Origin of the sequence: Bacillus infantis (assembly GCF_008180445.1) — a bacterium.
Classification (GTDB): Bacteria; Bacillota; Bacilli; order Bacillales; family Cytobacillaceae; genus Bacillus_AB; species Bacillus_AB infantis_B.
In genome coordinates this window covers 1-57,671 of the sequence record NZ_VTER01000014.1, presented here as the reverse complement: position 1 = coordinate 57,671, position 57,671 = coordinate 1, and the positions used below count along the sequence as shown (strand labels likewise).

55 protein-coding genes, 2 pseudogenes and 1 riboswitch (1 of these 58 running past the window's edge) are annotated in these 57,671 nt (G+C 46.3%); of the genes and pseudogenes, 41 read left to right on the top strand and 16 right to left on the bottom strand.

Features of this window, described 5'->3' with window-relative positions:
* Nucleotides 1-235: the end of a GntT/GntP/DsdX family permease gene (locus tag FZD51_RS22095; protein ID WP_148976723.1), read on the top strand. The gene continues 1,109 nt to the left of window position 1, outside the view; only the last 235 of its 1,344 coding nucleotides appear in the window; the start codon falls outside the window, past its left edge; it ends in the stop codon at nucleotides 233-235.
* Between the two features lie 158 nt (nucleotides 236-393).
* Nucleotides 394-1,938, top strand: a complete 1,545-nt coding sequence (gntK, locus tag FZD51_RS22090) for a gluconokinase (protein ID WP_148976722.1) — start codon at nucleotides 394-396, stop codon at nucleotides 1,936-1,938.
* Between the two features lie 43 nt (nucleotides 1,939-1,981).
* On the opposite strand, the gene FZD51_RS22085 is transcribed toward gntK, so the two are convergent.
* Nucleotides 1,982-2,980 carry an inorganic phosphate transporter gene (locus FZD51_RS22085; protein ID WP_148976721.1) on the bottom strand — a complete coding sequence of 333 codons (999 nt, stop codon included), beginning with the start codon at nucleotides 2,978-2,980 and terminating at the stop codon, nucleotides 1,982-1,984.
* Nucleotides 2,981-2,993: 13 nt separating this feature from the next.
* Nucleotides 2,994-3,611: a DUF47 domain-containing protein gene (locus FZD51_RS22080; protein ID WP_148976720.1), complete on the bottom strand. Its 618-nt coding sequence runs from the start codon at nucleotides 3,609-3,611 to the stop codon at nucleotides 2,994-2,996.
* Between the two features lie 415 nt (nucleotides 3,612-4,026).
* Between FZD51_RS22080 and helD the strand changes: the two genes are divergently transcribed.
* The 3 genes from helD to FZD51_RS22065 all read left to right on the top strand — a co-directional run bounded on the left by helD (nucleotide 4,027) and on the right by FZD51_RS22065 (nucleotide 7,486).
* Nucleotides 4,027-6,285 (top strand): RNA polymerase recycling motor HelD, encoded by a 2,259-nt coding sequence (gene helD, locus FZD51_RS22075; RefSeq protein ID WP_148976719.1) that lies wholly within the window; start codon nucleotides 4,027-4,029, stop codon nucleotides 6,283-6,285.
* A gap of 367 nt (nucleotides 6,286-6,652) precedes the next feature.
* Nucleotides 6,653-7,174 (top strand): YtxH domain-containing protein, encoded by a 522-nt coding sequence (locus FZD51_RS22070; RefSeq protein WP_148976718.1) that lies wholly within the window; start codon nucleotides 6,653-6,655, stop codon nucleotides 7,172-7,174.
* A 54-nt stretch (nucleotides 7,175-7,228) separates the two neighbouring features.
* Nucleotides 7,229-7,486, top strand: coding sequence for a GlsB/YeaQ/YmgE family stress response membrane protein (locus FZD51_RS22065; RefSeq protein WP_148976717.1), 258 nt, complete (start codon nucleotides 7,229-7,231; stop codon nucleotides 7,484-7,486).
* Between the two features lie 362 nt (nucleotides 7,487-7,848).
* Here the strand turns inward: FZD51_RS22065 and FZD51_RS22060 are convergent, their stop codons facing one another.
* Nucleotides 7,849-8,706, bottom strand: a complete 858-nt coding sequence (locus FZD51_RS22060) for an RluA family pseudouridine synthase (protein WP_148976716.1) — start codon at nucleotides 8,704-8,706, stop codon at nucleotides 7,849-7,851.
* A gap of 390 nt (nucleotides 8,707-9,096) precedes the next feature.
* Between FZD51_RS22060 and FZD51_RS22055 the strand changes: the two genes are divergently transcribed.
* Nucleotides 9,097-9,495 carry a YhcU family protein gene (locus FZD51_RS22055; protein ID WP_148976715.1) on the top strand — a complete coding sequence of 133 codons (399 nt, stop codon included), beginning with the start codon at nucleotides 9,097-9,099 and terminating at the stop codon, nucleotides 9,493-9,495.
* 760 nt (nucleotides 9,496-10,255) lie between these two features.
* Here FZD51_RS22055 and FZD51_RS22050 read toward each other — a convergent pair.
* Nucleotides 10,256-10,726 carry a thioredoxin family protein gene (locus FZD51_RS22050; protein ID WP_009795059.1) on the bottom strand — a complete coding sequence of 157 codons (471 nt, stop codon included), beginning with the start codon at nucleotides 10,724-10,726 and terminating at the stop codon, nucleotides 10,256-10,258.
* Between the two features lies 1 nt (nucleotide 10,727).
* Nucleotides 10,728-11,165, bottom strand: a complete 438-nt coding sequence (locus FZD51_RS22045) for a disulfide oxidoreductase (protein WP_148976714.1) — start codon at nucleotides 11,163-11,165, stop codon at nucleotides 10,728-10,730.
* A 235-nt stretch (nucleotides 11,166-11,400) separates the two neighbouring features.
* On the opposite strand from FZD51_RS22045, the gene FZD51_RS22040 reads away from it, so the two are divergent.
* From FZD51_RS22040 to FZD51_RS22010, 7 genes are all read left to right on the top strand, one after another.
* Nucleotides 11,401-11,949 carry a Rossmann-fold NAD(P)-binding domain-containing protein gene (locus tag FZD51_RS22040; RefSeq protein WP_148976713.1) on the top strand — a complete coding sequence of 183 codons (549 nt, stop codon included), beginning with the start codon at nucleotides 11,401-11,403 and terminating at the stop codon, nucleotides 11,947-11,949.
* Nucleotides 11,950-11,997: 48 nt separating this feature from the next.
* Entirely contained in the window at nucleotides 11,998-13,536 is a 1,539-nt protein-coding gene (locus FZD51_RS22035; protein ID WP_148976712.1) for a carbon-nitrogen hydrolase family protein, read from the top strand.
* Nucleotides 13,537-13,762: 226 nt separating this feature from the next.
* On the top strand, nucleotides 13,763-15,517 hold the full coding sequence (locus tag FZD51_RS22030; RefSeq protein ID WP_148976711.1) for a phospho-sugar mutase: 1,755 nt from the start codon (nucleotides 13,763-13,765) through the stop codon (nucleotides 15,515-15,517).
* A gap of 165 nt (nucleotides 15,518-15,682) precedes the next feature.
* Nucleotides 15,683-16,801 carry a GAF domain-containing sensor histidine kinase gene (locus tag FZD51_RS22025; protein ID WP_148976710.1) on the top strand — a complete coding sequence of 373 codons (1,119 nt, stop codon included), beginning with the start codon at nucleotides 15,683-15,685 and terminating at the stop codon, nucleotides 16,799-16,801.
* An 11-nt stretch (nucleotides 16,802-16,812) separates the two neighbouring features.
* Entirely contained in the window at nucleotides 16,813-17,448 is a 636-nt protein-coding gene (locus FZD51_RS22020; protein WP_148950897.1) for a response regulator, read from the top strand.
* A gap of 146 nt (nucleotides 17,449-17,594) precedes the next feature.
* A complete protein-coding gene (locus FZD51_RS22015) occupies nucleotides 17,595-18,125 on the top strand; it encodes an NADPH-dependent FMN reductase (protein WP_148976709.1) in 531 nt (176 codons plus the stop codon).
* A gap of 9 nt (nucleotides 18,126-18,134) precedes the next feature.
* Nucleotides 18,135-19,373 (top strand): MFS transporter, encoded by a 1,239-nt coding sequence (locus FZD51_RS22010; RefSeq protein ID WP_148976708.1) that lies wholly within the window; start codon nucleotides 18,135-18,137, stop codon nucleotides 19,371-19,373.
* A 207-nt stretch (nucleotides 19,374-19,580) separates the two neighbouring features.
* Here FZD51_RS22010 and FZD51_RS22005 read toward each other — a convergent pair whose 3' ends face one another.
* Nucleotides 19,581-19,829 (bottom strand): YhdB family protein, encoded by a 249-nt coding sequence (locus FZD51_RS22005; RefSeq protein WP_148976707.1) that lies wholly within the window; start codon nucleotides 19,827-19,829, stop codon nucleotides 19,581-19,583.
* Nucleotides 19,830-20,039: 210 nt separating this feature from the next.
* On the opposite strand from FZD51_RS22005, the gene FZD51_RS22000 reads away from it, so the two are divergent.
* From FZD51_RS22000 to arsC, 6 genes and pseudogenes are all read left to right on the top strand, one after another.
* Complete coding sequence (locus FZD51_RS22000) at nucleotides 20,040-20,360, top strand: DUF3889 domain-containing protein (RefSeq protein ID WP_148976706.1); 321 nt, start codon at nucleotides 20,040-20,042, stop codon at nucleotides 20,358-20,360.
* Nucleotides 20,361-20,458: 98 nt separating this feature from the next.
* Entirely contained in the window at nucleotides 20,459-21,874 is a 1,416-nt protein-coding gene (locus FZD51_RS21995) for a SpoVR family protein (RefSeq protein WP_148976784.1), read from the top strand.
* A gap of 149 nt (nucleotides 21,875-22,023) precedes the next feature.
* Nucleotides 22,024-22,296, top strand: a complete 273-nt coding sequence (locus FZD51_RS21990) for a hypothetical protein (protein WP_262381053.1) — start codon at nucleotides 22,024-22,026, stop codon at nucleotides 22,294-22,296.
* Between the two features lie 305 nt (nucleotides 22,297-22,601).
* Nucleotides 22,602-22,946 carry an ArsR/SmtB family transcription factor gene (locus FZD51_RS21985; RefSeq protein ID WP_148976704.1) on the top strand — a complete coding sequence of 115 codons (345 nt, stop codon included), beginning with the start codon at nucleotides 22,602-22,604 and terminating at the stop codon, nucleotides 22,944-22,946.
* A gap of 15 nt (nucleotides 22,947-22,961) precedes the next feature.
* Nucleotides 22,962-24,256 (top strand): annotated as a pseudogene (locus tag FZD51_RS21980) (arsenic transporter).
* Nucleotides 24,257-24,283: 27 nt separating this feature from the next.
* Entirely contained in the window at nucleotides 24,284-24,703 is a 420-nt protein-coding gene (gene arsC / locus FZD51_RS21975) for an arsenate reductase (thioredoxin) (protein WP_148976703.1), read from the top strand.
* 116 nt (nucleotides 24,704-24,819) lie between these two features.
* Here arsC and FZD51_RS21965 read toward each other — a convergent pair whose 3' ends face one another.
* The gene (locus tag FZD51_RS21965; RefSeq protein ID WP_276528732.1) at nucleotides 24,820-25,311 is read right to left on the bottom strand and encodes a PCYCGC motif-containing (lipo)protein; all 492 of its coding nucleotides are present in this window, start codon (nucleotides 25,309-25,311) and stop codon (nucleotides 24,820-24,822) included.
* A gap of 228 nt (nucleotides 25,312-25,539) precedes the next feature.
* Here FZD51_RS21965 and FZD51_RS21960 point away from each other — a divergent pair, with 228 nt between their 5' ends.
* The 5 genes from FZD51_RS21960 to FZD51_RS21940 all read left to right on the top strand — a co-directional run bounded on the left by FZD51_RS21960 (nucleotide 25,540) and on the right by FZD51_RS21940 (nucleotide 30,252).
* Nucleotides 25,540-25,905 (top strand): ArsR/SmtB family transcription factor, encoded by a 366-nt coding sequence (locus FZD51_RS21960; protein ID WP_009795078.1) that lies wholly within the window; start codon nucleotides 25,540-25,542, stop codon nucleotides 25,903-25,905.
* Nucleotides 25,902-28,037: a heavy metal translocating P-type ATPase gene (locus FZD51_RS21955; protein WP_148976702.1), complete on the top strand. Its 2,136-nt coding sequence runs from the start codon at nucleotides 25,902-25,904 to the stop codon at nucleotides 28,035-28,037. Before FZD51_RS21960 ends, FZD51_RS21955 begins: the two co-directional genes overlap by 4 nt.
* A gap of 140 nt (nucleotides 28,038-28,177) precedes the next feature.
* Entirely contained in the window at nucleotides 28,178-29,137 is a 960-nt protein-coding gene (gene trxB, locus FZD51_RS21950; protein ID WP_148976701.1) for a thioredoxin-disulfide reductase, read from the top strand.
* Nucleotides 29,138-29,266: 129 nt separating this feature from the next.
* Complete coding sequence (locus tag FZD51_RS21945) at nucleotides 29,267-29,461, top strand: hypothetical protein (RefSeq protein ID WP_009795082.1); 195 nt, start codon at nucleotides 29,267-29,269, stop codon at nucleotides 29,459-29,461.
* Nucleotides 29,462-29,847: 386 nt separating this feature from the next.
* Nucleotides 29,848-30,252, top strand: coding sequence for a hypothetical protein (locus FZD51_RS21940; RefSeq protein ID WP_148976700.1), 405 nt, complete (start codon nucleotides 29,848-29,850; stop codon nucleotides 30,250-30,252).
* Nucleotides 30,253-30,359: 107 nt separating this feature from the next.
* Here the strand turns inward: FZD51_RS21940 and FZD51_RS21935 are convergent, their stop codons facing one another.
* The gene (locus tag FZD51_RS21935) at nucleotides 30,360-31,226 is read right to left on the bottom strand and encodes a TetR/AcrR family transcriptional regulator (protein WP_148976699.1); all 867 of its coding nucleotides are present in this window, start codon (nucleotides 31,224-31,226) and stop codon (nucleotides 30,360-30,362) included.
* A 206-nt stretch (nucleotides 31,227-31,432) separates the two neighbouring features.
* Between FZD51_RS21935 and FZD51_RS21930 the strand changes: the two genes are divergently transcribed.
* Nucleotides 31,433-34,615, top strand: coding sequence for an efflux RND transporter permease subunit (locus tag FZD51_RS21930; protein ID WP_148976698.1), 3,183 nt, complete (start codon nucleotides 31,433-31,435; stop codon nucleotides 34,613-34,615).
* A gap of 67 nt (nucleotides 34,616-34,682) precedes the next feature.
* Here the strand turns inward: FZD51_RS21930 and FZD51_RS21925 are convergent, their stop codons facing one another.
* On the bottom strand, nucleotides 34,683-35,873 hold the full coding sequence (locus FZD51_RS21925) for a chromate transporter (RefSeq protein ID WP_148976697.1): 1,191 nt from the start codon (nucleotides 35,871-35,873) through the stop codon (nucleotides 34,683-34,685).
* Nucleotides 35,874-35,896: 23 nt separating this feature from the next.
* Complete coding sequence (locus FZD51_RS21920) at nucleotides 35,897-36,205, bottom strand: PadR family transcriptional regulator (RefSeq protein WP_148976696.1); 309 nt, start codon at nucleotides 36,203-36,205, stop codon at nucleotides 35,897-35,899.
* Nucleotides 36,206-36,407: 202 nt separating this feature from the next.
* Here FZD51_RS21920 and FZD51_RS21915 point away from each other — a divergent pair, with 202 nt between their 5' ends.
* From FZD51_RS21915 to FZD51_RS21895, 5 genes are all read left to right on the top strand, one after another.
* Nucleotides 36,408-36,725, top strand: coding sequence for a YckD family protein (locus tag FZD51_RS21915; RefSeq protein WP_148976695.1), 318 nt, complete (start codon nucleotides 36,408-36,410; stop codon nucleotides 36,723-36,725).
* 372 nt (nucleotides 36,726-37,097) lie between these two features.
* A complete protein-coding gene (locus FZD51_RS21910) occupies nucleotides 37,098-37,712 on the top strand; it encodes a protein kinase family protein (RefSeq protein WP_148976694.1) in 615 nt (204 codons plus the stop codon).
* A 71-nt stretch (nucleotides 37,713-37,783) separates the two neighbouring features.
* A complete protein-coding gene (locus FZD51_RS21905) occupies nucleotides 37,784-38,122 on the top strand; it encodes a hydrolase (protein ID WP_148976693.1) in 339 nt (112 codons plus the stop codon).
* Between the two features lie 91 nt (nucleotides 38,123-38,213).
* Nucleotides 38,214-38,543, top strand: coding sequence for a four-helix bundle copper-binding protein (locus FZD51_RS21900; protein WP_148976692.1), 330 nt, complete (start codon nucleotides 38,214-38,216; stop codon nucleotides 38,541-38,543).
* Between the two features lie 261 nt (nucleotides 38,544-38,804).
* Nucleotides 38,805-39,170: a rhodanese-like domain-containing protein gene (locus FZD51_RS21895; protein WP_148976691.1), complete on the top strand. Its 366-nt coding sequence runs from the start codon at nucleotides 38,805-38,807 to the stop codon at nucleotides 39,168-39,170.
* A 44-nt stretch (nucleotides 39,171-39,214) separates the two neighbouring features.
* Here the strand turns inward: FZD51_RS21895 and FZD51_RS21890 are convergent, their stop codons facing one another.
* Both FZD51_RS21890 and FZD51_RS21885 read right to left on the bottom strand, forming a co-directional pair.
* On the bottom strand, nucleotides 39,215-40,207 hold the full coding sequence (locus tag FZD51_RS21890) for a sensor histidine kinase (RefSeq protein WP_262381052.1): 993 nt from the start codon (nucleotides 40,205-40,207) through the stop codon (nucleotides 39,215-39,217).
* Between the two features lie 42 nt (nucleotides 40,208-40,249).
* A complete protein-coding gene (locus FZD51_RS21885) occupies nucleotides 40,250-40,951 on the bottom strand; it encodes a LytR/AlgR family response regulator transcription factor (protein ID WP_148976690.1) in 702 nt (233 codons plus the stop codon).
* A 165-nt stretch (nucleotides 40,952-41,116) separates the two neighbouring features.
* On the opposite strand from FZD51_RS21885, the gene FZD51_RS21880 reads away from it, so the two are divergent.
* From FZD51_RS21880 to FZD51_RS21860, 5 genes are all read left to right on the top strand, one after another.
* Nucleotides 41,117-41,866, top strand: coding sequence for an ATP-binding cassette domain-containing protein (locus tag FZD51_RS21880; RefSeq protein WP_148976689.1), 750 nt, complete (start codon nucleotides 41,117-41,119; stop codon nucleotides 41,864-41,866).
* Complete coding sequence (locus FZD51_RS21875) at nucleotides 41,856-43,022, top strand: ABC transporter permease (protein WP_148976688.1); 1,167 nt, start codon at nucleotides 41,856-41,858, stop codon at nucleotides 43,020-43,022. Before FZD51_RS21880 ends, FZD51_RS21875 begins: the two co-directional genes overlap by 11 nt.
* Nucleotides 43,023-43,179: 157 nt before the next feature.
* Nucleotides 43,180-44,391 (top strand): MFS transporter, encoded by a 1,212-nt coding sequence (locus tag FZD51_RS21870; protein WP_148976687.1) that lies wholly within the window; start codon nucleotides 43,180-43,182, stop codon nucleotides 44,389-44,391.
* A 291-nt stretch (nucleotides 44,392-44,682) separates the two neighbouring features.
* Nucleotides 44,683-47,010, top strand: coding sequence for an immune inhibitor A domain-containing protein (locus FZD51_RS21865; RefSeq protein WP_420886293.1), 2,328 nt, complete (start codon nucleotides 44,683-44,685; stop codon nucleotides 47,008-47,010).
* A 263-nt stretch (nucleotides 47,011-47,273) separates the two neighbouring features.
* A complete protein-coding gene (locus FZD51_RS21860; RefSeq protein ID WP_148976685.1) occupies nucleotides 47,274-48,134 on the top strand; it encodes a YihY/virulence factor BrkB family protein in 861 nt (286 codons plus the stop codon).
* A gap of 42 nt (nucleotides 48,135-48,176) precedes the next feature.
* Here the strand turns inward: FZD51_RS21860 and FZD51_RS21855 are convergent, their stop codons facing one another.
* On the bottom strand, nucleotides 48,177-48,491 hold the full coding sequence (locus FZD51_RS21855) for a DUF948 domain-containing protein (protein ID WP_187445863.1): 315 nt from the start codon (nucleotides 48,489-48,491) through the stop codon (nucleotides 48,177-48,179).
* A gap of 199 nt (nucleotides 48,492-48,690) precedes the next feature.
* A riboswitch (purine riboswitch) is annotated at nucleotides 48,691-48,792 on the top strand.
* Between the two features lie 134 nt (nucleotides 48,793-48,926).
* Between FZD51_RS21855 and FZD51_RS21850 the strand changes: the two genes are divergently transcribed.
* Nucleotides 48,927-50,222, top strand: a complete 1,296-nt coding sequence (locus FZD51_RS21850; protein WP_148976683.1) for an NCS2 family permease — start codon at nucleotides 48,927-48,929, stop codon at nucleotides 50,220-50,222.
* A gap of 165 nt (nucleotides 50,223-50,387) precedes the next feature.
* Nucleotides 50,388-51,008 (top strand): nitroreductase family protein, encoded by a 621-nt coding sequence (locus FZD51_RS21845; protein WP_148976682.1) that lies wholly within the window; start codon nucleotides 50,388-50,390, stop codon nucleotides 51,006-51,008.
* Between the two features lie 44 nt (nucleotides 51,009-51,052).
* On the opposite strand, the gene FZD51_RS21840 is transcribed toward FZD51_RS21845, so the two are convergent.
* From FZD51_RS21840 to FZD51_RS21830, 3 genes are all read right to left on the bottom strand, one after another.
* Nucleotides 51,053-51,613 (bottom strand): helix-turn-helix domain-containing protein, encoded by a 561-nt coding sequence (locus tag FZD51_RS21840; RefSeq protein WP_148976681.1) that lies wholly within the window; start codon nucleotides 51,611-51,613, stop codon nucleotides 51,053-51,055.
* Between the two features lie 76 nt (nucleotides 51,614-51,689).
* Nucleotides 51,690-52,433, bottom strand: coding sequence for an STAS domain-containing protein (locus FZD51_RS21835; protein ID WP_148976680.1), 744 nt, complete (start codon nucleotides 52,431-52,433; stop codon nucleotides 51,690-51,692).
* Complete coding sequence (locus FZD51_RS21830) at nucleotides 52,423-53,082, bottom strand: cobalamin B12-binding domain-containing protein (RefSeq protein WP_148976679.1); 660 nt, start codon at nucleotides 53,080-53,082, stop codon at nucleotides 52,423-52,425. Before FZD51_RS21830 ends, FZD51_RS21835 begins: the two co-directional genes overlap by 11 nt.
* Before the next feature lie 537 nt (nucleotides 53,083-53,619).
* Between FZD51_RS21830 and FZD51_RS21825 the strand changes: the two genes are divergently transcribed.
* The 4 genes and pseudogenes from FZD51_RS21825 to FZD51_RS21810 form a co-directional block, all read left to right on the top strand.
* Entirely contained in the window at nucleotides 53,620-54,321 is a 702-nt protein-coding gene (locus tag FZD51_RS21825) for a response regulator transcription factor (RefSeq protein WP_148976678.1), read from the top strand.
* On the top strand, nucleotides 54,311-55,711 hold the full coding sequence (locus FZD51_RS21820) for a sensor histidine kinase (protein WP_148976677.1): 1,401 nt from the start codon (nucleotides 54,311-54,313) through the stop codon (nucleotides 55,709-55,711). Before FZD51_RS21825 ends, FZD51_RS21820 begins: the two co-directional genes overlap by 11 nt.
* Nucleotides 55,712-56,503: 792 nt before the next feature.
* Nucleotides 56,504-56,650: pseudogene (locus FZD51_RS21815) on the top strand (IS5/IS1182 family transposase); the annotation flags it as partial.
* A 133-nt stretch (nucleotides 56,651-56,783) separates the two neighbouring features.
* Nucleotides 56,784-57,671, top strand: an 888-nt coding sequence (locus FZD51_RS21810) for an IS1182 family transposase (protein WP_148976676.1), incomplete at its 3' end; no start/stop codon positions are given.

The following is a 57,671-nucleotide window of genomic DNA, read 5'->3' as shown; positions in this document are numbered from 1 at the left end:
TGCCCCGCTTATCGAAATCATGGGACTGGAAGGGCCCGTCCTTGGATTGATTGTAATCTCTATCGCGGCAGGCGCAACCATTTTCTCGCATGTCAACGACTCAGGGTTCTGGCTTGTTAACCGCTACTTCGGCCTTGATGTAAAGGACACGCTCAAGTCCTGGACTGTCATGGAAAGCTTGATTGCGATTGTAGGATTCCTGGTTGTCTTTATAATCGGATTCTTTATTTCTTAAAAAAGAGGCAGACCAATATAAAGGAGAAAGGGAGCGGCAGCGCTTCCTTCTTCTGTATTCCTGGACTTCTTCCAGAGGGGAGAGTCCATATCGGTGTATGTTATTTTTGATTCGTTGTAAACTTAAAAAGAGAGCTTTAAAAGATTGGAGAGGTTCAAATGACAGCTGAAAAGTATATGCTAGGAGTGGATATCGGGACGACGAGCACAAAGTCTGTCCTTTTTAATAAAGAAGGCAAGGTGGCTGCCAAGCATTCTATCGGCTATCCTTTACATACGCCAACCCCGTCGGCTGCAGAGCAGGATCCGGATATCATCCTGGCAGCCGTGGCAGGCACCCTCAAAGCCTGCATGGAAGAAGGGGGCATAGGTTCAGCCGACCTGCTGTGCGTGAGCTTCAGTTCTGCCATGCACAGCGTCATTGCTGTGGATGGGGATGGGATACCCCTGACCAAAAGCATTACATGGGCGGATAACAGGAGCGCCGGATGGGCCGAGAAAATTAAACGCGACCTGAACGGCCATGAAATCTACTTGAGGACAGGTACACCTATCCATCCTATGTCCCCATTATCCAAACTGCTCTGGATGAAAAATGAGGAGAAACAAATCTATAATCAGGCGGCGAAATTTATCTCAATCAAGGAATATGTATTCTTCAAATTCTTTGGCGAGTATGTTGTCGATTATTCCATTGCATCTGCAACAGGCATGTTCAATCTTAAAAATCTGGCATGGGATGCTGAAGCGCTTGAAATAGCCGGAATTGAGGCGGATAAACTTTCTAAGCCGGTTCCGACAACCTGCACCCTGAAAGGCCTGAAAGAGGAATATCAGAAGCTGACAGGACTTGATGCCTCGGTGCCTTTTGTAGTGGGGGCGAGCGACGGAGTACTATCAAATCTAGGAGTCAACGCGATCGATCCCGGCGTCGTAGCTGTTACAATCGGAACTAGCGGGGCCATCCGGGCTGTGACCGATAAGCCTGTAACAGATCCGAAAGGAAGGATTTTCTGTTATGCGCTCACTGAAAAGCATTGGGTGATAGGAGGACCGGTCAATAACGGCGGCATGATTTTCCGCTGGGTCCGGGACGAACTTGCTGCCTCCGAGGTTGAGACTGCCAAGAGGCTGGGAATGGATGCCTATGATGTGCTGACAAAGATTGCGGCTGCGGTCCGCCCCGGCGCGGACGGCCTTATCTTCCATCCGTATATGACAGGCGAAAGGGCGCCTTTATGGAACAGCAATGCAAGAGGTTCATTTTTTGGACTCAGTCTTCACCATAAAAAAGAGCATATGATCCGCTCTGTCCTTGAGGGTGTTATTTATAATCTGTTCACCGTCCTGCTGGCCCTGGAGGAACTGATCGGGGAGCCGAAAAAAATCCAGGCGACAGGCGGATTTGCAAGATCTGAGCTGTGGAGGCAGATGATGGCCGATATTTTCAATCAGGAGGTCGTCGTGCCTGAGAGCTATGAAAGCTCCTGTCTGGGCGCGGCCATCCTGGGCTTGTATGCCGTAGGTGAAATTGAGGATCTGAGCATTGTGTCAGGCATGGTGGGGGATACCTTCAGCCATAAGCCGAATCCTGAGAATGCAGCTGTTTACCAGGAGCTGCTGCCGGTCTTCATCCGCCTATCCAGAGCACTTGAAGGCGAATATGAGAATATTGCCCGCTTCCAGAAGAAGCATCTGGGCTGAAAAAAAAGCTATTGGAGATAGGCTCCAATAGCTTTTTTGTTGTTTAAAAAATAGCATTCAGCAATAAGTACACAAGACCTGCGATCGTAGCGGAAATCGGCAGGGTGATGACCCAAGTGATCAGCATCCGCTGTGCCGTGCCCCATTTAACGCCTTTTAGACGGTGGGCTGATCCAACTCCAAGAATAGAAGAAGAAATGACATGGGTTGTACTGACCGGCAGGTGTATGGCCGTTGCGCCGAATATGATGGCTGCGCCGGTCAAATCAGCTGCAACACCGTTGATGGGGCGGATTTTCATGATTTTGCCGCCGACAGTCTTGATGATCTTCCAGCCGCCGACAGATGTACCAAGACCCATTGCCAGGGCACAGGAGAACTGGACCCAGAACGGGATATCATCAGTTGTGACATAGTTATTGGCAATGAGCGCCATTGTAATGATCCCCATTGCTTTCTGGGCATCGTTCGTACCATGTGTGTATGACTGCAGGGCAGCCGTGAAAATCTGGAACAGGCGGAAATTCCTGTTTGTTTTTGTCAGGTTATTGTTCTTAAAAACAACCTTGAAAATGCTGTAGACAATGAATCCGACAACAAATGCGATGAGCGGAGAGAAAATCAGCGCCTGGATGATTTTCATGAAGCCCCCGTAATTAAGGGCCTGGAATCCTGCCGCTGCTATTGCTGCTCCTGCAATGGAGCCGATAATCGCATGGGATGAACTGCTCGGAATCCCGTAATACCATGTGAGCAGGTTCCAAAAAATCGCAGCAATCAATGCTGCCAGGATGACGATTGATCCGTTCTGCAAAGTGAAGGGATCAACGATATCCTTTGTAATGGTTTTGGCTACTCCTGTAAAGGTCATAGCCCCGACAAAGTTCATAGTGGCGGCAAGAATAATGGCATGCCTTGGCTTCAGCGCTTTCGTTGAGACGGCTGTGGCAATGGCATTGGCTGTATCATGGAAGCCGTTGATAAAGTCGAAGGCCAATGCCCCTATGACAATCAGTATAGTTATGATGAAAATGGAATCCATTTATGAAAGCTCCTTACGCATTCTTCATGATGATGGTTTCTAGGGTATTGGCGACATTCTGGCAGCTGTCAGCAATGTCTTCCAGGTTTTCATAAATTTCTTTATATTGAATGATGCGGATTGGATCTTTTTCAACTGAAAATAAGTGCTTGATGGACTGGCGCAGGACCCCGTCACATTTTGATTCGTAGTCTTTGATTTTGATGGCATGCTCCCTGATCTCAAGAAGCTTTTTGGTTGAAAGCAGCTCTACAGCCTTTTCGATTTCCAATGAACAGCTGCGGATGGCATCAACAAATTTAAGCATATAATCGTCTGCCTGTGTAATCGAGTACATCTCAAACAAGGCAGCACAATGTTCAATCCCATCAAGGACATCATCCATGCTCATCGCAAGGTGGAGGATATCTTCACGCTCAATCGGAGTGATAAAAGCATTATTAAGTTCTTTGATGACTTCGTGGACAAATGTATCGCCTTTTGTTTCATACTCTTTCATCGTTTCAGAAAAAATCTTCAGATCACTGACATTTTTCAATTTGTAATCGGCAAAATAGTGAGCTCCCTCTTTTACGTTGGAAGAGATGCTGCTCAGCAGAATTGCAAACTTGTCCTTCTTCTTGAAAACCATATTTAAACCCCCATTTGTTAAATGCCTAGAACCAAAAGCTGATTCAGCGGATGGCAAAGTGCGTAGCGATTAGTTACATAGTATACCCGCTATCCAGCTAAAGAAGCTCTTTCATCCAATATTCGTGAAGATTTCCTGCTGCTGCTCCAGCGAAAAAATCCCCCAAACGAAAACATTTTATATGAAATTTGTCGAATAAGGTAGCATTTCGCTCAAAATTTACAAAAACTTAATATAAATAATATACAAGGTGAAAATTTATATGGTAATAATCCTGTAAATTTACATTTTTACCTGCTGAAACAGAAAGGTATTGTAAGTGGTTGATTTTTCTGATAATATAACTTTCTGCTCCTTACAAGCCCATATGAACTTCTTTCTCAAGCGGCTGAATTGGAATGAAAGGAGAAAGCATATGACATCAGACCAGCATCCCGATTATCAGAAGGAAAGTAAACGGCTCGATTTTACCAGAAAATATATGGAGGCTGTCATTAAAACAGCACAATCCAGCAAAGACCAGTTCAAGGAAAATATGAAAGAAGCCTTTCAGGACACTGACTGGCTCGAATCAAGCTTAAGCTATTCCTCCATTTTGACAAACGCCCGTTTTTTTGAAATGTCTAAAGATGAGCTGTCAAGCCTCCGAAATGCCCATCCAAAACCTTATTTTGCCCGGCTTGATTACCAGCATAAAGGCCAGGAAGAGAAGGAGAGTCTGTATATTGGAAAAACCTCACTCTATTCCAGGGAAAACCAGGAACAGATTATCGTGGACTGGCGGTCCCCGATTGCCAATCTCTATTATGAAGGCAGACTTGGAAGGGTTGAATATGAGGCCTACGGTGAAAATTACGATGGCCAGCTGACATTAAAAAGACAGCTAATGATTGAGGATGGCATTCTGGAGGAAATCCGGGACATCGATCTAACCACTACCGACGAACTGCTTCAGGATTCCCTCGCCAAAAGCTCCAGCAGCCGGCTGACTGAAATTATTTCAACAATCCAGGAAGAGCAAAACCGCATCATCAGGGCTGATCTGAACAAGCCCATCATCGTCCAGGGAGCGGCGGGAAGCGGAAAGACAACCATCGCCCTCCACCGGATCAGTTATTTCATTTATCAGTACAAAGAGAACTTCCTGCCGGAGCAGCTGATGATCCTGGCTCCGAGCCAGCTGTTCATAGACTACATATCAGAAGCATTGCCTGAGCTGGGTGTGGAAAGAGTCAGGCAGACGACGTTTCCCGAGTATGTCTTGCAGTGCCTATCCGGGAATCTCTCCATCTCAGAAGACAGGAAGCTCATCCAGCTTCTTGAAGAAAAAGGGGACGGATTCGGGCTCAGAGTTTCAGAAATCAAAGGATCCCGGGTGTTCAAGACCGTCTTAGATCAGTACTTAAAGAGCATCTCTTATACCTTTTATCCTTCTGACGACTTTATGGCGGATAAGTTCCGTCTATTCAGCAGAAAGAAATTCATCAGGCTATTTCATGAAGATTATCATTATCTTCCTTATTTCCGGAGGCTTGAAAAGCTTAAGGGCATCCTACAAGGCGATTTGAAAAGGAAGAAAAAGAATATCCTCGCCAAAATTGAAGCCTACTATGACGAACGGATTGACAGGGCCATATACCGCGGCAAGGATGCGGAAAAAAGAAGGGAATATGTCTCGCATGCCCTTGATCAAAAAGCCGGGCGGCTGAAGGATGTCCAGAAGAGCATCAGAAGGGCTGTGCCCGACTATATGAAACAGTTTCCGAAAAAGAAGGCGCTGGATTATTATCGTGAGCTTTTCGAGGATCCGGCAAGGATCGTCCGTTTTTCAGGGAATGAACTGAGTAAAGGAGAAGCAGAAGAATTATGCAGCTATTCACTTTCCCTTCTCTCCAAGAAGAAGGTTGAACGGGAAGATCTGGCTGCCCTTCTGTATCTGCAGACAGAGCTTTACGGGGTTGATAAAGATCTAAAGGCAAAAAATATTGTCATAGATGAAGCCCAGGATTACAGCTATATGGAGATATATGCTTTAAAAAAGGCCTGTGATACAGATATGTTTACGCTGGTGGGAGATCTCGCTCAGGGAATCCATTCCTACCGGGGGCTAAAGGCTTGGGAACCGGTTGTCAGCGAAATATTCCCGCGTGCTACCTATACTGAGCTGCAGAAAAGCTATCGGACGACAATAGAAATCATGGAAAAAGCAAACCGCCTGCTGAAGCTCCTGCCTTACTCCTTTCCGCAGGTGGAACCTGTTGTCAGGCATGGTGAGAGCCCGGCTTTTATAAAAAGAGAAGAAGGAGCCGGGCTCGCGCGGCAAATTGCAGAAAAGGTAAAGGAGCTGCGGAAAGAGCAGCTTAAGAACTTTGCTGTCATCGGTAAAACAATGAAGGACTGCCAGACTTTATTCGATTATTTCAAGGAAGAGACTAATGAAAAAGTCCGTCTGCTTGCAGAACAGGAAAGCATTCCGAAGGATGAAATCGTAATTGTTCCTTCCTATTTATCCAAAGGACTGGAATTTGATGCAGTATTCATCGTTTCAATACATGAAAAATATGATGCATCTTTAGAAATCGATATCAAGCTTCTATATGTGGGAATGACCAGGCCGCTCCACCGGCTGTACTTTTACGGAGGGGAGAAGGCCGATTTCCTGCTTGAAGAATAAAGCGTCAGAAGAATCCTGTTGAACAGGATTCTTTTTTGTTAGACACCAATTCTGCTGATGGAAAATTGGGCTCGTTTTAGAAAAAATCTTTGCAGGAAATCCGTTTTGGACAAGTTTTCCAGGGGAAGAAGATTATTACATTATCGGCGGAGGCCGTTTATATAAAATGGGCGGCTGCAGCGGGAGCAGCCGCTTTCGGTTTTTCTGGAACATTTTGACGCAGGGACAAGACCAACTATCTTATTTTCCCGCTGTGTAAAAATTCACCCTAGCAAATAAAGGAAAGAAGACGCATGTTTTAGATTTTGAAGCTGGGGTAATTTATTTGTACAAGCAGCAAACAACAAACCGAAAAGGAGGGTGATGATTGAAAAAACTCTATTCGGTACCGATTATTGCCATCTTAATTTTTCTTATAGGCTGCAGCAACGGGCAGGAAGCTGAGCAGGAACTGAATCAGGCGGCAGATGAACTGGAACAGTCAGCTGAGGAAGCTGCTCAAACTGCCAAAGAGAAGACCGAAGAGGCTGCTGAAGATGTTAAAGAAAATGCGCCAGATACGATTGCTAAAATCAAAGGTGCATTAGAGGAAGGCAAAGAAACTGTTAAGCAAGAAATGGTCGAAAAAGGGGATACTGTTAAAGCGGAGGAGGATTTTTACCTCGCTGCGACCCCAGAGGCCTATGACAGTCTCTACGATTTCATCCAGATCAATGATTATGATGGAATTAAACAGCTGGAAGAAGAAAAGGATGCGCTGCTTGTAGAAAAAGGAACCGAACTTGAAGTGCTGGACCGTGATCCGGTCCGTGTGAAAGTGGCGGTAAAGGCCGGAGATGAAGAAGGCTTTGCGCCAGTCAATCTGTTAGAGCCAGCTGGCAACAGCTGATGCTTTTATAAACTTAATTCTGCAAAACAAAAAACTAATTAGGAGTGAGAAATTATGTTAAGTTTTCTTTGGGCATTAATTATTGGCGGTATCATCGGGTGGATTGCAGGCATGATCGTAGGAAGAGACATCCCTGGCGGCGTCATCGGTAATATTATCGCAGGTTTCGTCGGAGCTTGGTTAGGTACATTGATTCTTGGCGACTGGGGTCCTGTTGTAGCTGACTTTGCTATTATCCCTGCCATTATCGGTGCAATCGTTCTGGTATTTGTGCTAAGCCTGATCATGAAAGGTATGCGTAAAGCAGACTAATACAGGAAAGCCCCTTTTTGAGGGGCTTTTTTTGTGTTTGATTATCTATTGTTTCACTACGGCCCATGACTGGAACCCTCTGTGTGGCTTTTGAATGTCTTAGAGGGTCTTAGTCGTCTGGACTAGAGCCCTCTGTAAGGCTAATAAGAGTCTAGAGGGTCTTAGTCAGCGGGACTAGAACCCTCTGCAGGGCTAATAAGAGTCTAGAGGGTCTTAGTCAGCGGGACTAGAACCCTCTGTAAGGCCAATAAGAGTCTAGAGGGTCTTAGTCAGCTCGACTGGAACCCACTGTAAGGCTTTTCACAGTATAGTGGGTTTCAGTTGGCTAAGCCAGAGCCATTTATTGGCTTCTGCAGAAAGATTTAAAGCTCCTCCGGCTGAAAGCCTCTGAACATTTCCGGGCTGTCGGTTACAGGTGCGTAACAGACCACTGCTTCCTCTGTAAAGGGATGCGGCACCTCCAGCTTGGCAGCATGAAGGGCCTGCCGCGGAAAGGCGGGGCTGCCGCCATACAATCTGTCCCCGGTCAATGGGTGGCCCATATCACTGAAGTGGACCCTGATCTGATGAGTCCTTCCTGTTTCCAGCCGGCAGGACACAAGGGTCAGCTGCTCTCTTGGAAATATTGCAGCAACTTCATAATGAGTGACCGCCTCCTGACCGCCTGGGGAAACCCGCCTTCTTGTAGGGTGATGCCTGTCCCGCCCAATCGGCTTGCGGATCACCCCTTTTTTTTGTTTAATGATCCCGTCCGCCATGGCGATATAGGTCCGCTTGATTTTTCTTTCCTTAAGAAGCTGATCAAGCATGCCTCCTGCAAGTGCATGCTTGGCGAACAATACAGCACCGGTTGTATCTTTATCAAGGCGGTGGATGTGCTTGACCTGGCGGTACTCCCCTTTGGCCAGGAGATGATAGGCAGCTGCGTTGGCAAGCGTGTCCTCCTGCATCGGCTCATTGGGGTGAGTATCCATGCCGGCAGGCTTGTTGAGAATCAGCATATGTTCATCCTCATACAGCACGTCAATTTCATGGTATGCAGGCTTTACGCCGAAATCTTCTTCAGCAAAAAGCTTTAGCCCCAGCCTGCTGCCTTCACTAAGCGGTGATGTCCAGGCGGGAGCTGAGCCGTCCACTAATATGCTTTTTTCCATCCGCATTAAATGTATCTGCTTTTTAGGGGCCTTCCAGCGGCTGCGGAGAAGCTCCTCAAGCGTCATGCCCTCCCAGTGGCTGGGGATTATAATTTCAAACCATTCACCTTTTATCTTCGTAATGATACAAAGCCCTCCTTCAGCCAGTATTTTCCTATAATAGTAAGCGGTTAATTCACATATAAATCATACATGAAAAAAGTTTCCATGCAATGGATGCCTGCATCCGATTCATATCTCCCCAGTATGCTCCATTATTGTATAATTGTAAGCAGGTAAGCCAAAAGACATATTTTTATGTAAAAAAAAGCGGTTTCTTTATTCGTGATTTCCTAGGCTATGTAAAAAAATGCCGTCTCTATGGGTATAATTACCACCCTTAGAGATTCGGCTGATATGTTATTCTAGGATTATATGTTACGAAATGATTACAAGGATTACAAAGGTGGGTTTTCAGTGAAAGTAGTTTTTGCATCGACTCCTAACCAGGAAGAGAGGATCAGGGAACTGGTAGATTATTTTTATACATCTATTTTTCCTGCTTATTTTTCAGATGAGGATATTAAAGAGTTTGAAAAGCTGAAGGTGCTGCATACTTCAACCAGGCATTTTGAATATTTCGGGACTTTGAAGGAAGCATTTCAGGTGATCGCCAGCCTGCAGACGCTGATTTCTATCCTGGAATCTTCTGATCCGGAAAGCCGATATGAGGGCATCTTTCAGAAGAATGTACATATCCTGAAAGATTTCGGATTATTCTTTCCTTTCGGCTTCAGCTCTTTTATTGATGCAAAAGAGCTGAAGGGTGATATGTTTAGTGTGTATACGAAAGCGGCGAATGAGCTTTTGGTTTAAAATGGGGGAGAAATAGTGTGTTTGAAGAACGGGAAGGAGCGGGGGTGCTTCTTGCCGTTTTTTCATAGTGTTGTATTTAATATGGGGCTGTTGGTTTGCGTTCCGGGCACTTCGCTTTCCGCGGGGCGGCGCTGAGCCTCCTCACGCTTGCGCGCTGCGGGGTCTCAGCTTTGCCGCTATCTCCCGCAGGAGTCTGCGTGCCCTCCACTCCAACCAACAGGGACGTTGAGAGTTTTGCAGCTCCTGCTGACTTTAATAGGGTAGTCCAGACAATGGTTTCTAGTTCTAATCCTATTTAAAATCAAAAAGATTTTATTAGATTTGCGCTATAACCAAGGCTGTTGATCTGCACTCCAGGCACTTCGCTTTCCGCGGGGCGGAGTTGAGCCTCCTCGCGCTTGCGCGCTGCGGGGTCTCAACATTTCCGCTGCAATCCCGCAGGAGTCTGCGTGCCTTCCGTTCCGATCAACAGGGCTTTTTAAACTTTTGGTGCAATTCTGCAAAGTTTGAATCCCCTTTTTATAAGCACAGGAAAAATAAAGTCTTCATAAGGTATAAACCCGCTGATTATTGGGCATCCTGCCTAATAACCAGCTCCTCCGTAATGCAGCTCTGATTCAGGGATGTTTGTAATTGCAGACATTCCTGCCGGATTAACCTGCGATGTTACGAGTAGGGGCTTGTTTTACTAACTTAAAACTTTTAAGGTCTTGTGACATACAATAAAAAAACGGGAAGGAGCGATCCTTCCCGTTTTTTCTTATTTAGAATTCTCGTTAAACCATTCTTCGAATACTTCTTTGTCTTGTGAACCTGTGATTCTGTTTGTTTCTTTGCCGTCTTTGTATTGGACGATTGTTGGTGTTTCGTTTATGTTGTAATTGTCCCAGCCGTTTTCGAATTCCCATAAGTTGAATTGGACAAGGTCGACTCCCATTTCATCTGCCAGCGGGGCGACAACAGGGGTTGTCCTTTGGCAGTGCGGGCATGTAGGGCTGAAGAAGTAGACGGTTGCGTCTTCTCCTGCTTCAAGCTTTTTCTCCAGTTCATCCGGGAGAATGATGTTCTGGTAGTTTGGATCATCGAGCTGGTCGATTGTTTCAGACTTCAGATTCTCTGTTCCGTATGGGTTATTGCCGGATACCTTTTCTTTATTCTGCATACTGGTGAGCACTGCCACACCTGCAAATAGTGCGATGATAATAACTAAAAATATGATGACTTTCTTCAAATCACACTGCCTCCTTTGTTTTTTTCCAGATGATCAAGCTTGTTATAAAGATAATGATAAAAGCTGTAAGCGCAAGCAGGGGAATCGTAATGAATCCCAGCCAGTTGATATATTGCCCTGTGCATGGGACCCTCCCGCAGGAAAGGGCATTTTCGCCAAGGAATGAGACCTTCTGTATAGAATAATGATAAATAGATATGCATGCACCGGCAGCGGAGAGGATCATTGTATAAAAGCTGATTTTAAAGTCTTTTTTAATCACAGCGATCCCGAGTATGACGGCGAGGGGGTACATGGCGATGCGCTGGTACCAGCAGAGTGCGCAGGGCTCATAATGGCGGACTTCAGAAAAATAGAGGCTTCCGAACATCGCCAGGATGGAGGCTGCCCAGGCAAGGAATAAAAGGTTTTCCCTCGGATCTTGTTTTGGCTTATCCATATGCTTCTCCTTTAATTGGTTTATGGTGAAATTATAAAGAGATTCTCCGGACTTGTAAATTCCCTTGAATTAAAGACACCTAATCTTCACATTTTTGCAGTCTTCAGGACAGCATGAGTGCAGATGTGCAGGCCTATGCTGTTACGGCAGCCGGAAATTCCTTCTTTCATTCTACCATTGATGCAGGGGCGAGCATCAGTCCTAATATGATCCTATCTGTAAAAGGAGTATTAATATGAAAAAACATGCGTTAGTCATTGGCGGAACGGGTATGTTAAAAAGAGTGATTGAATCACTCTGCAAAGAAGGATTCCATGTCAGTGCAATGGGCAGAAGCCATGATCATTTTGCAAAAATGATGGAAGAAATTTCAGCGCCTGCAGAGGTTTCTTTTATACAGGCAGACTATTACAATCCCGTCCAGTTCCAGGAAGCCTTGATCAAAGCTGTTCGGGACCGGGGGATGTTCGATTTGGCCGCCGTTTGGATGAGAAGCGATGCTTCGGACAGCTTCCAGTGGCTTTTGCAGTACATAGCGAAAGATGACAAGTTTACAGAGCTGTATGAAATTAAAGGCAGCCATGCTTCAAGGGAGCCTTTCAAAGGCCTGGACACTTCCTCTCTCAAGTGGATGAGGATTATTCTTGTATTCCGTTTTGAAAGGGAAAAGGCCAGATGGCTTACCCATGAGGAAATTTCTGAGGGGGTGCTGAAGGCAATCAGCCTGAAAGCATCCTTATTCACAGCGGGCGTGACGGAGCCTTGGGAAAAAAGGCCCTCATAGTGTAAATGCCATTAACATGCAGCGCGAATAAGAGGAGATGCAGACCGTATGTCAAAATTGGATTTGAAAAAGTTTGAGAAAAAAATGATTATCCGCAATACAAGGGCTGAAGATATTGATAAAATCATAGCCCTTCAGGAGGTGTGCTTTCCAGGGATGGATCCGTGGAAGCGGGAGCATCTGGAGAGCCATCTGGAAGTCTTCCCGGAGGGCCAGTTTGTCGCAGAATATGATGGCGATATCATCGGGTCCTGTTCCAGCCTGATCATCAATTTCGATGAATATGATGACAGGCATTCGTGGAGCGATGTGACGGATAATGGCTATATTACGAACCATAATCAGGATGGGTATAATTTATACGGCATCGAGGTGATGGTGCACCCGGATTTCCGCCGCATGAAAATCGGCTACCGCCTGTATGAGGCACGGAAAGAACTGGTGCGGCAGATGAACCTGAAAAGCATCATCATTGGCGGCAGGATCCCGAACTACCATAAATATGCCGGGGAAATGAGCCCGCGCGAGTATGTAAGCGAGGTATCCCGCCATAAAATTTATGATCCGGTCCTCTCATTCCAGCTCCTGAATGAGTTCACTCTCATGCGGATCAATCCCAATTATCTGCCTGATGATGTCCAGTCCAATAAATATGCGACCCTGATGGAATGGAATAATGTCGACTACCTGCCAACAACGAAAAGATTCTATAAAACAAGCTATCCAGTGAGGATCTGTGTGGTTCAGTATATGATGAGGCAAATCAGCTCATTTGAGGATTTTGCAAACCAGGTGGAATATTTTACAGACGTCGCCTCAGATGCAGGGGCCGATTTTGCGGTTTTCCCTGAGATATTCACCACGCAGCTGATGTCATTCCTTGATGAAAAGTCACCCAGCCTTGCAGTGCGGAGGGTCACAGAGTATACAGAAGAATATATCGAGCTGTTTACCGATCTGGCTGTCAGATATAATGTCAATATCATCGGCGGCTCCCATTTCGTCAAAGAGGATGATGATGAAATCTATAATATTGCCTATCTGTTCCGGAGAGATGGCACGATTGAAAAGCAATATAAGCTCCATATCACCCCGAATGAGCGTAAATGGTGGGGGATCAGCCGCGGGGATGAAGTGAAGGTATTCGATACAGACTGCGGAAGGATTGCGATCCAGATCTGCTATGATATTGAATTCCCTGAGCTTGCCAGGATCGCAGCAGATAAAGGTGCAAAGATTATTTTTACCCCGTTTTGTACAGAAGACCGCCAAGGCTATCTGCGTGTCAAGTACTGTGCACAGGCAAGAGCGGTCGAAAATCAAATCTACACGGTCATTTCGGGAACGGTCGGGAACTTGCCGCAAACGGAGAATATGGATATCCAATATGCGCAGTCAGGAATTTTTGCGCCGTCGGACTTTGAGTTTGCAAGGGACGGCATCGTCGGAGAGACCAATCCCAATATCGAAATGGTGCTTATCGGGGATGTGGACCTTGAAATCCTCAGGCGCCAGCGCCAGGACGGGACAGTCCGCCAGCTGAAGGACCGGCGCCATGATATCTATAAGATTCATTACAAAAAATAACATCAGCAGCCTGCCTTTCACTGGCAGGCCTTTTTCTATATAATATAATTGCAGAAAATTGTCGTGAAAGCTCGAAAGGTTTCAGGAGGTAATTCACGGGCCGCAGCAGAATGTATAAAATAAACAGTCCCTGTGAAGGGATGAATAAGTACATAACAGAAAAGCAGAATAAGCGCACATGCTTTACTGCAATCAGCCTGTTGAGAGGCAGCCGGGAGGTAAAGAGATGGACTGGAAACAAAAAGCGGAAAAATGGCTTGGGTATGCAAATATGGACAGCAGCCTGCAGCAGGAGCTGGCAGAGCTTCGCTTGGATGACAGCAGGATGGAGGATGCCTTCTATAAAGATCTGGAATTCGGCACAGGCGGCATGAGGGGAGAAATCGGCCCCGGCACGAATCGAATGAACATCTATACGGTCAGGAAGGCAGCAGCCGGCCTTGCTGCTTATATTGAAACATACGGGGCAGAAGCTAAGCAAAGAGGAGCGGCAATCGCTTACGATTCGCGCTATATGTCAAGGGAGTTTGCAATGGAGACGGCTAAAACGCTGGCCACGCGCGGAATCCGTGCCTATGTCTTCAAAGATTTGAGGCCTACGCCTGAGTTATCCTTTGCCGTCCGTTATCTGCAGGCATTTGCCGGTGTTGTGATCACCGCAAGCCATAATCCGCCTGAGTATAATGGCTATAAGGTATACGGCGAGGATGGCGCACAGCTGCCTCCTGAAAGCGCAGACATGGTCATCGAAAAAGTGAATGAAATTGAAAATGAATTGCTGATAGACGCAGCAGATGAAAAAACAATGCTGGAGCAGGGGCTCATTACAATGATCGGGGAGGAAGTGGACCAGGCTTATCAGGAAAAGCTCAAAACCATTTCTGAAAATCCCGCCCTTGGCAGTGAATCGGACATAAAAGTCGTATTCACCCCGCTGCATGGCACCGCCGGCAAGCCAGTGCAGGACATACTGGCAGCAATGGATTACAGGCATGTTTATACCGTTGAAGAGCAGGCTGTTCCAGACCCGGGCTTCTCAACTGTCAAAAGCCCGAATCCGGAAGAGCATGCCGCATTTGAACTCGCAATCAAGCTTGGCAATGAGGTCGGGGCAGATCTTCTGATTGCAACAGATCCTGACGCAGACAGGCTTGGAATCGCAGTCAAGGATGACAGAGGGGAATATACCGTTCTGACCGGGAACCAGACCGGTGCCATTCTGCTTCACTATATTCTGAATGAGAAGAAAGCAAAGGGAACGCTTCCTTCCAATGGAGCGATGCTGAAAACGATTGTTACATCGGAACTGGGTGCAAAAATTGCCGGGTCCCATGATGTAGAGGTCATGGATGTGCTTACGGGCTTTAAATTCATCGCTGAGAAAATCAATGCTTTCTATAAAGATAACAGCTACAAATTCCTGTTCGGCTACGAAGAGAGCTATGGCTATCTGATCGGCGATTTTGCCCGTGATAAAGATGCCGTCCAGGCGGCCCTTCTGGCGACAGAAGCATGCGCTTTCTACAAGAAAAAGGGTATGTCGCTGTACGATGCATTGATGGCTATTTACAAGGAATATGGCTATTATCTGGAAGGGCTCAGATCTCTTACCCTTAAAGGGAAGCAGGGGGCCGAGCTGATCCAGGAAACGCTGGCTTCCTTCCGCAGAGATCCGATTGAAGTTCTGGGTGAATGGAAGGTCCTGAGGATGGAGGATTATCTTACAGGCCTTGCAAAGCCGGCCACAGGCGAGGAAGTACCAATCGGCCTGCCAAAGTCAAATGTCATCAAGTATCTTTTTGAGGACGGTTCATGGATCTGCCTGCGCCCTTCCGGAACAGAGCCGAAGATCAAATTCTATTTCGGAGTCAACAGCGCAGGGCTCGAAGAGAGCAGGGAAAAGCTGGCTAAGCTTGAAAACGAGTTCATGAATCTGATTGATGAAAAAATGAAAAAGCTGGAAGAGGCCAAGAAGGCCTGACCAAAGGAAAGGCGGCCGTTCTGCAGAGCAGAATCCGCCTTTTCTTCTGCGCGTTTTTAACAAAGAAGCTGCAACTTTAGCCGCAGACGCTCCTCATCCAAAATGCGTAGGCCGAACAGTTCATGAAGCTTTATAATAAAGAGAGTAAAAATGGGAGGCACGAGGATGACTAAGGAAGACCGGCTTTCTGAAGTGAAAATATTAAAAGAAATCGCAGAGCTTCTCAATGAGGGGACGGATATAAAGGCAGTTCTGCCGGAGGTGCTGAAGAAGCTGCTTGAAGTGACAAACCTGGAAACAGGCTGGATCTTTCTCATTGATGGGGAGGGCAGGTATAATCTAGCCGCAAAAGAGAGGCTTCCGCAGGCCTTGTCTTTAAATCATTATGCGCCAATGTGCCAGGGAGGATGCTGGTGTGTCGACAGATTCAATAGTGGCAAGCTGAATAAGGCGACCAATATTATCGGCTGCAAGCGGATTGAAGATGCGATTGAAGAGGGGCGCGGAGATACGAATGGGCTGACCCACCATGCCAGTGTCCCCTTGAGGGCAGGGGACGAGAGGTTTGGCATCCTTAATATCGGTTCCCCTTACAAAACCAGATTCTCTGATGGGGAGCTGGCATTGTTGGAATCAGTTGCGTTTCAAATAGGCACGGCCCTTAAAAGGATCGCGCTGACCCAGAGAGAGCAGGAAACGGCTCTTACGGCTGAAAGGAACCGGCTTGCAAGAGACTTGCATGACTCTGTCAATCAGCTGCTGTTTTCGGTGAATTTAACGGCAAGGGGCGGAATGGAAATGGCCGAGGGGGCTGAAGTGAAGGAAACATTTTCTTACATACAAGATCTTGCCCAGGAGGCGCTCAGCGAGATGAGGGCGCTGATCTGGCAGCTCCGCCCGCGAGGCCTTGAGAACGGGCTTGTCAGCGCCCTCAAGAATTACGGCCAGATGCTCGGCCTGCAGGTTGAGGCAGAAGTCAAAGGGGTCATAGCCCTCCCGGGGAAAATTGAAGAAGCATTATGGAGAATGGGGCAGGAAGCCTTCGGAAACTGCAAGAAGCACTCAGGCCAGGATATGGTGCGGCTTTTTGTGGAGGCAGACAGCAGCAGAGTCACGATGATCATAAAGGATGCAGGCTGCGGATTTTACTACGATATTGACAAAGGCCTGCCTACCATGGGACTGAACAGTATGAAGGCAAGGACTGAAATGCTTAGCGGCAGTTTCTCTATGAAAACAGCGCCCGGCCAAGGGACTGAAGTACAGATAAGCATACCAATTTAAGGGGGATTATGATGAAAGTGCGCGTGCTGGTGGCTGATGACCACCATGTTGTCAGAAGGGGTCTGATTTTTTTCCTTAAGACGCAGAAGGAGATTGAAATTGCGGGGGAGGCAAAGGACGGGCTTGAGGCTGTTGAGCAGACAGGGAGATTAAAGCCGGATATTGTCCTTATGGACCTGGATATGCCGAACATGAATGGGATAGAGGCAACAAGGATGATCAAACAGAAATACCCGGAAACAAAGGTTCTGATGCTGACCAGCTTTTCCGATCAGGACCATGTCATTCCGGCGCTTGAGGCCGGAGCTTCCGGATACCAGCTGAAGGATATTGAACCGGATGAGCTTGTCAAGGCGATTGTCCAGGTTACGCAAGGGGAAAATCAGCTGCATCCAAAGGCAACCTCACACCTGCTGTCACATCTGTCCAATAAGGATAAAAAGAAAAGCCCGATAGATGAACTGACAAAAAGGGAACTCGATGTATTGAAGGAGATAGCGAAAGGGAAAAGCAACAAAGAAATCGCTGCCTCCCTTTTTATCACAGAGAAAACGGTCAAGACCCATGTATCCAATCTGCTGTCCAAGCTCGAGATTTCTGACCGGACGCAGGCAGCGCTGCTGGCTGTGAGGGAGAAGCTTGTATAAACGGCTCCATCCAAAGTTGTAGGTGCCTGAATTTTCAGTTAGACTAATTATGTATGTAACATTAAAACAAAGCGACGATTTCCGCGGTACAGTCTCTCCCTATAATAAGAACATAGAGAAGCTACAGAAAAGGAGAGAGAACTAGCATGAAAATTGCAGTATTTAGCGGAAGTCCACGAAAAAAGGGCAGGACAGGAATCGCTGCCCGGTATATTGCCAAGAAGTACGGAGCAGACCTGATTGATTTAAGCCTGGGGGAAATCCCCCTGTACAGCGGGGAGCAGCACCAGTACGAGCTGACGTCTGTAAAGGAGCTGCGCCAGAGGGCTGCAGAGGCTGACGGGATCGTTCTTGCTTCACCTGAATACCACAGTGCCATGAGCGGGGTGCTGAAAAACGCCCTTGATTTCCTGAGCAGCGATCAGTTCGCCCATAAGCCGGTCGCACTGCTGGCTGTATCCGGCGGCGGAAAAGGGGGCATCAATGCCCTGAATAATATGAGGACTGTCGGCAGAGGGGTCTATGCAAATGTGATCCCAAAACAGCTGGTGCTTGATCCTCATTGCTTTGATTATGATAATGACGGGCTGAACGAGGAGCCGGCAGCTCTCGTCGATCAGCTGATGGATGAACTGAAGCTTTATGTAAACGGCTATGTCCAGATGAAAGGCAAGTAAGGAAAAAGCATGAATAGATTGTACCGCGATCGTCGCTTCTGCTTTATTGTTGCTGCCAATATTCTTTCTTCCATCGGGTCGGGGATTACCATGATTGCCATTCCCTGGCTGCTTGCATCCGGTGAAAACGGCGGGAAGGTCTTCGGCTATGCAGCCATAGCCATGACCATCATCAATTTTGCTGTTACACCGTTTTTTGGGCAGCTGATTGACCGCTTTTCCCGTAAAAGGATTCTTTTGTTCGGGGAAGGAGCAGGCTTTATCATCATCGCTGCTTTTTCCGCAGCCGGCTATTTTGGACTCGATTATGAAACTGTTCATCTAATCATTCTGTACGGGGCTGGAAGCCTTTATTATACATTGTTTTATCCCGCCATCTTTGCATTCAACCAGGAAATTTTCGACCCTTCCCACTATAGAAGGCTCAATGGCGCAATGGAGATCCAGGGCCAGCTTTCAAGTGTGGCAGCGGGGGCGCTTGCAGCGGCCATCATATCCTCTGTCCCTCTTGAGCGGCTGCTGCTGATTGATGCTTTGACCTATCTGGGAGCATTTGGGCTGTTTTGGCTGATTCCTTATACCTCAGGAGAAAATTCTGTTAAACAGCAGGGGAAAATAAAAGCTGTAGGCGGTCTCCTGTTTCTTAAAGAGAGTCCGGTGCTGTTTGTCTTCTTGTTTGCTTCCATGATGCCTTTTATTGGCGTCATGGTGACCAATTATCTGTTCCCTGTTTATATCGCGGATATTCTGCAGGCTGATGCTTCGGTATATGGAACCCAAAGCATGATTTATGGGATAGGAGCCGCATTCGCCGGGCTCGCTGTTCCGGCCATCGCTTCCCGGTGGGGCAATGAAAAATCGATGATCCTGACGATCGGTGCTTATACTGCAGCCATTTCGGTCATTGTTTTTATAAAAGATGTTCCTGTCTTCTTGTCCTTAGCGATCGTCCTTGCCTTTGGCAATGCTGGAACAAGAGTGGCCAGGAATGCACTGATGATGGAAAGGGTGCCGAATCATCTGATCGGCAGGACAGACAGCCTGTTCCGGTCCATGGGGCTTTTAATCCGGACGGTGCTGCTGGTTGTTTTTACCGGGCTGTCAGGAGCCCCCAGCATAGCTTTCAGTTTTTATATTCTATCCTTCCTGCTTATTTTTTCCTTCGCAGCGGCTGTTATAGCAGGAAAGCTGCTCCAGGAAGGACAGCCGGGGAAAACAATAGGGGAAGCAAAGGAAAACACGGCCTGAATGACCGTGTTTTTTTGTTGCTTAGGAATTTATTAATTGTAAGTCTTGTGGATATTTATCAAATCTTGATCAACGTCCAGCTCCAGCGCCTACCCCCTCGAGGTCACAAGCCAAACCTCCCAAAAAGGCAAAGAACGCCTTTCCGGGAGATTCGTCTTGTGCTTGTCGGGGGTGACCAAGGCGCTTGCGCTTTTGTTCGTGGAATCCTTATATGGACAGAGGCTCCTTGAAAAGGCTCTCCTCTGAAATTTCGTTTGCATGATCGATATATCTCAGCAAAGAATACAAATGCTTTTCAATCATGGAATAATCTTTTTCAAAGTTATACGCATGCAGGAAATGCTCGATTTTCTTTGAAAGGAACTGGTCCTGGGTTCTGACCATTAATATCAGGAGATTATCCCATTCTGAACGGTGTGTGTAGTACAGCGCCCGGTCATAATCGACTTTATTCATCTGGCTCACCCTCCTATGTTGAGGAGATGATATTAGTTTGCGCCCTTCAGTACAGAATTCTCTCAGCAAATCTTGGTCTTCCTGATACAGCGCTTCTTTCATCTTTTACCTGTATAGAACAAGCAGTGCAGGATACTTCTCTGCAGTAATTGACCATGCATAAAGGGAGCCGTTCTGAAGAAAGCTAATGAAAAAGATGGAGGATTGAAAATGAAAAAACATTTCCTTTCTGTGCTGCTTTTTGGATTTTTATTATCAGCACTTGCTTCTCCGGCAGCCCTGGCTGTGCAGAAGCCGGATTATGAAAAATTCGGCCGCATAGCGACTTCCGTGATCAAAGAGGATTATCCCGGGGAAGAAGTCGTCGACTACCAGTACCAGGGGCGCCAGGCATTGTCAGAGAATACGGCAGCAGACTTATTCGAGTTTCAGGTAAAAGAAGGCCAGAAAACGAAGACAGTTGTCGTAAGGGTGTCGCATGACACTGTCAATGACAAATTGATCAGCTTGTCAGTGGAAGAGAAAAAGTAGCGCACAACGGGACTCTGGATGCAGAGTCCCTTTTTATTGATTCATCAATCCCGTCCTTCTCTCATAAATTGAGATAAGAAGATGAAGGAGGAGAGATGATGAGAGACACCGACCGCAAAGGCCTGGAGCATGCCATACAGGAAATAACCGAGATTGCCACGGGTTTCGGCTTGGATTTTTATCCGATGCGGTATGAAATATGCCCTGCCGATATCATTTATACATTTGGCGCCTACGGGATGCCCACACGATTTTCCCACTGGAGCTTTGGCAAGCAGTTTTATAAAATGAAGCTTCATTATGACCTTGGCCTGTCAAAAATATATGAGCTTGTCATCAATTCAGATCCCTGCTACGCGTTTCTGCTTGACTCGAATTCACTGATCCAGAATAAACTGATTGTAGCCCACGTCCTGGCCCACTGCGACTTTTTCAAGAACAATATCCGTTTCCAGAATACAAAAAGGGATATGGTGGAGAGCATGTCTGCAACAGCAGAAAGGATCCGCCAGTATGAAATCGAGCATGGGAAGCATGAGGTGGAAACCTTCCTGGATGCTGTGCTTGCCATTGAGGAGCATATCGATCCAAGCCTGATGCGCCCGAAGCTTGCCTGGAGCTCGGAAGACCTTGAATATGAGGAAGAGGAAGCGCCGGCTGCGACTCCTTACGATGATCTCTGGAATCTGGACAGCAGGAGCAAAAAGAAGCCTGAGAAGAAAAAGAAAACGAAGAAAATTCCGCCGCAGCCCGAGAAGGACCTACTGCTGTTTATTGAATCATACAGCCGGGAGCTCTCAGACTGGCAGCGGGATATACTGACGATGATGCGTGAGGAAATGCTGTATTTCTGGCCGCAGCTGGAAACGAAAATCATGAACGAAGGCTGGGCTTCCTACTGGCATCAAAGAATTCTTCGGGAATTGGATCTGACCAGCGATGAATCGATTGAATTTGCGAAGCTGAACGCAGGGGTGGTGCAGCCTTCGCGGACAAATATCAATCCATATTATCTTGGCCTGAAAATTTTTGAGGATATTGAAGACCGCTATGACAATCCTACAGAGGAAATGAAAAAGCGGGGCGTCCAGAGCGGGTCCGGCAGGGAAAAGATGTTTGAGGTGCGCGAAGTTGAATCAGATATCTCCTTCCTGCGCAATTACCTGACAAAAGATCTTGTCATGCGGGAGGATATGTATCTGTTCCAGAAGCAGGGCAAGGATTACAAGATCGTCGACAAAGGCTGGGAAGAGGTCAGGGACCAGCTTGTCAGCATGAGGGTCAATGGCGGATTCCCATACTTAACGGTCGCAGATGGAGACTATCTGAAAAACGGGGAGCTGTACTTAAAGCACGGATTTGAAGGAATTGAACTGGATCTGAAGTATCTTGAGAAAGTGCTTCCTTACGTTCATCAGCTCTGGGGGCGCAATGTCAATCTCGAAACGATCGTTGAGGGCAAACAAATGCTGTTTACCTATGACGGGAAAGGGATACACAGGAAATATTTGTAGAGATAAAAAAGAAACCGGGGAGCCGTTCGGCTTCCTTTTCTTTTGTGCAAAATCATTTTAAAAAAGGATTTACAGGGGAATTAAACGAAATGTGCTTCTAAGAAGATAAATGGAGGTACAGATCCATGAGGAAGAGGAGCTTATCTATTTTGGGAGCTGCAGTGTTATTGGCTGTTTTATTTTACATGACCAATCCTTCAAAACAGGATTATCTGGCATTTAGTGAAAAGCAAACTGGAGAACCGCTTCCAGCAATCGTTAAAGTAGAGAGAACGAATTTTCTTTTTTTCTCTTTTTATACGCCAAATGTCCACCATGAACAGGGTATCACATATTTGGGGATATTCAGCGGTTTTCATCAGGTAACTGATGGTCAATTTGATGATCCATGGTGGATGAAGTTGCTTGATTTTTTCAAGTGAAATCTATTTGCATGTCATTTCTTTTTTCTGGGCCTCCATAAGGCGGAGGAAAGCATATTGGACAAAAATCCTATGAAACGAAAAAAGGCTTCTAATAACTCCATCAATATCAGCTCCATTGAATAGATCCGTTTATAAAAGGGTATGAAAGCTATCGGAAATTGAGCACATCAACACCTTTTTGTCTTAATTGAATAATTGCAAACCTAAGGTTTCACCAAAAAAAAGCGGAAACCCATTGCTTTTGATATATAAGCATACTATTATATAAGCAATTGGTTATATTATAACTGGAGGTGTTCAACTTGGAGGAAGTCAAGGCAGACCTTGATAAAGCAGCAGGCATCCTAAAATTATTAGGCGATAAAACCCGCCTTACGATGGTGAAGATGCTCGACACCAATGATTATTGTGTCTGTGAATTTACCGGGATTTTTCAAATGAGCCAGCCTGCTGTCAGCCAGCACCTTAGAAAACTCAAGGATGCCGGGATTGTGAAAGAGGCCAGGAGAGGACAGTGGATCATCTACTCCCTCAATAAGGAAAGTGATTTTTATCCTTTCATTGCGAGCCTTCTCCAGCATCTCCCCAGCCAGGATTATAAACTAAAAGAACTTGAGGAACAGGGGCTCAGGATTTCCTGTGACTAATAGGGGGACAGCAGTTTGACATCGGTCATATTAGCAGCATTGATATTTTTATTTACGCTGATCCTGGTCATTTGGCAGCCAAAAGGCCTGTCAATTGGCTGGTCGGCATGCGGGGGCGCGATTCTCGCCCTGATTGCAGGCGTTGTAGACTTCGGGGATGTACTGGATGTTACATCAATCGTCTGGAATGCAACTCTGGCTTTTATTGCAATCATTATCATCTCACTCATCCTGGATGAGATTGGGTTCTTTGAGTGGTCTGCCCTTCATATGGCAAGGGCAGCGAAGGGCAGCGGCGTCCGCATGTTTATCTATATCAGCATTCTCGGGGCCCTGGTGGCAGCCTTTTTTGCGAACGATGGAGCCGCACTCATCTTGACACCGATTGTCCTGGCAATGGTCCGGAATCTGAACTTGAATGAGAAGATGGTGTTCCCTTTCATCATCAGCAGCGGTTTATAGCGGACACGACCTCCTTGCCCTTAGTTGTGAGCAATTTGGTGAATATCGTTTCAGCCGACTTTTTCGGCATCGGGTTTGCGGAGTTTGCATCAAGGATGATCATTCCGAATTTCTTTTCACTGGGAGCCAGCATCCTGGTCTTATATCTTTTCTTTAGAAAAAGCATTCCGAAACAATATGATCTTTCCCAGTTAAAGGAACCGGCTGAAGCAATTAAAGACCAGAGGATGTTCCGGCTATCATGGATTGTACTGGCTGTTTTACTGGCCGGCTATTTTGCCAGCGAATTTATAGGAGTACCGGTATCCTTTATTGCCGGCATCATTGCCATCTTTTTTCTGCTTATGGCAAGGAGGAGCCCGGCCGTACAGACCAAAACGGTCATCAAGGGGGCTCCGTGGGCCATCGTTTTCTTTTCGATCGGCATGTATGTCGTTGTCTACGGACTGCGGAATGCCGGGCTGACAGATGTACTGGCTGATGTGATTCAATTGGCGGCTGATCAAGGCCTATTCGCAGCAACGATCGGAATGGGCTTTATTGCCGCCATTCTCTCATCTGTCATGAACAACATGCCAACCGTCATGATTGACGCCCTGGCAATTGCAGATACTGATACCAGCGGAACCATCAGGGAGGCACTCATTTATGCGAATGTCATCGGTTCGGATCTTGGACCTAAGATCACGCCGATCGGGTCGCTCGCTACGCTTCTTTGGCTTCATGTATTATCCCTGAAAGGAGTCAGGATTTCCTGGGGAACCTATTTCAAGACAGGGATCATCCTGACCATCCCGACCTTGTTTATTACATTGGCCGGCTTATATATCTGGCTGCTCATACTTTAATATTAAACAACAAAGGAGACCTGACATATGTCTAAAAAAACAATTTATTTTCTATGCACCGGAAACTCATGCAGAAGCCAGATGGCTGAAGGGTGGGCCAAAAAATACTTAGGCGAGGACTGGAACGTATATAGTGCGGGTATCGAAGCGCACGGACTGAATCCAAGTGCAGTAAAAGCTATGAAGGAAGCAGACATTGATATTTCCAGCCAGACATCAGATATCATCGACACGGAAATCCTCAATAATGCTGACCTCGTCATTACACTTTGCGGCGATGCAGCAGATAAATGCCCAATGACTCCTCCTCATGTAAAACGCGAGCACTGGGGCTTTGATGACCCTGCCAAAGCGGAAGGAACAGACGAGGAAAAATGGGCATTTTTCCAGCGCGTGCGTGACGAGATAGGAGATCGCATCAAAATATTCAGCGAAACTGGCGTTTGAGTCAAGCGGAGGTTTTGGCGAAATGTAATAATGAAGGCAGCTCCTGTTAAAATGCAAAAATAGAAAGCACACATCTGCAGTTTCAGATGTGTGCTTTTCTTTTGCCATCAAAGCTTTTACACTTCAGGAATCGGGGTAGGAGTAGATTCAATCCCCGTCCCTTTATATTTCTCATCGATCATAGTACGGATATCCTTAAGAGGTGTCCCTTTATTAAACTCTGATTTAGCCTCACGGGCTATGTCTACACAGACCCCTCAGCCAAAGCCCATTGTATCAAGGGAAACGGTGCTGCCGCTGACACTGTCAACAAAGCAATTGGTATTGCTTTCGTGGCCATCTTCCTCGTAGCAGCCGCAATAGCATGGCATATAATTAAGTACCTCGGGATGCTCGACTGCAAACTGATAAGCTTCCAGTATTTCCGGGCTGTCTGTGTAAGTGGTCACGGCCGCCCAATCATTGCTTCCCAGGGTATAAGTTAATTCTGGAGCACCCTGATCCTTATGTTCATCTGAATGGCCTGCATGTGAGGAATCCTCCTCTGCAGAAGAACATCCTGCCGCAAGCGTGATAGCAGCAAGAATCGGAAAAATAGATCTCTTCATCGAACCTCCCTCTCTCTTTAAATCTTCTTTTACTATGCTAGCATACAAAAAAACCTCTCAATGAAACAATCCTTATTGAACAAATGTCAGAAAGGATTTTTGCTTTTTCAAAAAATAGACACATACTTCACAGAAATTTTCCCGGAACATTCAAACAATTATTTGACCGTTTGCCAATAATTGCATAAACTAATAATCAAATACATGTTTGAATGTTGAGGTGAAGCTATGAAGCAGAATGACATTTGTGAAGTAAAATGTGTGGATGAAGTAAAAGTTAAACGTATAAAGAAAAGCATTGAAAAAGAAAATACACAGGCAGTTGCGCAAATATTCAAAGCGCTGTCCGATGATACCAGGGTCAAGATTGCTCTTTCCCTTTGCCATGAACAGGAGCTGTGCGTATGTGATGTAGCCAATATTGTCGGCAGTACGACTGCTACAGCCTCCCACCACTTGCGCCTGCTGCGCAATCTTGGTTTGGCAAAATACCGCAAAGAAGGCAAGCTCGTTTATTATTCCCTGGATGATGAGCATGTGAAGCAGCTGATACGGATTGCCTTCGAACATCAAAAGGAGGTGGCCGGCCAATGAGTGAGTCTTTGGGGAAATCTATTGATAAAACGGTCTATAGAGTGCAGGGCTTTTCCTGAGCAGGCTGTGCAGCTAAGTTCGAAAAGAACGTAAAACACCTGGATGGTGTTTCTAATGCAAATGTAAACTTTGGCGCTTCAAAACTGACTGTATACGGAGACGCCACGATTAAGGAACTGGAAAAGGCCGGTGCCTTTGAAAACCTGCGGATCATCCCTGAGAATCAGCGGTTTGAAGAAAAGAAAGAGCCTTTTTGGCAAAAGCATTCTTATGTTATAGCTTCCTTCGTCCTGCTGATTATCGGCTGGGCAGCTGGACACATGAACGGCGAGGAAAGTTTGTTCTCTGCCCTGGCGTACGCAGCTTCAATAGCAATCGGCGGCTGCCGTCTTTTTATTACAGGCTTAAAAAACCTTTTCCGCCTCCAGTTTGATATGAGGACGCTGATGACCATAGCGGTCATTGGTGCAGCATTTATAGGTGAATGGGGGGAAGGGGCCACTGTTGTCATATTATTTGCCATCAGTGAGGCCCTGGAAACCTATTCAATGGATAAAGCACGCCAGTCGATCCGGACGCTGATGGATATAGCCCCTAGGGAAGCGCTGATCCGCAGGGGAAATCAGGAACTGATGGTTGAGGTGGAGGATATCCAGCTTGGCGATATCATGATAGTAAAGCCAGGCCAGAAAATTGCGATGGATGGAACAGTGGATAAAGGCTTATCTTCTGTTAATCAAGCTGCCATTACGGGTGAATCTGTCCCTGTGTCAAAAACAAAGGGAGATGAAGTATTCGCTGGGACGATAAATGAAGAAGGTGTCCTTGAAATTAAGGTGACCAAGCGCGTAGAAGATACAACAATTGCCAAAATCATTCATCTTGTTGAAGAAGCCCAGGCCGAAAGAGCCCCTTCACAGGCATTTGTCGACAGATTTGCCAAGTACTACACACCAATTATTATAGTGGTGGCATTCGGTGCGGCAGTTGTTCCGCCTCTATTTTTTGGTGCTGATTGGAGCGAATGGATCTACCAGGGGTTGGCAGTGCTGGTGGTTGGCTGTCCGTGTGCCCTGGTCATTTCAACTCCGGTTGCCATTGTGACGGCGATTGGCAATGCTGCTAAAAATGGAGTACTGATCAAAGGCGGAATCCATCTGGAGGAGATGGGGGGCATAAAAGCCCTGGCATTCGATAAAACAGGGACCCTCACAAAAGGGAGTCCCGCTGTTACAGATTTTATCCCTTCTCCAGGGACTGACTCCAAACAGCTGCTTTCTGCTGTGGCTGCCCTTGAGAACGGCTCCCGGCATCCATTGGCATCAGCCATCATGAAAAAAGCGGAGCAGGAAGGGCTGGACTATGAAAACATTGAAGTGCAGGACTTTGCCTCCATCACGGGAAAAGGAATTAAAGGCAAGATAGGTGGTGAAACCTGCTATGTCGGCAGTCCCAATCTTTTTGATGAAGTACTGCAGAATGGAATACCTGAAGAATTAAGAACGGTGATACTGGACCTGCAAAACCAGGGCAAGACAGTGATGGCAGCAGGAACTCCAGCTGGAATAATGGGAGTGATTGCTGTTGCAGATGTGCTGAGGGAAAATAGCAGGGATGTCATTCAAAAGCTTCATGCATTAGGAATTGAGAAAACTATTATGCTGACAGGTGATAATCATGGAACGGCAAAAGCCATTGGAGTCCAAGCGGGGGTAACCGACATCAAAGCCGAATTGCTGCCTGCAGACAAACTTTCCTATATCAAAGACTTGCGGGAGAAATATAAACGTGCCGGCATGGTGGGAGACGGTGTGAATGATGCACCTGCACTGGCTGCTTCAACGGTTGGGATTGCCATGGGAGGCGCTGGTACGGATACAGCTCTTGAAACGGCTGATATTGCACTGATGGCTGATGACCTCGGGAAGCTGCCTTTTACGGTTAAGCTGAGCAGAAAAGCAATGACGATCATCAAGCAGAACATTACATTCTCGCTGGGCATTAAGCTTGTGGCCCTGCTGCTCGTCATTCCCGGCTGGCTTACTTTATGGATTGCCATCTTTGCTGATATGGGCGCAACATTGATTGTCACGCTGAATGGGCTGCGGCTTTTAAGAATAAGGGACAAATAGATCTGCAGGAAGCTTCCCAAGTCATGGGGGAAGCTTCCTTTTTTACAGGGAAGTGTCAAGTGGCCAGTTGCAGGTGCCTGTTATAAATAAGGATGAAAAGGGTACGGAACAATAGAAACTGTTATTGGAGGTTGATCATAATGGAAAAGGTAGTAATTCTTGGAACTGGACCTGCCGGCCTGACTGCAGCAATCTATTTGGCCCGTGCCAATATGAATCCGGTAATCATTGAGGGCGATCAGCCTGGAGGACAGCTGACACTGACGACAGAGGTCGAGAACTTCCCGGGCTTCACCGATGGAATCATGGGTCCTGAGCTGATGGAAAATATGAGGAAGCAGGCTGAACGCTTTGGTGCAGTCTTTAAGAGAGGATGGGTGACAGAAGCAGATTTTTCAAAAAAGCCGTTCAGGATGAAGGCAGACGGTATTGGAGAAATAGAAGCAGAATCAGTCATTCTTTCAACCGGCGCCTCTGCCAAGCTTTTAAACATTCCCGGCGAGAAAGACAATATAGGCAAGGGAGTCAGCACCTGTGCCACTTGTGATGGGTTCTTTTTCCGCGGGAAAAAGGTCCTGATCATCGGCGGCGGGGACTCTGCCATGGAAGAAGCCAACTTCCTTACTAAATTTGCTGACAATGTAACCATTGTCCACCGCAGAGATGAGCTGCGGGCTTCAAAGATTATGCAGGACAGGGCCAGGGAAAATCAGAAAATCAGCTGGAAACTGAACAGGACTCCTGTAGAGGTCCTATCAGAAACTGATAAGGTGACCGGCCTTAAAGTGCAATATAATGAAACCGGAGAGGAAGAAGTCCTGGAAACAGACGGCATTTTTGTTGCCATCGGCCACAGGCCCAACACAGGATTCCTCGGCAGCCAGATCGACCTGGATGAGTCTGGCTATATCACTGTAAAGCCTGGCACGACAGAGACCAATATCAAAGGTGTATTTGCCTGCGGCGATGTCCAGGATAAAAGGTACAGGCAGGCCATCACAGCGGCAGGAACCGGCTGCATGGCGGCCCTTGACGCAGAAAGATATCTGGAAGGTGACGCCATCCTTGATTGGAGCGAAACCCTCAACCAGGGCCAGTAGAAGATTTTGCCTTTAAAAATGCTGGGAAATCAGCTATAAATCAACAGGGAAAAGGCAGGATAAAAGATGGATGCGTTATTTTATGAACCTGCTATAATGAGTGAAAAATCATTATTAGGGTGGTTTTGCATGGGAAATACAAGCTGCAGATATGTCATCAATGCTTCAGGAAAAAGCGGTGAAATGTATCATACAACATGCGAAAATAAGATGGAAGTCAAAAGATGGATCGAGGAAAACCAGGAAAAGATCCTGGCAGACAGAATAAAAGTGACTGACAAGAAAAAACGTCCTTTTTCCGGGCTTCTGTTTTTTATAAAATAATCATCCAGGGGGTGCCGCGATTGCCGCGGCATTCTTTTTTTGTATAAAGTTTTGTAAACTGGTGAATATAATAGCATGGTGCCTGTAGCTCAATGCAAAGAGCAGCCGGTTTTTACTACTGTGAAAAATTGTGCATTTTGCGGGTTGAAATCCCGCCAGGTCCATTGAAGCCGCATCCCTTTGGGGGTGCGGCTTTTCTGCCGGAAGCTAATCAAATGAAAATTTTAAAAAAGCTATTTTTCAAATTGACATTGAGAATCAATATCAATTATAATGAACTTAATGATATTGATAATCAATATCACTTAAAGCGGGACTGACCTGCCAAACCCCCTCTGCAGTCCCGCTTTAATACATATCTAAAATTATTGATAGGAGGGACTGATATGAATCATCAGTTTGCGGTATTGGAAGCTTTCAGGCATGAATATCCTGTCTGCAGGGCATGCTGTGCGGCTAAGGCGCCTGGACCGCTCGATCTGAAAAAGGGCGATGTTCTGTCCATAACGTGTGAGAAAAAGTATGTTGACCTTCTGGGATGGTTTTTTTTAATCGATATTAACGGAGAGCGGCAGGTATATATGTCTATATCCGACTTGGAAGATTATTATTTAACCGGAAAGATATGCTCTTTCTTTGACCTGGCATTAAAGATCAACCATTTGAGCTATAAAGTCAATCAGTCCCTGGACTGCAGAAATAAAAAAGAGTTTGGTATGTATTCTGAACAGCTGAGGCAATGGAAGGAATTCCAGGAGTCCGTTTACGGGAAAGATAAAGAAAAAGTATAAAGGCAGGAAGATGCGTCATTGATGCATTCTCCTGCCTTTTTTTTATAAAGCCTTTTCGGGGTTTGAGTCAATGCTCTTACACAGTCCTCCCAGCATGATCCGATCCATCACAAGTTTATATGGAAATGCGCTGCAATCACAGAAATATAGGAATCAAATTCCTGGATTCCCTTGAAGTTGGACAACATGCCCTGGATAACCGGAACTCTTGGGCTGCTGCTCAAAATTTCCGCTTCCAGCACTTCCATGGACACTGCCAGATCTTCTTTATGCCTTCCTGACAACGCTTCCTTTTTCATGCTTTTCACCGCCGAATTTAAATTACCCTTGTGCCCGGCAAGCATTTCTTTGGCTGCTTCCAGCAGAGCTGCATTTTTTTCCTCAGAGATGATCGGCTCTTCCTCAAGGATGCCGCCGACAATGCTGTCCATCCTTCGCATGATATACTCTGCAACCCCATCTGCTTTAAAGTTTTCAGGATCATGCATGAGAATTTTAAAGAACGGGTGGAACATGCCTTCAATCATCATGGAGAGATCCCAAAGATATGGAGTGATTTTTTCTCCATAGATGGAAGACAGGCCTGTCCTGTAAAATTGGTGGACCTCTATGATCCGTGCGAATATTAGTTCCTTCAGCTCTTCATCCCTTGGCAGTGCCTGCTCCCGGGTGAGCATGATCATAAAGTCTTTATGAGTGGCAAATGTATTGAAAAGGGAACTCAGCTGGCTGATGAATTTATCGCGGGGCTCCAGGTCCCTGTTTTCAAACACATAAATTTCTGCATGCAATTCATCAAAGCTGCTGTTGAAAATAGCATGCAGGAGTTCTTCCTTTGACTTGAAATAAAGATAGAAAGCTCCCTTCGATATGCCTGTATCATTGACGATTTCCTGGATGGAGGTTGAGCTGAAGCCCTTTTTGGCAAATAATTTTTTAGCGGTATCAAGTATCAGTTTTTCTTTTTCCTTCAATATTAAAAACCTCCTGTCTAGGTTTCTTAAAGCCATTTATAGAAGCTGCAGCGTGCTGCTGCAGGTCACAATATCGCCACATTTTAAACCCATGGTAAAACTTGACGTATGACCGGTCAGTCAGTTATGCTAGGCACTGGAGTGACCAGTCAGTCACATCATAATACAAAAAGTCAATTAAATCAATTATAGCAAGGAGAGGAAGTATGAAAAGCATTATCCAGTTTTCCCTGAAGAACAAATTTGCTGTCTGGCTTCTGACGATTATTATTACGGCAGCAGGCTTGTATTCCGGGCTGAACATGAAAATGGAAACCATCCCGAGCATTTCGACCCCGCTTGTTTCGGTGATGACGGTCTACCCGGGTGCCACTCCTGAACAGGTAGCAGATGAAATATCAGAACCGATTGAAAAGAGGGTTCAAAATCTTGAGGGAGTGTCAGTGGTAAGCTCTTCTTCATTCCAGAACGCTTCATCGGTTCAGATACAATACAATTTTGATAAAGATATGGATAAAGCGCAGGATGAAGTGAAGGAAGCGCTGGACAGCATTGAATTTCCAGACGGTGCCCAGGAGCCGGGTGTTTCCCGCCTCAGCCTTGATGCATTCCCAATCATGTCCCTGAGCATCTCTGATGAGAAAAAATCTCTGCCTGAGCTGACTAAAACGGCTGAAGAACAGGTTGTGCCTGCGATTGAAGGAATAGAAGGAGTTTCTTCTGTCCAGATATCCGGCCAGCAGCTTCAGGAAGCCCAGCTTACATTTGACCAGGAAAAGATGGCGGAATTTGGGCTTGATGAAGAAACAGTCAAGAACATCATCAAAGGTTCTGATGTTTCATTCCCGCTCGGATTATATACATTTGAAAACACTGAAAAATCGGTTGTTATTGATGGAAATATTTCTACAATAGATGACTTGAAACAGCTGAAGATTCCGGCTGTTCCGCAGGGAGCCGGCCAGCAGGCCCAGGGTGCTCCGTCTGAAAGCGGCCAGCAGGCTGCAGGACAGCAGCAGGGTGCTGCACCGGGTGCAGGTGCACAGCAGGGCGCAGGCCAGGCTGGTGCAGCAGCGGGAATTCCGACTGTTGAGCTTCAGGATATCGCCACTATTGAAGTGGTCGGCAAAGCCGAATCGATTTCAAGGACTAATGGAGAAACATCAATCGGCGTACAGATTGTTAAAGCGGCCGATGCCAATACAGTTGAAGTTGTCAATGATGTAAAGGCCCAGCTTTCAGAGCTTGAAAAAGACATTGATGGCCTGAAGGTAACGCCGATTTTTGACCAGGGAGAGCCGATCGAAGAATCTGTAGAGACGATGCTGAGCAAAGCTGTGTTTGGGGCCATTTTTGCGATGGTCATCATCCTTCTGTTCCTGCGCAATTTCAGGACGACAATCATATCGGTCATTTCAATCCCATTGTCGCTGCTTATTGCAATACTTCTGCTGAAACAGATGGATATCACGCTGAACATTATGACTTTGGGTGCCATGACGGTTGCCATCGGCCGTGTAATCGATGATTCAATTGTCGTCATTGAAAATATTTTCCGCCGCATGAGCCTTAAAGGTGAAGAACTGTCAGGACGGGAACTGATTGTTTCGGCAACAAAAGAAATGTTTATGCCGATCCTGTCTTCGACCATTGTCACCATTGCGGTATTCCTCCCGCTTGGACTGGTTAAAGGCACGGTTGGGGAACTCTTCCTTCCGTTCGCTCTTACCGTGGTATTTGCCTTGCTTGCATCGCTGCTTGTAGCGATTACGATTGTGCCGATGATGGCCCATACGTTCTTTAAGAACGGATTGCCGGCCAAGCATCAGCATCAGGATGAAGAAAAGCCCGGCAAGCTTGCTTCAGGCTACCGGAAGGTCCTTAACTGGGCATTGAACCATAAAATCATCACCTCGGGGATTGCCGTGCTGATGCTGGTCGGAAGCTTGTTCCTTGTACCAGTAATCGGCGTCTCTTTCCTGCCTGCCGATGAGCAGAAAATGGTGATTGCCACATATAAACCAGAGCCGGGCCAGACACTTGAAGAGGTAGAAGAAATTGCCGGCCGCGCAGAAGAAATGCTTCTCGACAGAGACGGAGTGAAAAACCTGCAGTTCTCTGTGGGCGGAGAAAATCCGATGAACCCCGGCCAGTCCAATTCCGCTATGTTCTTTGTAGAATATGAAGACAGCACAGAGAATTTTGATAAAGAAAAAGAAGATGTGATTGAAGAGCTGAAAGGTATGGCCGATAAAGGAGAGTGGGGAAGCCAGGACTTCTCCGGGATGGGTTCAAGCAGTTCGCTTTCCATGCAGGTATACGGAGAGAGCATGGATGATATTGAGCCGGTCATCTCCGAACTTGAAGGCATCTTTAAAGACAATGATTCTTTGACAAATGTTAAAACAAGCATCTCAGATACGTATGACGAATACACGCTCGTAGCTGACCAGGAGAAATTGAGCAGCCTGGGACTGTCTGCAGCACAGATCGGCATGGGACTTTCCAACACAGGCCAGCGCCAGGTGCTGACAACAATCGATTACGATAACGAAGAAGTCAACGTATATGTAGAGATGGAAGCAGAATCTTACCAGAATATTGATGATCTTACAGATAAAACAATTCAATCTCCTTTGGGGATAGAAGTGCCGATTAGAGATGTAGTCGAAGTCCAGGAAGGAACGACTTCCGATACGATTACAAGGCAGGACGGCCGGATTTACGCTAATGTCAGCGGAGAGATTACAGCAAAGGATGTTGCAAAAGTTTCTGCAGATGTGAAAGCGGAAGCTGATAAGCTCGATCTGCCTTCCAATGTTGAAATTTCAATGGGCGGTGTAACGGAGGATATCAATGAATCCTTTACACAGCTTGGGCTTGCGATGCTTGCTGCCATTGCGATCGTATATCTCGTCCTGGTCATTACTTTTGGCGGAGGGCTTGCGCCATTTGCCATCCTGTTCTCACTGCCGTTCACGATTATCGGAGCTCTTGTCGGGCTATTGATTGCCGGTGAGACCTTGAGCGTATCTGCCATGATCGGGGCATTGATGCTGATCGGAATTGTTGTGACAAATGCAATCGTTCTGATTGACCGCGTCATCCATAAAGAACAGGAAGGCCTGCCGACTCGGGAAGCGCTTCTGGAAGCAGCAGGCACAAGGCTCCGTCCGATCCTGATGACAGCCATCGCAACCATCGGTGCATTGGCGCCGCTGGCTGTAGGGCTTGAAGGAAGCGGCCTGATCTCCAAAGGGCTCGGTGTGACCGTAATAGGCGGACTCACAAGCTCCACGCTTCTTACATTGCTGATTGTGCCGATTGTGTATGAGAGCTTAATGAAGCTGAAGAGAAGAGGAAAAAAGAAAACAGCAGCTGCTGAATAAGCAGACTGAAGAGGCAGCGGGAATCCCCCGCTGCCTCTTTTTTTCTTGTTCAACTGAAGTATTGCACCTAGAGAAGCCCTAATAAAGCACCGCCGGCTGCGCCGGTTAGTACGACGATCCATGGAGGAAGCTTCCAGTAGGCAAGCATGGCAAAAAGGATGCTTGCGAATGCGAAGTCTGCCGGCTCCAGGATGGAGCTCGTCCAGATTGGGTTATAGAAAGCAGCAATCAGGATGCCTACCACTGCAGCATTGACCCCCATCAGTACACTGGCAGCCTTCGGATTGCTGCGCAGACTGGCCCAGAATGGCAGTGCGCCGGCAATCAATAAAAAGGCAGGGAGGAATATAGCGGCAGTCGCCAGGAGGCCGCCCTGCCAGCCGCTGATTACGGCTCCGATATAGGAAGCAAAGGTGAAAAGCGGGCCCGGCACTGCCTGAGCAGCGCCATATCCGGCAAGAAAGGCTTCTTCTGTCAGCCAGCCGCCCGGCACAAACTCCCGCTCGAGGAGGGGAAGGACAACATGTCCGCCGCCAAATACGAGTGAGCCGGAGCGGTAGAAGCTGTCAAACATAGCAATCCAGTTTAAAGAAGTGGCTTCCCGCAGAACCGGAAGTATGATGAGCAGGCCGAAAAATGATGCCAGTGCCGCTGCGCCTGTCTTTTTTGAAATAGGAAAAGGCATTGGTGCCTTTTCTTCCTGCGAGTGGTTTTTATAAAGGATAAAACCGGCTATTCCCGCGGCTAAGATAATCGAAATCTGCGAAATGGCAGTTTGCCACAAAAGAGCTGCTGTCAGGGCAAGAAGGACGATGGCCTTCCTTGTCAGATCAGGTGCAAGCTTGGACGCCATGCCCATGATGGCATGTGCGACCACAGCAGTTGCTACAATTTTCAAACCATGGATCCACCCGGAATCGGCTGCGTCCAGTCCATCCATGAGAAGTGCGAAAACAATCAGTGCTATAACGGAAGGAAGGGTAAAGCCTAAGAAGGCAAGAAAACCGCCGATCAGGCCTCCTCTGGCAAAACCGATCCCCATGCCTACCTGGCTGCTTGCAGGGCCGGGCAGGAACTGGCAAAGAGCTACAAGATCAGCATAGCTTTGCTCATCCATCCACTTCCGCCGTCTTACATACTCTTCATGAAAATAGCCCAAGTGGGCAATAGGCCCGCCAAATGATGTCAGGCCAAGCTTGGCTGAAACTAGCAGTATCTCAATAAAAGTATGAATGGTATATTTACTTTCTGTATTCATCTTTTCTTCTCTCCTTCCGTTAATCAATCTTTGATTTCTTTAAAAAGCTCATAAGCCTTTTTCCTGGCTTCTTCCAATACTGCCTGCCCTTTTGGGGTAGCACCATAGTACTTTCGGATTTTGCCATCCACATTCCGGTTTTCCTTCATAAGCAGGCCATCTGCTTCCATTCCGTGAAGAATAGGATACAATGTGCCGGAGCTTATCGAGTAGCCATGCTCTTTCAGCTCTTCAAGCATCCATGCCCCATAGATCGGTTCTTCCAGGGCATGGTGGAGGATGTGGATCTGGATAAAGCCAAGGAACAATTTGCGCAGAATTTTATCTTCCACTTTCCCAGCCTCCTCTCCTAATATTGAAGTTCAATATCGGTAATCGATATCGATAGTATAACAATATCTGAATGGAATTTGAGTGTATTTACATATCCTTTACAAAGAGAAAAGGGAATGAAAGATTCACTCTAATTTTTTCCATTCATGGATTTGTTTATTTGAGGTAAAAATAAATCCAAACATAAAAGGAGTGAAGATCATGTTAAAAAAGCTTAGCATCATGCTACTCTGCGCACTTTTTCTTGGGCAGGCTGCCGGGATGGTACAGGCAGAAGGTACGGACAGCGAACAGCGGAAGCAGCTGACTGAGGCGCAGGTGAAGGAAATAGAAGCGCTCCAGATGGATGTCCTGGAGGGAAGGAAAAAAGTAATCATGAAGTATGCGGAGTTTGGTGCAATTACTGCTGAGCAGGCACAGGAAATGGTGAAGCATCTGGAAAAAAGGCACGAGAAAATGAAAGAAGAAGGCTTCATGCCTCACTGGCTGAACCGAAAGCACTGCCCGCATTGCCATTAATAGATGGCTTGTGGAGGCTGTTTGACTTAAACAGCCTTCTTTTGTAAAATAAGTCTATATAAATTGATTTCCTTTTTTAAAGGGGAGTAGCAGAAAAGCACAGCCGTCAATACGGGCAATAGCCCCGGCTATGCTGGCAATCTTCGAATTGTTTGCGAGACCTTTACCACGTTTGTTTGGTATGGGTCTCTTTTGATTATAGAGGCATTATGACCAGGCAAAAGGTCATGATGCCTTTTTTGTCGTTTGAATAGTGCTCTCTGGTTATTAGCATCAGCTAGACTATTGAGAGAAGTTCGGGAATACATCTTTACTAGGAGGGGGCAGGCTCTGCCATTTTGCAGAGTCTGTAAAACAGGAGGAGGAACTTCTATGCCGCAGAAAAAGTATAAAAGGCTCGCTGAAAGCGTCCTTATTGCCGAAAATCCGATCAGATATATACAAAAAGACGAAGCCCTCCTTCATGCTGGAACGGGCAGAAGTGCAGCTGTTTTCAGGATTGCCGGGACCGAAAGGGCACTCAAGGTATTTGCCCCGGCTTTCAGTCATATTGCCCTGGAAGAGGCTGAGATTTATGGGAAGCTCGATGGGGGTATGTTTTACCCGCGTTTGCATGAAAAAGGGGATAACTATATTGTTATTGACTATATTGAAGGGCAAACCTTTTTTGAATGCCTTACAAATGGAATCAAAATCACTCCGGACGATATTGCAAGAGTGGATGCGGCGCTGGAGCTTGCCCGTGCTAAAGGGCTGAATCCTTCTGACATCCATCTCAGAAATCTGTTTAAAACGGCAGCTGGGGAAATCATGCTGATCGATGTGGCAAGATTCAGGCAGGCCAGCTTCTGCAGGCAATGGGAAGACCTGAAATATTTTTTCTGCAAGTTCTATTTCAAGCCTTTGTTTCCAAAAAGGTTTCCTGAACCAGTATTAAATGGGGCAGCTTATGTGTATAAAAGGCTATTGAAAATGCGCAGCTGCTGACGGGAATGGGCAACTCTGGTTTAGCCATGGGTTTCTGTGTGGTAAAGGCATAAAAAAAGCCAGGAGTTGAGATGATGGAAGAGAAGAAAGATTATTATATTGATATCGAGAATGGCCAAATTCATCCGGGAAAAGCAGAAGGAGAGGACTGGCAGTTCAGGGTCTTTGCAGATGACGAGGAAATCCACCAGCTGGCAAAATATCTAAATATCAACTATAATGCGGATTTAAAAACATTCGTACGCTCGCATATCCCTTTCCTTGAATATCATAAAGACCCTCAGAATGATGAATATGATGCCACGATTGAACAGGCATATGCTCTGATCTACCAGCTTGGAGATGAAGAAGCAAGGGCGCATGTAAAGAGCATGGGCATCTTATCCGAGGAAGAACTTAACAGACGCTGATGACATCCAGGCGGCCGGAATTTGACTGCCTGTTTGTTTTGTTTCTATTTAAAGTGGTATCAGAGTAGAAAGATAAAATGGAGGGATTCAATTGGCAAACTCAGTTTATGAAGAATGTATACAGGCCTGTCTTGAATGCATGGATGCATGCAATATGTGCTTTGATGCCTGTCTGAAGGAAGAGGATGTAAAGATGATGGCCCGCTGCATCAGGCTTGACCGGGAGTGTGCCGATTTTTGCGCGTTCGCGGCTAAGGCTATGCAATCTGACAGCCCATTTGCAAAACAGATCTGCGCTGTCTGCGCCGATATTTGCGAGGCATGCGGAGAAGAGTGCAAAAAGCACGATCATGAGCATTGCCAGAGATGCGCAGATGCCTGCTTAAAATGCGCTGAAATCTGCCGCAGCATGGCAGCATAAAAGGAAAGTGCAAAACTGTTTTGGCTCCGGGCAAAATGCCAGCTGAGCCTGGGACAGACATTTGAAGTGTAAAAAAACAGATCTTATGATCATCTGAAAAAGCCGGGCTGAACCGGCTTTTTTCATGGAGAAAAAAGTACAGGCAGCTGCAGACATTTGAGTTGATTTTATACCTGAAGGCGTATATGATCGAAGTGCCGATACACCAATCTAATGTGAAACTAAGGGAAATATCACCAACTTCAGTGAGGTACAAAAAAGATGATATATATGCTGATCGTTTTCTTGTTTTTGCTAGCGGTTCCTTTCTACAATCGTTATATTCCAGTCCTCAAGGTGCCGTGCCGCAGGGTGGATGAAATTCCCGGGGACCATGTGATCCTTGATATCAGGGATTACAATGAGGGCTATGAGGAACGGATTCCGGGTGCTGTGAATCTTCCTGTCCCTTATATTGTCCGAAATCTTGATGACATCCCTGCAAGGAAGATCCATCTTATCTGCGCTTCCCCGCTGGAGCGGAATATGGGAGTCCGTCTGCTTCAAAAAAATGGCTTTCAAGTAGCAGGGTTCACCTTGTCCAATAAAAAATGTGCCGGAAAGGCGCTGGCCTGCTGCCATAAATAGTAAAGGAATCCCCCCATTGTGCGAATGGGGGGATTTCCTGCTGACTAGGAGATATGCGGAATCTTTATTTTAACTTCAAAAGAATGCCCTTTATGGGTATAATCCAGGAAGCCATTGTAGGAAAGGACAATATCTTTAATGATTTTTGTGCCAAGCCCTTCATGCTCACCTTCCTTAGTAGACATGCCGAATCTTTCAAACAAAGAGTCTATGATGGACTGTGGGACAGGCAGCGTACTATTGGAGCAGGTCAAAATCATAAGTCCGCTTCTTTTGTAAAATTGGAGCCTTGCGTATGCATCTTCCAAGCCGGAAGCTTTATAGGCAGCTGCAGCCTCAATGCTGTTGGACAGGATATTGCCGGCTAATGCGGCAATATCCTCATCTTTCATGGGGAGAGAAGAAAGGGGAAGCTCCAGATCGTAGTGGATGCTTACGCCTTCTGCAGAGGCCTCTTTTTGCATATGGTGCAGCACACCGGCAACAGGGCCGTTTTCCCCTTTGATGGCCAGATTCACTTCTTCATATCCGGACAAGAGCCCCCCGAAATACGCTTTTGCTTCGCTGAATTGCCCTTTATCCAGCATATATTGGACAGCCGAGACATGCTTCAGGAAATCATGCCGCTGCTTGCGAACAGCGAGATAGGTATCATTGAGCTGCCGCACCTCCATCTCCTTTTCTTTGAGGCGTGCACCTGATGATAAAATGATCTTCCCGCTGTACCATCTGGCTGTTTCTGCCAGCACTGCTGCTCCTGCTGCAGCTGCAATAGCAGCCTTTGAGCCGGACAGGACTGCAGCCAGAAGGACTAGCAGCTGAAAAACCAAAAATAACGCTCCAAGGGCTGGGTGGAAGCTGGAGGAGTTCAGTTTTACCGAAAAGAAAAGGATGGCAGAAAAAATCATGAATGCCAATGCACCTGTCATCAACGGCTTCCACTGCGGTGCCAGGAGTATAAAGCAGCCGGCTCCGGCAGCGGATAATAGCACCGAATACAGGAGGGCAGGCGCTGAGCTGTTTATCTGAGAGCGCAAAATCCATCTTCCCCTTTTCAACTAAAATAAAGGCATAGCCTGTTAAAAATAGTGATCCTGCAAAAAATCTATCTTCTCTTTTGTAATCATTGCCTTCTCTGTTGTCCCATCAAAAAAAACAACATAGGAGTTTTTGGCGTACAAAGAAAAGTTCTTTACATAATGGATATTGATAATGAATGAACGGTGCGAGCGGATAAAATCTCTTTCACGGAGCTCGCCTTCAAGCTCATTCAGCGTTTGGTATGTTTTAATTTGTTCCTGCTTTGTATGTATGGTGGTTGATCGGCCGGAACGCTCAATAAAGATAATATCTTTTTTCTGGATGATATGGATATCGCTTTTTTGCCTGAGAAACAGCCGGCCGGAAATTTCCGGTGTCCGGCTTTTTTCAATATATCGGAGGACGGCTTTTTCAAGCCTGTCTTTTGTGAATGGCTTCATAATATAATCATGGACATTCAGTTCAAAGGCATGGACCGCGTAGCCGCTCGTGCCAGTCACGAAAATGACGGCAATATTGAGGGCATATGTATGAATAATATCAGCCAGTTCGTATCCTGAAAGGCCAGGCATTTCAATATCCGCGATCAGGAGGTCGATTTCCTCTCTTTTGACCCGTTCGTAAGCTTCCTCTGCAGAGGTAGTTGAGAAAACAATCTCTGCCCCTTCCATGCTGGACAGGATTCCATACAGTTTGTCTAAATCTATCGGCCGGTCATCAACCAGTCCCACTCTTATCATAGTTTCGCCTCTCGTCAATGAAATTACGATTCTATTTTACCATCTATTGGACAGAAAACATCCTTTTCACGACATGAAATGGCATTTTTGCGACAGAATCGAAGCGGTGATGCGATCAGACAGGTAAGATTAAGCTACAAAGAGAGCAGGAAAGGAGCAAAAAAGATGATCGAGATAAAGGAAGTAACGAAAAGATTCAAAGATAAAAAGGTGCATGTCACTGCACTGAAGCATATATCACTTTCAGTAGGTGAAGGCCAGGTGGTCGGCCTCCTCGGTGAAAATGGAGCAGGGAAGACAACACTGCTGAGGACGATTGCCACATTGTACACGCCGACCGAGGGTGCCGTTTCAGTCGGCGGCTTTGATACCGTTAAACAGCCAGATGAGGTTAAGAAGCGTATGGGCGTTCTGTTTGGCGGGGAAACCGGATTATATGACCGCCTTACCGCCAGGGAAAATCTTGAGTATTTTGCATCTCTTTACGGTCTTGGCCGCCATGAAACAAAGGTCAGAATCGATGAGCTTGCAGTGATGTTTGGCATGAAAGACTATCTGAACAGGAAGGTAGGGGGATTCTCCAAAGGGATGAGGCAAAAGGTTGCCATTGCGAGGACTCTTATCCATGATCCCGAAATCATCTTGTTCGATGAACCGACAACCGGCCTTGATATTACTTCTTCAAATGTATTCAGGCAGCTTGTCAGCTCGCTTAAAAGGCAGGGGAAAACAATCATCTTTTCCAGCCACATTATGGAGGAAGTGAAGATGCTCTGCGACTCAGTGGTCATGATCCATAAAGGTGAAATGGTTTATAAGGGCGGACTCGAGGATCTTTACCGTGAAGAGGGAAGCTCAGATTTGAATTATATTTTTGAATCAAAATTGGTGAGGGGGAACGATTATGCTTCGTAATATTTATATAAAAGAAATGAAGGATATCTTAAGGGACCGGAGGACATTGCTTTTGAGCGTATTGCTCCCGATCCTCCTGCTGACGGGCCTTACCTTATTTTATGAGAAAATGATGTCTGATGATGGTTCAGAAACCTATACCCTTGCCATCAGCGATGCTGCAGGCGAAGAAGCTTTGGAGCTCGTATCAGGCATTCCTAACCTTGAGGTGAGCGGGTATGCCAATCCCGGGAAGGCTGTAAAAGACGGGAAGGCGCACGCAGCCATTGAATTCAGCGGCCAATTCTTTGAAAATCCTGAAGGCGGGGAGCCGGGTACCGCAGTCATCAAAGGTGACTCTCTCAGCCAGAACTCTGCTTATGTGATGTCACAGCTTGAAGGGGCTTTGAATGCGTACAGCGATGCACTGGTTTCGGAAAGGCTGACAGCTGCAGGGGTGGATCCACAAGTTATTCAGCCGATCGATGTTCAGGTAACTGAAATCAATAATGAAGATGAAAATGCCGCTTCTGTCGGAATACTTGCGGGCTTCCTGCCTATGGTCATCACAATTGCAATCGCATCCGGCGCGTATCCTGCCGCTTCAGACTTATTTGCAGGCGAGAAGGACAGAAAAACAATGGAAGCATTGCTGATGACACCGGTCAGCAGGATCAAGCTTCTGTTTGCCAAATGGCTCGCAATCTCCACAATCGGCATGATTGCAGGCATTGTATCAGTAGCAGCAATTGTACTGGAAACCATTTTCCTGACCGAAAAACTCAAGGCTGCCCTGGAGTTTGGGGACAATACGTTCACGATTATCGCTGTGACGATTGTGATCACCCTGCTGTTCGCCTTGTTCATGGGTGCCCTGCAAATGGTCGTCAGCATCATTGCGAAGACGGTAAAGGAAGCGCAGAATTATATTTCACCGATCATGATGCTTGCAATTGTGCCGACTCTATTCCTGAGCGGCGTAGGCATCAATGAATTGACTATGAAACATTTTCTGATCCCGTTTGTGAACATCCATGCGCTGATCAATGAGCTGCTCCACGGGAGTGTCAATATGGAGAATATCCTTCTAACACTTGCAAGTACGGCTGTCTCTATAGTGATTGTGTTCATCTTCTCCCGCTCATTATTCCTTAAAGATAAATGGGTGCTGAACTGATATAGATTCAGAGAGGGCGCTGCAGCTGCAGCGTCTTTTTGTTTGTTTTTCAGGCATTGTGGAAAATAATATGAAAATCTGTTTTCAATATCAGATTATTTCGGTATGATAATATTTAGTATAGCGAAATATTCAAAAGACGAAAGAAGTGGAGTGGATGAATCAGGAACTGGCAGCAAAAAGAAATTTAATGATTATGTGGTTTGCCAACTTTTTTGTGGCAGCCAGCATGACAATGGTTTTGCCTTTTATCTCTTTATATATAGAAACCTTCGGCGACTTTTCAGAGGAATATGTCCAGCAATGGTCAGGATGGACCTTTGCAATCACTTTTGTGACTGCTTTTCTTTTTTCACCGATTTGGGGAAGGATCGGGGATAAATACGGGCGAAAAAAGATCCTGCTTATCTCAGGTTTTGGCATGGCTGTCTCTATCTTTATGATGGGATATGTCACTAGTGTATGGCAGCTTTTCATGCTTCGATTGTTTATGGGGATGTTTACGGGCTTTATTTCCCTTTCCCAGGCGTTCATTTCCACTCAGACGCCGCAGCGGATTGCAGGAAGGGTCCTCGGCACCTTGCAGACGGGAAGCATAACCGGTTCGCTGCTTGGCCCGATGCTCGGAGGGGTCCTTGCTGACTCTCTCGGATATGCGACAACCTTTCAATGGACCTCGATTTCCATTTTTATCTCGGCAGTTCTTGTTATTTTTACGAAAGAATTCAAGGTTGAACTCAAAAAGGGTTCCAAAACGAGCTATTCCAGCAAAGAGGTCATCAGGCATATAGCGGCAAATCCGGTCCTTTTGACTGTGCTTTTCATCAGCATGCTCATTCAGATTGCCCACTTCAGCATCCAGCCGATACTATCTTTGTATGTGAATGAACTTCACGGCCATGAGAACATTGCTTTCTTCTCGGGGATTGCCTTCTCAGCAGCCGGCCTCGGAAATCTGCTTATGGCAAGAAAATGGGGCAAGATCGGTGATCAGTCCGGGTATCTGAAGGTGCTGGTATTTCTGCTGTTCATGGCGGCTATCGTTTATCTGCCAGGAGCTTTTGTAACGAATATCTGGCAGCTCGTGGTCATCCGGTTCCTCCTGGGCATTGCCATTGGCGGAATCATCCCTGTCAGGATTGCCTATATCCGCCAGGAAGCGCCTGTCAGCATGCAGGGAGAGGTGCTGGGCTATAATACAAGCCTTCGTTTTCTCGGGAATATTATCGGGCCGGTTCTTGGCGGCTTCCTTTCCGGATATTTCGGGTTTTCGTCTGTCTTTTATGTAACAAGCTTTTTATTGCTGATAAGCGGCGTGCTTCTCATAGCAGCTATGAACCGGAATCCTGAATTAGCGAACAACCATTAGACTCTCCTTTCAGGGGAGTTTTATTTTTCTTTTAAAAAAATATTAGAATAATTTATCAATCAGTAAGGTTTTATAATAATCCATTTATATCTGATATTTATTGGGGAAACTAGGTATTTTAAATTATATGAATATATAAATAATAGTGCGAATGATTCATTGTTCGAGCCTCGAAATAAAAGTATACTCGTTATTAGACAATTTAGACTTCAAGATTTGTCAGAATACTTAGAGGGGGCTATCATATTGAAAAAAAGAAGGAAGGCCGCTTCTGCTGTATTGGCTGCAGCCATGGGGCTGAGCGTATTTTCAGCCGGTGCATTTGCACCTGCCCAAAAAGCTCAGGCTTATGATGCTGTATCCAGCCCATATGCAGGAGCGCAGGCAGATTTAGGCATCGCCAATGATGAAAGATTAATAGAGCTTTTGAAAAAGCAGGGAAAGATTTCGAAAAACGCTACCCATTCAGAAGCTGATAAGGCACTAAAAAAATTCCTGAAGGCCAAAGCAGAGAATGCAGCTAAGGTTCCAGCCGGCAAAGTAGGAAAAGAGCTTAATGTCTCTGAGCAGGAAAAAGGCAAACCAGGAAACGGATTGAAAAACGGCAAGGGCAATAAGCTTGGACAAGCTAAAAAGGCTCATGTTGATCCGGTACAAAAGGAAAATTATGAAGGAGATACAAGAGAAGATAAAGTTCTTGTCCTTGCCATCGAGTTCCAGGATTATAAGCACAGCTCCATTACGAAAGAAGAGTCTGATATGTTCTATGAAGATTATCCTTTAGAACATTTTCAGGATATGATTTTTGGGGAGGAAGGCTATGAAGGGCCTTCAGGCCAGAACCTCGTATCCATGAAGCAGTACTATGAACAGCAGTCCGGCGGCAGCTATTCGGTGGATGGGGAGGTTGCCGGCTGGTACACAGCCGATCACCCTGCAAAGTATTACGGAGAAAATGTGCCTGCACCGGATGGGAATGATAAGGCTGCCAGAAGCCTTGTGATGGAGGCATTGAATAAAGCGGCGCAGGATCCGAATGTGAACCTGACTGAGTATGATCAGTGGGACCGTGACGATTATGATGGAGACGGCGTTTATAATGAGCCGGACGGCCTTATCGACCATCTTATGGTCATCCATGCAGGTGTTGGAGAAGAAGCAGGCGGAGGCTCCCTTGGCGGGGATGCCATCTGGTCTCACCGTTCTAAACTTGGATCAGGCCCGGTAGCGGTTAAAGGAGCTAAATCCGACAGCGGCCGCTGGGGCGGCGTATTGGGAGCCTGGGACTACACGATTGAACCTGAGGACGGGGCAGCAGGTGTGTTTGCTCACGAATACGGACATGACCTAGGCCTGCCTGATGAGTATGACACACAATATACAGGGCAGGGAGAGCCGGTAGCCTACTGGTCGATCATGTCAAGCGGAAGCTGGGCAGGAGATGTTCCTGGTACAGAGCCTACAGGATTCAGTGCCTACGCGAAACTGATGCTTCAGAACTGGCATGGGGGCAACTGGCTTACTGGTGAAACCATTTCATCTGAGGACGTCACCTCCAAAGGAGTGGAAGTTCTCCTTGATGAGGGCGTAACCAAAGGGAAAAATAATGACGCGGTCAGAATCGATCTTCCGCAGAAAGAAAATATCGTCAATACACCAGCGAGCGGTTCCTATGAGTATTTCAGCGGCAGCGGCGACGAGCTGAATAACTCAATGACGGCTGCAATCGATCTTACCGGCGCTTCGGAGGCTGAGCTTTCCTTCAAGGCCTGGTATGACATTGAAGAAGATTGGGACTACGCTTCAGTCCAGGTCCGTGAGCAGGGGACTGAGGAATGGGTATCCATTCAGGGCAATCTTACAACCGGTACAGACCCGAATAACCAAAATCCGGGCTTTGGCATCACAGGGAATTCAAATGGGTGGAAGGATGGCAGCTTTGATCTGTCTGCATTTGCAGGCAAGAAAATCGAGGTTAAATTCCATTACTACACAGATGTTGCTGCCACAATGCCAGGTTTCTATGCGGACGATATCCTTATAACAGCCGATGGAAAGGAAGTCCTGAAGGATGATGCAGAAGGAGAATCTGCATTTTCGCTGGAAGGATTCACTAAAGACCAAGGGAAATTTTATTCAGACCATTACTATCTTCTTGAATGGAGATCTCATAATGGAGTGGATGCAGGACTTGCCCATGTGCGCCGCGGCGACAGCCTGATCAGCTATGATAAAGGCCTTGTCGTATGGTATGTCGATGATTCTTTCACAGATAACTGGACTGGCATTCATCCGGGCGAGGGATATCTCGGCGTTGTGGATGCAGATCAGCATGCATTGAAGTGGAACGACGGTTCAGTTGCCAACAACCGCATCCAGATGCATGATGCAGCCTTCAGCCTGAACAAATCAAGTAAAATGCTGATAGAGTATTTAAACCAGGGGCTGAGCCTGAAGGACAACCAGACAAAGCAAACGCCGTTGTTTGACGACAGTGCTGACTACAGCAATCCAGGTCTCGCAGATGTGGGCCGGAAGGTGCCTCAGGAAGGGCTTAAATTCCGTGTTACAGGAGAAAGTGCTGACGGAACAGTCGGAAAGGTCCTGATCTTTAAATAATCATTTTTGAATCCAGCCTGAAGCCAGGCTGGATTTTTTGTTATTAAGGAACTTATGAAATTTGTACAGTTGACGCGCGCAATAGTGAATTCCTGAGCATGGCCTGCAGTGCATGCTGAGGTAGCCATAGCAGGTTCCCTCCTAATTATCTTTGGTAATACATTGGAAAATAGAATAAGGCGGTTAGAGGACGCTGTTAGGGGGAAAAGGACAATAAATCATAACCCCATTTAAGCGGGCTGGCAGGAGTTGATGAATCACAAATGAAAAAAATGATAGCGTATTTAAAAAAACTGGGAAAGGAAATAAAAGAGGACAGGGCAACAGGACTTGCAGCTGAGCAGGCATATTATTATATGCTCTCCATTTTCCCGATCCTCATTCTGCTGCTGTCCATCGTGCCTTATCTGAATATTGATCCGCAAAAGGCCATTTCCTTTCTGCAGACCGTCATGCCTTCCGAAACTGCAGCTGTGTTTGAAGAAAATGTCGTGAACATAGTGACACAGCCGAGCGGCGGGCTGCTGACTTTCGGTATCATCGGTACATTATGGTCGGCCTCCAACGGAATGCAGGCGTTCATACGGGCGATGAACCAGGCATTTGATGTCGAGGAGACCCGTTCCTTCATCAAGGCAAGACTCATTTCGATCGGCCTTACACTCGGCCTTATTTTTTCCCTGATCGTTGCCCTGGTTCTTCCTGTATTCGGAAATGTAATTTTGGATCTTGTCCAATCTTTCATCAATATCCCGGATGAATTGCAAATCCTGTTTTCGGTTTTGAGATGGGTTGTCGCCATAATCGTCATAGCGGCTGTACTTTCTGTCCTATACAAGCTGGCGCCGAATAAGCATTATCCTTTCAAGCATGTTATACCGGGAGCGATTGCAGCAACCGTCATCTGGCAGCTGATCTCCCTTGGACTTTCCATCTATATCGGCAATTTTGCCAATTACTCAGGTACTTATGGAAGCCTTGGGGGAGTCATCGTGCTTATGCTCTGGTTCTATCTGACAGGGCTTACCCTTGTGGTAGGCGGCGAAATCAATGCTATCTATCACCGGGAGCGGGTAAGCCCTACGGCACGCGCAAAGGAAAAGGCTGCCGCTTACTTCAACTGAAGCATAAAAAAAGGAACCTAGGAGGTTCCTTTTTTTTTTGGATTAATTAAACTTGTTCACATAAGGGATGCGCTTCGTCCAAAGCTTTTTAAACAGCTTTGGGGTTTGCTTTGCCTGCACAACTACATGTTTGACCTTTTCCTTTTTCGTCTGGATATCCTGCTGGATTTCCTTTTGGTGAGCCGTGAGCTCAGTTGTCTGAGTTTTAATGTTCTCAGTCTGTTTCTGCAGCCTTGAAGCTGTCTCTGTCAGGTTTTGGATAGCGGGCTTGGAATCCTTATAAATTTTAAAGGCGCTGATGCCGAGATAAATAAGGGCTCCGGCAAAAATGGCTAAACTGATGTAGACGATGATCAAATTCTGCACCTTCCTTTCTTTATCTATTTAGTCCTTATCACTTTAATACCCATTCTGCTCCGGGTTTAACAGTGAATATGCACTGCAGTTCTGTAAAATTCAACCAAGAGACGGTGCAGGCCCCGAAAACGATATCAGTAGTCTGAATTTATTTTTAAATTGACGCTTCCGGATTCTGCTTGTTAGAATGGCAACATTATATTCATAAAATATTTATTACTGTATATGTCCGGAAATAAGGTCTGGACGTTTCTACCAAGCTGCCGTAAATGGCTTGTCTACAGGTTAAGCTTTTCCCCGTATTCTTTTTTGGGGCTTCCTGTATATTTGCGCCGCGGCTTCGCTTGTAAAAGCGGGGCTTTTTTTGTTTCAGTTCTGGACAACAATAAGCCTAAAGAGAAACAACTTCAAAAATAATTCTGCAGGAGGAGCCAAATGTCCAATTTCTTTCAATTCACTCTAAGAGGCACCACATATAGACAGGAGACGGTTGCCGGCATCACTACGTTCTTATCCATGGCTTATATCCTGATCGTCAATCCTATTATCCTGAGCCAATCCGGGATGGATAAAGGAGCTGTTTTCACAGCTACAGCTCTTTCTGCCATCATTGGTTCGCTTTTGATCGGCCTGCTTGCCAATTATCCTATCGGGATAGCGCCAAGCATGGGACTGAATTCGTTCTTTACTTTTTCTGTATGCATCGGGATGGGAATTCCCTGGCAGACAGCCTTGACAGGCGTATTTGTATCTGGTGTGCTGTTTGTTATCTTAAGTCTCCTGAAAATCCGCGAAAAAATCATTAATGTCATTCCCGGGGACCTGAAGCATGCCATTGCTGCGGGAATCGGCTTCTTCATCGCTTTTATCGGGCTGAAAAACGCCGGACTGATTGTGGGAAATGAAGCAACATTCGTATCGATCGGCGATCTGAGATCACCTGCTGTTTTATTGGCTGTTTTCTGTTTTATCCTTACTGTCATCCTGCTTGTAAAGGGAATAAAAGGTGCAATCTTTTATGGAATGGTCGTTTCTGCTGCTGGGGGCATGATTTTTGGGGTGATTGAGTCTCCAACGAAAGTGGTTGGGCCTATCCCAAGCCTCGGACCGACCTTCGGGGAAGTGTTCCTGCATTTGGATCAGGTGTTTACGCCGGAAATGCTGGCCGTCATCTTCACATTTCTGTTTGTCGCATTCTTTGATACCGCCGGAGCCCTTATTGCAATTGCCAGCCAGGCGGGACTGATGAAAAATAATGAAATCCCGAACGCGGGCCGGGCGCTGCTGGCTGATTCTGCTTCTACGGTTGTTGGTTCCGTCCTCGGAACTTCCACGACAGCATCCATGATTGAATCCAGCTCAGGTATTGCGGCAGGGGGCAGGACCGGATTCACTTCTGTTATCATTTCCGGGTGCTTTGCCATTGCTTTGTTCTTTTCGCCGCTGCTCGGTGTCATTACGGCTGAAGTAACCTCTCCGGCCCTTATCATTGTGGGGGCCCTGATGGCATCCGAAGTGCGGCTGATTGACTGGACCAGGCTTGAAATCGCCATACCTGCGTTTGTAACGATCCTTATGATGCCGCTCACCTTCAGTGTTGCAACAGGGATTGCGTTAGGCTTCATATTATATCCGGCCGCAATGCTTGCCCTGAAAAAAGGAAAAGAAATCCACCCGATCATGTACGGGCTGTTCGCGGCCTTTCTGGCATATTTCGTCTATCTTGCCTGATGGGAATAGGGAGCATGCTGCCTGGATATAGTAAGGGGGCCGCTGTGAGCGGCCTCTATTGCTATATTTTGCCGCTGTCTGAAGTGGAGTTGCTTGACGGTAAATATTTTCTCATTATAATATCGAGGTTGTATGAACTCGATTCTTTTTTAGGAGTGAAACTTAATGGCACAGCAGACAGCAGATTTTTTTGAAATAGCAGCCGGGCGCAGGTCCGTTAAAAATTATGACCCAGAAAGCAAGCTTACGAAGGGTGAAGTGGAAGAGCTTATTGAATTGGCTGCAAAAGCGCCGTCAGCATGGAATCTGCAGCATTGGAAATTCCTTGTTTTTCATGGTGGGGAGGCACAGCAGCGCCTGCTGCCGATCGCTTACAACCAGCAGCAAATCGTGGAGGCCTCAGCTGTTTTTGCCGTGCTGGGGGATTTGGAGGCAAATAAAAACGCTGAACCGGTTTTCAGCCAGGATGTTTCTGACGGCCTTATGACGGAAGAAATCAAGCAAATCCTCATCAAGCAGGTTGAAGGAGCTTATAAAGATAAAAGTAAAGCCAGAGATGCAGCATTCAGCAATGCTTCACTGGCGGCCATGCAGCTGATGCTGGCAGCAAAAGCAAAGGGCCTGGATACATGCCCGATCGGCGGCTTTAATGTGCCGGCATTTATTGAAGAGTTCAGTGTGTCAGACCGTTATGTCCCGATCATGCTGATCACTGTCGGAAAAGCAGCAAAGCCGGGACGGCCAACCAACCGTCTTGCCGTAGAACAAATATCAGAGTGGGTTTAAGGGCCGCATGCAGAAGGACGACGCTTTTTGAGCATCGCCCTTTTTTATGTATCGGCGTCTGTCGAGGAGATTCCTGTGGAGGCAGTGGCTGCACCGATAATTTTGCCTTCACCGTTCAGTAAAGGGCGGGCAAAAACGACATAGGTCAATTCTCCATCTGAGAGGGGAAATGTAATCTCCTCACGAAAACTCTGTCCGGTTTCAATCACTTTCTGTTTGAGCTGCATAAGCGCCCGGGTCCCGCTGTTGTCGGCCAGCTCATCATCACGCATTCCAATCGACTCTTCTGAAGAAAAGTCAGCATGAGGATTGAATAGCCAGGTATATCTTAAATCAAGATCGCAGTGGGCAATGACCATGGGGGCCTGCTCCATAGCAAAACGGAAGGGACTCTCATCTGCAAGAATGAAAGTGGAGGGGTGAAAGTCAAGGATGCTGGCTATTTTCTGTCTGATTTCTTCACTGGGATTTCTGTCTCCATTCTCAATCTGTGCATAATACGCCCTGTCAATGAAGGATTTAGAAGCAATCTCCTCCTGTGTCATTTTTTTTCTTTTTCTCAGTGTAGTCAGCCAAGTCCGGGCTTTTGATTTCTGTTTTTTCATAAGTTAACACACCATTTCCTAGGTTAGCAGTGATGTTGAGAGGAGGGCCTCAGTGAGGCCCTCCTCTCATTTTTCCTTATAATCCTTTTTTTATAGCTTTATGCAGGCTATTGATATATTTGGCTTCAAGCTCAGGGAAATTATTATGGATGGTTTTTGCCTGCTCAGGGTTGATGCCGATCAGGACGGATTCTGCACCCAGCAGACTGAATTGTGAAAGGAGCTGCTGAAAAAGGATCAGCCCGTGACGCGAGATGCTGCCGACACCGTTGAAGTCAACCAGGATACGATTTACATTCGAATCATGCAGGAGGTCAAGCAGCCGGTCTTTATTCTGGTTGATCAGCTGTTCTGAGAGCTCTCCAAAGAGCGGGATGAGCACAAGTTCATCTGAAATATGGATGAATGGGCTGGAAAGCTCAAGCACCTTTCTGTAAGACCTTTCAGCAGTCTCCTTGCTCTCAAGAAGGTCGAGATTTGTCTCAGCAAGCCGCTGCCTGTGCTTTTCCACTTGGCCGGCAAGGATATTTATCTTATCATCTTCCTCAATCAGCAGAAGGTGTGCAATATCCCCGTTCCAGCTGATATGCACTGTAACTAAAGCAAAAGGGGAAGCGTGGGTCTTCATATTCAGCTCTGTCCGCCTCTTCATTTTATTCAGGAGGACAGTCTTCGCTTTTTTTGCACTTTCGTCATCAATCAGCTCCAGCAGATTTCCGGCAGGCAGGAACAGGCTGTCCGCCTCAGCAGAGCTTTCGAGGATATCAAGTTTTTCATTTATTTTAAAATAGGGAAGTGGCAATAGCTTATTATCTTGCATTCAATTCCTCTCCAAAAGGTAAAGTTGGAATCCACTGCTCAATGTCTATGAGCTCTTTCAACAGCGTCGTTTTGCTGGAGCAATGGCTGGTAAAATCGTAATATTTGAGCAGCCGGCCCCCGACAAATACTTCAGGCGAGTGCGTGAGGCTTTCAAGTTCTTTTACATAAATGGAAAGCTTCTCGGCATGATTGATCATGGTAAAGGACAGTCCTATTACATCGGGCTGCCACTCTTCTGCCGACTCTTTGCCTTTCTCTAAAGGAACATTCGGGCCAAGCAGCCTTGTTTCCCATCCTTTTTCTTCAAAGATGATGGCTGCCATCTTCAGGCCGAGAAAGTGCTGTTCATTTTCAAGGCAGAAAAACATCGCTTTCCTTCCTTTTTTCGGCTGGACTTCCCTGGAAACCTGATGCCTGTATCGTGATAGCACAAAATCACATGTTGTAGTGGCCAGATGTTCATCGGCAACAGAGATGTCATCATTCTGCCAAAGCTCGCCGACCCGCTGCATGGATTTAGTAATCAGCTTTTCAAAAATTTCAAGTGTATTGGCTGAATGCTTGTGATGTCCATATATAATTTCCCATGCTTCATCCTGGTCTCCTGACAGCAGGGCATCAGTAAGCTGTTTTGCGTATTGTTCCATTATGACCACCTTCTTCGATAAATATTGGTCGCGTGGCAAGGAAGTTCTGTCGGCTGTTCCTTCGCTGTTGCTCCTGTGCCAAGTCTGTGGAAGGTGGGAGTTCAGCTCTGAAAATGTGTTAATATAATTATATTTTAAGGGCTTAATAAAGAAAATAAATTAAAGTATTGAAAGTCCGGGTACTTAATGTTATTCAGTGTAACATATTTCTGTCCTTAATGCGGGATGCAGGATTTTACAGCAATATATTTATTTTATCTAATTGGCGAAGCTGGAAACAACTCTGATGCATTCTCCAAGTGTGGCTCTCCTGCACCATACAGGAAGGTGAAAGATTCTACAGGGGCCGAGGAATTGGATATAGAGAATTTTTTGGTTTAATATGAGTATAAAAGCCCGGAAGTACAGGGAGGATGCCGAGCATTGATGTGCATCCTGATTTCTATCGTTTTATCAGAGATTCGGCTGCAGTCTGTACTGATGTGCTGCAGAGTCTCATTATATTAACGGGCGGTTGTCCGGGGATGGTGAATGAGAATGAAAATATTGGTAGTTGAAGATAATGAAAGTGTCTGCTCGATGATTGAAATGTTTTTTATGAAAGAAGGCTATACAGGCAGGTTTGTCCACAGCGGCCAGGAGGGCTTTGATGCGTTCAATAAAGAATCATGGGATCTTGTCATCGTCGATTGGATGCTGCCTGTCATGGATGGTGTTACACTCTGCCGGAAAATCAGGGAATTGAGCACAGTCCCCATTATCATGCTGACAGCGAAAGACAGTGAATCAGACCAGGTGCTCGGCCTTGAAATGGGAGCGGATGACTATGTGACAAAGCCATTCAGCCCGCTTGCCCTCATGGCGAGGATCAAGGCTGTAACAAGGAGGTACCAGGCTGATTCCTCCAAGCAGGAGGAGGCAAACTATATCTCAAGCCAGTTTTTCAAAATCAGCAAGGATACGAGAGAAGTGCTCTACAAAGGCCAGCCTCTGAATAATCTCACGCCAAAGGAATTTGACCTGCTTTATTATTTTGTAAAAAACCCGCGGCAGGTCTTTTCCAGGGAGCAGCTGCTGGACCGGGTGTGGGGATATCAATTTTATGGGGATGAGAGGACAGTCGATGTGCATATCAAGCGCCTCCGCAAAAAGATCGGCACCACAACCCAGCCGTTCATCCATACGGTATGGGGAATAGGCTATAAATTTGATGAATCGGAGGCCGCAGGTGAAAATTAAATATTTCTATCAGCTCCTGATCAGCCATATCAGCATCCTGATCATGGCTTTCCTGCTATTGAGCCTGCTTTTCACCCAGTTCGTCCAAAATTATGTTTTTCAAAATAAGACGGAGGAGCTGAATGCATATGGCGAACAGGTGCTGAAGGAGCTTTCTGTCAGGCCGGTGGGCAATGAGCGGTTTCTGGAAGAGTACAGCAGGCTGCTGAGGGCGCGCAATATCAACTATTATCTGTTTGACGCGAATTACGGTGTCATCTATCCCCAGACGAGGGGGCTCAGCTTATTATTCACAGAAGAGGAGCGGCAAAGGCTTGCCGGCGGTCATTCAATCTCAATCAAGCATGACATCAAACGCTTTGAGCAGGAAGTGACCCTGGTAGCTATACCCTATATGCATGACAGCAGAATGACAGGGGGAATTCTCCTCATGTCGCCGATTAGCGGTGCACTCCAAATGGCCAGCCAGCTGAATAAATTCCTGCTGTATACCATCATCATCAGTCTGACTGCGACAATTCTACTGAGCTGGGTGCTGTCCAAAAATCTCCTCAAACGCATTAAAGAATTGAGGAATGCGACCTCGATGATTTCCAAGGGGGACTATAATGTTAATATCAAAAACACCCAGTTTGATGAAATAGGGGAGCTTGCAGAAGATTTCAACCATATGGCCGCAAAGCTCAGATCCTCCAATGAAGAAATCGAACGGCTTGAAAACAGGCGGAGAACGTTCATTGCAGATGTATCACATGAAATGCGGACGCCCCTCACGACCATCAGCGGCATGGCAGAAGGCCTGAAGAACAATCTCATACCTGAGCAGGAAAAGCAAAAGGGCATGGATTTGATTGACCGGGAAGCGAGAAGGCTGATCAGGCTTGTGAATGAGAATCTTGATTATGAGAAGATCCGCTCCAACCAGATCAAGCTGGACATCGGCAATATCCAGGTACTGGATCTGTTTGAAGTAGTAAAGGAGCAGCTTGATATCCAGGCTGAAGAAAAAGGGATTGAAATCGTGCTTGATGCAGATGAGGAGCTATATGTAAAAGCAGATTATGACCGCATCATCCAAATCATCATCAATATTGTCAAGAACAGCATCCAATTCACCGATGGGGGAACTGTGTGGCTGAGAGGGCGGAAAGGGGATGAAGAAACTGTCATTGAGATTGAAGACACTGGGATCGGCATCGATCCAGGGGAAATTGAATCGATCTGGCACCGTTTCTATAAAGCCGATCTGTCAAGGACAAGCAGCACGTTCGGAGAATTCGGGATCGGCCTTTCCATCGTCAAACAGCTCGTCCAGCTTCATAATGGGGAAATTGAGGTGGAAAGCGAAAGAAATCGAGGGACGCTCTTTAGGATCAGATTTCCGAAATGAAGTGGTGTGACGCCGTTTTCGCAAAGGATGATAGGGGGCAAGACTTCTGATTTTGCTGCTGGGTCATGCATCCGGAGTGCGGCTGGGGTACAGGAACAGTCGAAGGGAAGCCAAGTCATGCATCCGAGAGCCCGGTTGAGATACATGACAAGTTGAAAAAAGCCCAGTCATGTATGCGAGAGCCGGGCTGAGATACATGACCAGTTGAAAAAAAAGCCCAGTCATGTATGCGGGAGCCTGTCTGGGGTACATGACCAGAAGAAAAAAAGCCCAGTCATGTATGCGGGAGCCGGGCTGAGATACATGACCAGTTGAAAAAAAGCCAAGTCATGTATGCGAAAGCCCGTCTGGGATGCATGGCCAGAAGAAAAAAAGCCCAGTCATGTATGCGGGAGCCCGTCTGGGGTACATGACCAGTTGAAAAAAAGCCAAGTCATGTATGCGGGAGCCGGGCTGAGATACATGACCAGTTAAAAAAAAGCCCAGTCATGTATGCGGGAGCCGGGCTGAGATACATGACCAGTTGAAAAAAAGCCCAGTCATGTATGCGAAAGCCCGTCTGGGATACATCGCCAGATGAAAAAAAGCCCAGTCATGCATCCAAGAGACCAGATGTGCTCACGTGACCAGCTTTTTCGCAGTAGTGACATAATATCCCAATAATCTCCAAACAAAAAACCTTTCCCGCACTGGGAAAGGTTCAGACTGTAGACAAACTCGAAGAAATTCGGGTTTGCCTACAGTCTATTTTTTTATAAAATATAAGATATACCAATGCTTGAGGTGAAAAAAATGCTGACTAAGAATAATTCAATCCAACGGGATCAAATTGAAATGATTGCTCTTGACCAACTTATACCCTCGAACCATCTGGTTCGCAAGGTTGAGGATGCGATTGATTTTTCATTTATCTATCCACTTGTGAAAGATATGTACTCAATAATCTCCAAACAAAAAACCTTTCCCGCACTGGGAAAGGTTCAGACTGTAGACAAACTCGAAGAAATTCGGGTTTGCCTACAGTCTATTTTTTTATAAAATATAAGATATACCAATGCTTGAGGTGAAAAAAATGCTGACTAAGAATAATTCAATCCAACGGGATCAAATTGAAATGATTGCTCTTGACCAACTTATACCCTCGAACCATCTGGTTCGCAAGGTTGAGGATGCGATTGATTTTTCATTTATCTATCCACTTGTGAAAGATATGTACTCCGAAGTCGGCCGCCCAAGTATTGACCCGGTCGTATTGATAAAAATGACGTTCATCCAATACCTATTCGGCATCCGTTCCATGCGCAAAACCATTGAAGAAATAGAAACAAATATGGCTTATCGCTGGTTCCTTGGCTTTGGTTTCTATGATAAGGTCCCTCATTTCTCAACATTCGGCAAGAATTATGAGAGACGTTTCAAAGATAGTGACCTTTTTGAACTGATCTTTTACAGGATTCTTGATGAAGCTACCACCAAAGGATTGATCAAACCTGAGCACGTATTTGTTGATTCCACTCATGTAAAAGCAAGTGCAAACAAGAGGAAGTTTGCCAAGAAGGTTGTACAGAAAGAGACTCGTGCTTATCAGGAAAGACTGAATGAAGAGATCAACCAGGACCGTGAGGCTCATGGGAAAAAACCTTTTCCTCCGGACAAGTTTGAAAAAGAAGAGTACAAGGAAATCAAAGAGAGCACAACCGACCCGGACAGCGGTTACTATGTAAAGGATGAACGGACGAAACAATTCGCCTATTCCTACCACGCTGCAGCTGACCGTAACGGGTTTGTACTTGGTGCTATTGTCACTCCTGGAAATATGCATGACAGTCATATCCTCGAGCCTTTGGTGGAGAGAGTAATTGAGAAAGTTGGAAAGCCTGAAGCTGTAGCCGCGGACGCTGCTTATAAGACCCCTGCGATTGCACAGTATTTGTTAGGAAACGAGATTAAACCAGCATTA

Excerpts from the sequence above, each read along its gene's own strand:
- gntK (WP_148976722.1), top strand. The coding sequence starts at position 394 with ATGACAGCTGAAAAGTATATGCTAGGAGTGGATATCGGGACGACGAGC.
- FZD51_RS22085 (WP_148976721.1), bottom strand. The coding sequence starts at position 2,980 with ATGGATTCCATTTTCATCATAACTATACTGATTGTCATAGGGGCATTG.
- FZD51_RS22080 (WP_148976720.1), bottom strand. The coding sequence starts at position 3,611 with ATGGTTTTCAAGAAGAAGGACAAGTTTGCAATTCTGCTGAGCAGCATC.
- helD (WP_148976719.1), top strand. The coding sequence starts at position 4,027 with ATGACATCAGACCAGCATCCCGATTATCAGAAGGAAAGTAAACGGCTC.
- FZD51_RS22065 (WP_148976717.1), top strand. The coding sequence starts at position 7,229 with ATGTTAAGTTTTCTTTGGGCATTAATTATTGGCGGTATCATCGGGTGG.
- FZD51_RS22060 (WP_148976716.1), bottom strand. The coding sequence starts at position 8,706 with ATGACGCTTGAGGAGCTTCTCCGCAGCCGCTGGAAGGCCCCTAAAAAG.
- FZD51_RS22045 (WP_148976714.1), bottom strand. The coding sequence starts at position 11,165 with ATGGATAAGCCAAAACAAGATCCGAGGGAAAACCTTTTATTCCTTGCC.
- FZD51_RS22040 (WP_148976713.1), top strand. The coding sequence starts at position 11,401 with ATGAAAAAACATGCGTTAGTCATTGGCGGAACGGGTATGTTAAAAAGA.
- FZD51_RS22035 (WP_148976712.1), top strand. The coding sequence starts at position 11,998 with ATGTCAAAATTGGATTTGAAAAAGTTTGAGAAAAAAATGATTATCCGC.
- FZD51_RS22030 (WP_148976711.1), top strand. The coding sequence starts at position 13,763 with ATGGACTGGAAACAAAAAGCGGAAAAATGGCTTGGGTATGCAAATATG.
- FZD51_RS22025 (WP_148976710.1), top strand. The coding sequence starts at position 15,683 with ATGACTAAGGAAGACCGGCTTTCTGAAGTGAAAATATTAAAAGAAATC.
- FZD51_RS22020 (WP_148950897.1), top strand. The coding sequence starts at position 16,813 with ATGAAAGTGCGCGTGCTGGTGGCTGATGACCACCATGTTGTCAGAAGG.
- FZD51_RS22015 (WP_148976709.1), top strand. The coding sequence starts at position 17,595 with ATGAAAATTGCAGTATTTAGCGGAAGTCCACGAAAAAAGGGCAGGACA.
- FZD51_RS22010 (WP_148976708.1), top strand. The coding sequence starts at position 18,135 with ATGAATAGATTGTACCGCGATCGTCGCTTCTGCTTTATTGTTGCTGCC.
- FZD51_RS22005 (WP_148976707.1), bottom strand. The coding sequence starts at position 19,829 with ATGAATAAAGTCGATTATGACCGGGCGCTGTACTACACACACCGTTCA.
- FZD51_RS22000 (WP_148976706.1), top strand. The coding sequence starts at position 20,040 with ATGAAAAAACATTTCCTTTCTGTGCTGCTTTTTGGATTTTTATTATCA.
- FZD51_RS21995 (WP_148976784.1), top strand. The coding sequence starts at position 20,459 with ATGAGAGACACCGACCGCAAAGGCCTGGAGCATGCCATACAGGAAATA.
- arsC (WP_148976703.1), top strand. The coding sequence starts at position 24,284 with ATGTCTAAAAAAACAATTTATTTTCTATGCACCGGAAACTCATGCAGA.
- FZD51_RS21960 (WP_009795078.1), top strand. The coding sequence starts at position 25,540 with ATGAAGCAGAATGACATTTGTGAAGTAAAATGTGTGGATGAAGTAAAA.
- trxB (WP_148976701.1), top strand. The coding sequence starts at position 28,178 with ATGGAAAAGGTAGTAATTCTTGGAACTGGACCTGCCGGCCTGACTGCA.
- FZD51_RS21945 (WP_009795082.1), top strand. The coding sequence starts at position 29,267 with ATGGGAAATACAAGCTGCAGATATGTCATCAATGCTTCAGGAAAAAGC.
- FZD51_RS21940 (WP_148976700.1), top strand. The coding sequence starts at position 29,848 with ATGAATCATCAGTTTGCGGTATTGGAAGCTTTCAGGCATGAATATCCT.
- FZD51_RS21930 (WP_148976698.1), top strand. The coding sequence starts at position 31,433 with ATGAAAAGCATTATCCAGTTTTCCCTGAAGAACAAATTTGCTGTCTGG.
- FZD51_RS21925 (WP_148976697.1), bottom strand. The coding sequence starts at position 35,873 with ATGAATACAGAAAGTAAATATACCATTCATACTTTTATTGAGATACTG.
- FZD51_RS21915 (WP_148976695.1), top strand. The coding sequence starts at position 36,408 with ATGTTAAAAAAGCTTAGCATCATGCTACTCTGCGCACTTTTTCTTGGG.
- FZD51_RS21910 (WP_148976694.1), top strand. The coding sequence starts at position 37,098 with ATGCCGCAGAAAAAGTATAAAAGGCTCGCTGAAAGCGTCCTTATTGCC.
- FZD51_RS21905 (WP_148976693.1), top strand. The coding sequence starts at position 37,784 with ATGATGGAAGAGAAGAAAGATTATTATATTGATATCGAGAATGGCCAA.
- FZD51_RS21895 (WP_148976691.1), top strand. The coding sequence starts at position 38,805 with ATGATATATATGCTGATCGTTTTCTTGTTTTTGCTAGCGGTTCCTTTC.
- FZD51_RS21885 (WP_148976690.1), bottom strand. The coding sequence starts at position 40,951 with ATGATAAGAGTGGGACTGGTTGATGACCGGCCGATAGATTTAGACAAA.
- FZD51_RS21880 (WP_148976689.1), top strand. The coding sequence starts at position 41,117 with ATGATCGAGATAAAGGAAGTAACGAAAAGATTCAAAGATAAAAAGGTG.
- FZD51_RS21875 (WP_148976688.1), top strand. The coding sequence starts at position 41,856 with ATGCTTCGTAATATTTATATAAAAGAAATGAAGGATATCTTAAGGGAC.
- FZD51_RS21870 (WP_148976687.1), top strand. The coding sequence starts at position 43,180 with ATGAATCAGGAACTGGCAGCAAAAAGAAATTTAATGATTATGTGGTTT.
- FZD51_RS21865 (WP_420886293.1), top strand. The coding sequence starts at position 44,683 with ATGGGGCTGAGCGTATTTTCAGCCGGTGCATTTGCACCTGCCCAAAAA.
- FZD51_RS21860 (WP_148976685.1), top strand. The coding sequence starts at position 47,274 with ATGAAAAAAATGATAGCGTATTTAAAAAAACTGGGAAAGGAAATAAAA.
- FZD51_RS21850 (WP_148976683.1), top strand. The coding sequence starts at position 48,927 with ATGTCCAATTTCTTTCAATTCACTCTAAGAGGCACCACATATAGACAG.
- FZD51_RS21845 (WP_148976682.1), top strand. The coding sequence starts at position 50,388 with ATGGCACAGCAGACAGCAGATTTTTTTGAAATAGCAGCCGGGCGCAGG.
- FZD51_RS21840 (WP_148976681.1), bottom strand. The coding sequence starts at position 51,613 with ATGAAAAAACAGAAATCAAAAGCCCGGACTTGGCTGACTACACTGAGA.
- FZD51_RS21835 (WP_148976680.1), bottom strand. The coding sequence starts at position 52,433 with ATGCAAGATAATAAGCTATTGCCACTTCCCTATTTTAAAATAAATGAA.
- FZD51_RS21830 (WP_148976679.1), bottom strand. The coding sequence starts at position 53,082 with ATGGAACAATACGCAAAACAGCTTACTGATGCCCTGCTGTCAGGAGAC.
- FZD51_RS21825 (WP_148976678.1), top strand. The coding sequence starts at position 53,620 with ATGAAAATATTGGTAGTTGAAGATAATGAAAGTGTCTGCTCGATGATT.